Annotated in this window: 38 protein-coding genes and 2 pseudogenes (1 of these 40 running past the window's edge); 17 read left to right on the forward strand and 23 right to left on the reverse strand. The window is 65.4% G+C overall.

The genetic code is table 11. The annotated features are described in order from the left end of the window. Window positions 1–140 precede the first annotated feature (140 nt). The 12 genes from ACTJKT_RS27935 (at window position 141) to ACTJKT_RS27990 (ending at window position 18,731) form a co-directional block, all read left to right on the forward strand. Complete coding sequence (locus tag ACTJKT_RS27935; protein ID WP_025809118.1) at window positions 141–1,814, forward strand: nitrite/sulfite reductase; 1,674 nt, start codon at window positions 141–143, stop codon at window positions 1,812–1,814. A 16-nt stretch (window positions 1,815–1,830) separates the two neighbouring features. Beyond that, window positions 1,831–2,325 carry a DUF934 domain-containing protein gene (locus ACTJKT_RS27940; RefSeq protein ID WP_440789511.1) on the forward strand — a complete coding sequence of 165 codons (495 nt, stop codon included), beginning with the start codon at window positions 1,831–1,833 and terminating at the stop codon, window positions 2,323–2,325. Between the two features lie 219 nt (window positions 2,326–2,544). Continuing rightward, window positions 2,545–3,510, forward strand: a complete 966-nt coding sequence (locus ACTJKT_RS27945; RefSeq protein ID WP_440789513.1) for a hypothetical protein — start codon at window positions 2,545–2,547, stop codon at window positions 3,508–3,510. Window positions 3,511–3,701: 191 nt separating this feature from the next. Further along, window positions 3,702–4,373 carry a DUF3313 domain-containing protein gene (locus ACTJKT_RS27950; protein WP_440789515.1) on the forward strand — a complete coding sequence of 224 codons (672 nt, stop codon included), beginning with the start codon at window positions 3,702–3,704 and terminating at the stop codon, window positions 4,371–4,373. 382 nt (window positions 4,374–4,755) lie between these two features. After that, on the forward strand, window positions 4,756–5,199 hold the full coding sequence (locus ACTJKT_RS27955; RefSeq protein ID WP_440789516.1) for an SRPBCC family protein: 444 nt from the start codon (window positions 4,756–4,758) through the stop codon (window positions 5,197–5,199). A 160-nt stretch (window positions 5,200–5,359) separates the two neighbouring features. Next, window positions 5,360–5,860 (forward strand): thiol peroxidase, encoded by a 501-nt coding sequence (gene tpx, locus ACTJKT_RS27960; protein WP_440789518.1) that lies wholly within the window; start codon window positions 5,360–5,362, stop codon window positions 5,858–5,860. A gap of 175 nt (window positions 5,861–6,035) precedes the next feature. Then, a complete protein-coding gene (locus ACTJKT_RS27965; protein WP_440789520.1) occupies window positions 6,036–7,364 on the forward strand; it encodes an MdtA/MuxA family multidrug efflux RND transporter periplasmic adaptor subunit in 1,329 nt (442 codons plus the stop codon). Continuing rightward, complete coding sequence (locus ACTJKT_RS27970; RefSeq protein ID WP_440789522.1) at window positions 7,361–10,465, forward strand: MdtB/MuxB family multidrug efflux RND transporter permease subunit; 3,105 nt, start codon at window positions 7,361–7,363, stop codon at window positions 10,463–10,465. Before ACTJKT_RS27965 ends, ACTJKT_RS27970 begins: the two co-directional genes overlap by 4 nt. Beyond that, window positions 10,462–13,569, forward strand: coding sequence for an efflux RND transporter permease subunit (locus ACTJKT_RS27975; protein ID WP_440789524.1), 3,108 nt, complete (start codon window positions 10,462–10,464; stop codon window positions 13,567–13,569). Before ACTJKT_RS27970 ends, ACTJKT_RS27975 begins: the two co-directional genes overlap by 4 nt. Beyond that, the gene (locus ACTJKT_RS27980) at window positions 13,566–15,044 is read left to right on the forward strand and encodes an efflux transporter outer membrane subunit (protein ID WP_440789526.1); all 1,479 of its coding nucleotides are present in this window, start codon (window positions 13,566–13,568) and stop codon (window positions 15,042–15,044) included. Before ACTJKT_RS27975 ends, ACTJKT_RS27980 begins: the two co-directional genes overlap by 4 nt. 446 nt (window positions 15,045–15,490) lie before the next feature. Next, complete coding sequence (locus ACTJKT_RS27985) at window positions 15,491–17,569, forward strand: putative bifunctional diguanylate cyclase/phosphodiesterase (protein WP_440789528.1); 2,079 nt, start codon at window positions 15,491–15,493, stop codon at window positions 17,567–17,569. A 415-nt stretch (window positions 17,570–17,984) separates the two neighbouring features. After that, window positions 17,985–18,731: an SDR family oxidoreductase gene (locus ACTJKT_RS27990; RefSeq protein ID WP_025809107.1), complete on the forward strand. Its 747-nt coding sequence runs from the start codon at window positions 17,985–17,987 to the stop codon at window positions 18,729–18,731. 175 nt (window positions 18,732–18,906) lie between these two features. Here the strand turns inward: ACTJKT_RS27990 and mapR are convergent, their stop codons facing one another. The 3 genes and pseudogenes from mapR to ACTJKT_RS28005 form a co-directional block, all read right to left on the reverse strand. Next, on the reverse strand, window positions 18,907–20,316 hold the full coding sequence (gene mapR, locus ACTJKT_RS27995; protein ID WP_009048808.1) for a GntR family transcriptional regulator MpaR: 1,410 nt from the start codon (window positions 20,314–20,316) through the stop codon (window positions 18,907–18,909). 189 nt (window positions 20,317–20,505) lie between these two features. Beyond that, entirely contained in the window at window positions 20,506–21,918 is a 1,413-nt protein-coding gene (ccoG, locus tag ACTJKT_RS28000; RefSeq protein WP_440789531.1) for a cytochrome c oxidase accessory protein CcoG, read from the reverse strand. A 207-nt stretch (window positions 21,919–22,125) separates the two neighbouring features. Beyond that, window positions 22,126–22,224, reverse strand: a pseudogene (locus ACTJKT_RS28005) (DUF3203 family protein); the annotation flags it as partial. A 379-nt stretch (window positions 22,225–22,603) separates the two neighbouring features. Here ACTJKT_RS28005 and ACTJKT_RS28010 point away from each other — a divergent pair. From ACTJKT_RS28010 to glgB, 3 genes are all read left to right on the forward strand, one after another. Then, on the forward strand, window positions 22,604–24,604 hold the full coding sequence (locus ACTJKT_RS28010; protein WP_440789532.1) for an alpha-1,4-glucan--maltose-1-phosphate maltosyltransferase: 2,001 nt from the start codon (window positions 22,604–22,606) through the stop codon (window positions 24,602–24,604). Between the two features lie 376 nt (window positions 24,605–24,980). Further along, entirely contained in the window at window positions 24,981–28,310 is a 3,330-nt protein-coding gene (gene treS / locus ACTJKT_RS28015; protein WP_440789534.1) for a maltose alpha-D-glucosyltransferase, read from the forward strand. Between the two features lie 42 nt (window positions 28,311–28,352). Continuing rightward, window positions 28,353–30,581 (forward strand): 1,4-alpha-glucan branching protein GlgB, encoded by a 2,229-nt coding sequence (gene glgB, locus ACTJKT_RS28020; RefSeq protein ID WP_440789536.1) that lies wholly within the window; start codon window positions 28,353–28,355, stop codon window positions 30,579–30,581. 216 nt (window positions 30,582–30,797) lie between these two features. Here the strand turns inward: glgB and ACTJKT_RS28025 are convergent, their stop codons facing one another. The 19 genes and pseudogenes from ACTJKT_RS28025 to ACTJKT_RS28115 form a co-directional block, all read right to left on the reverse strand. Then, complete coding sequence (locus ACTJKT_RS28025) at window positions 30,798–31,853, reverse strand: autotransporter domain-containing protein (protein ID WP_440789538.1); 1,056 nt, start codon at window positions 31,851–31,853, stop codon at window positions 30,798–30,800. A gap of 370 nt (window positions 31,854–32,223) precedes the next feature. Then, window positions 32,224–32,922, reverse strand: a complete 699-nt coding sequence (locus ACTJKT_RS28030; RefSeq protein WP_440789540.1) for an alpha/beta hydrolase — start codon at window positions 32,920–32,922, stop codon at window positions 32,224–32,226. A gap of 131 nt (window positions 32,923–33,053) precedes the next feature. Then, complete coding sequence (locus ACTJKT_RS28035; RefSeq protein ID WP_025809100.1) at window positions 33,054–33,854, reverse strand: endonuclease/exonuclease/phosphatase family protein; 801 nt, start codon at window positions 33,852–33,854, stop codon at window positions 33,054–33,056. Window positions 33,855–33,946: 92 nt separating this feature from the next. Next, window positions 33,947–34,702: a PIG-L deacetylase family protein gene (locus ACTJKT_RS28040; RefSeq protein WP_440789542.1), complete on the reverse strand. Its 756-nt coding sequence runs from the start codon at window positions 34,700–34,702 to the stop codon at window positions 33,947–33,949. 293 nt (window positions 34,703–34,995) lie between these two features. Then, window positions 34,996–37,164, reverse strand: a complete 2,169-nt coding sequence (gene glgX, locus ACTJKT_RS28045; RefSeq protein ID WP_440789544.1) for a glycogen debranching protein GlgX — start codon at window positions 37,162–37,164, stop codon at window positions 34,996–34,998. A gap of 112 nt (window positions 37,165–37,276) precedes the next feature. Then, window positions 37,277–37,615 carry a DUF2934 domain-containing protein gene (locus ACTJKT_RS28050; protein ID WP_440789546.1) on the reverse strand — a complete coding sequence of 113 codons (339 nt, stop codon included), beginning with the start codon at window positions 37,613–37,615 and terminating at the stop codon, window positions 37,277–37,279. 21 nt (window positions 37,616–37,636) lie between these two features. Continuing rightward, window positions 37,637–40,423 carry a malto-oligosyltrehalose synthase gene (locus ACTJKT_RS28055; RefSeq protein ID WP_440789548.1) on the reverse strand — a complete coding sequence of 929 codons (2,787 nt, stop codon included), beginning with the start codon at window positions 40,421–40,423 and terminating at the stop codon, window positions 37,637–37,639. Next, window positions 40,420–42,513: a 4-alpha-glucanotransferase gene (gene malQ / locus ACTJKT_RS28060; protein WP_440789550.1), complete on the reverse strand. Its 2,094-nt coding sequence runs from the start codon at window positions 42,511–42,513 to the stop codon at window positions 40,420–40,422. The genes ACTJKT_RS28055 and malQ overlap by 4 nt, the downstream gene beginning before the upstream one ends. Beyond that, the gene (treZ, locus tag ACTJKT_RS28065) at window positions 42,510–44,306 is read right to left on the reverse strand and encodes a malto-oligosyltrehalose trehalohydrolase (RefSeq protein ID WP_440789551.1); all 1,797 of its coding nucleotides are present in this window, start codon (window positions 44,304–44,306) and stop codon (window positions 42,510–42,512) included. The genes malQ and treZ overlap by 4 nt, the downstream gene beginning before the upstream one ends. 14 nt (window positions 44,307–44,320) lie before the next feature. Then, complete coding sequence (glgA, locus tag ACTJKT_RS28070) at window positions 44,321–45,889, reverse strand: glycogen synthase GlgA (protein ID WP_440789553.1); 1,569 nt, start codon at window positions 45,887–45,889, stop codon at window positions 44,321–44,323. Window positions 45,890–46,377: 488 nt separating this feature from the next. Next, window positions 46,378–47,331 (reverse strand): D-2-hydroxyacid dehydrogenase family protein, encoded by a 954-nt coding sequence (locus tag ACTJKT_RS28075; RefSeq protein WP_440789555.1) that lies wholly within the window; start codon window positions 47,329–47,331, stop codon window positions 46,378–46,380. Window positions 47,332–47,352: 21 nt separating this feature from the next. Beyond that, window positions 47,353–48,378 (reverse strand): alpha/beta fold hydrolase, encoded by a 1,026-nt coding sequence (locus tag ACTJKT_RS28080; RefSeq protein WP_440789556.1) that lies wholly within the window; start codon window positions 48,376–48,378, stop codon window positions 47,353–47,355. 137 nt (window positions 48,379–48,515) lie between these two features. Beyond that, the gene (locus tag ACTJKT_RS28085; protein ID WP_440789558.1) at window positions 48,516–48,953 is read right to left on the reverse strand and encodes a YqaA family protein; all 438 of its coding nucleotides are present in this window, start codon (window positions 48,951–48,953) and stop codon (window positions 48,516–48,518) included. Continuing rightward, the gene (locus tag ACTJKT_RS28090) at window positions 48,950–49,399 is read right to left on the reverse strand and encodes a DUF411 domain-containing protein (RefSeq protein ID WP_016704754.1); all 450 of its coding nucleotides are present in this window, start codon (window positions 49,397–49,399) and stop codon (window positions 48,950–48,952) included. The genes ACTJKT_RS28085 and ACTJKT_RS28090 overlap by 4 nt, the downstream gene beginning before the upstream one ends. A gap of 474 nt (window positions 49,400–49,873) precedes the next feature. After that, a pseudogene (copD, locus tag ACTJKT_RS28095) lies at window positions 49,874–50,788 on the reverse strand (copper homeostasis membrane protein CopD). A 3-nt stretch (window positions 50,789–50,791) separates the two neighbouring features. Continuing rightward, window positions 50,792–51,175, reverse strand: a complete 384-nt coding sequence (gene copC, locus ACTJKT_RS28100) for a copper homeostasis periplasmic binding protein CopC (RefSeq protein WP_440789561.1) — start codon at window positions 51,173–51,175, stop codon at window positions 50,792–50,794. A 57-nt stretch (window positions 51,176–51,232) separates the two neighbouring features. Continuing rightward, complete coding sequence (locus ACTJKT_RS28105; protein ID WP_440789563.1) at window positions 51,233–52,162, reverse strand: copper resistance protein B; 930 nt, start codon at window positions 52,160–52,162, stop codon at window positions 51,233–51,235. Next, the gene (locus tag ACTJKT_RS28110; protein WP_440789565.1) at window positions 52,159–53,967 is read right to left on the reverse strand and encodes a copper resistance system multicopper oxidase; all 1,809 of its coding nucleotides are present in this window, start codon (window positions 53,965–53,967) and stop codon (window positions 52,159–52,161) included. Before ACTJKT_RS28110 ends, ACTJKT_RS28105 begins: the two co-directional genes overlap by 4 nt. 123 nt (window positions 53,968–54,090) lie before the next feature. Then, the gene (locus tag ACTJKT_RS28115) at window positions 54,091–54,546 is read right to left on the reverse strand and encodes an SRPBCC family protein (protein WP_025809085.1); all 456 of its coding nucleotides are present in this window, start codon (window positions 54,544–54,546) and stop codon (window positions 54,091–54,093) included. A 503-nt stretch (window positions 54,547–55,049) separates the two neighbouring features. Between ACTJKT_RS28115 and ACTJKT_RS28120 the strand changes: the two genes are divergently transcribed. Next, on the forward strand, window positions 55,050–55,580 hold the full coding sequence (locus ACTJKT_RS28120) for a hypothetical protein (RefSeq protein WP_053278973.1): 531 nt from the start codon (window positions 55,050–55,052) through the stop codon (window positions 55,578–55,580). 63 nt (window positions 55,581–55,643) lie between these two features. On the opposite strand, the gene ACTJKT_RS28125 is transcribed toward ACTJKT_RS28120, so the two are convergent. Beyond that, a complete protein-coding gene (locus tag ACTJKT_RS28125; RefSeq protein WP_440789566.1) occupies window positions 55,644–56,639 on the reverse strand; it encodes an aldo/keto reductase in 996 nt (331 codons plus the stop codon). 119 nt (window positions 56,640–56,758) lie between these two features. On the opposite strand from ACTJKT_RS28125, the gene ACTJKT_RS28130 reads away from it, so the two are divergent. Continuing rightward, on the forward strand, window positions 56,759–57,671 hold the 5' portion of the coding sequence (locus ACTJKT_RS28130) for a LysR family transcriptional regulator (RefSeq protein ID WP_440789568.1). 5 nt of this gene lie beyond the right edge of the window; 913 of the gene's 918 nt are visible here — the first part of the coding sequence; it begins with the start codon at window positions 56,759–56,761; its stop codon lies off the right edge, out of view.

Raw genomic sequence — 57,671 nt, forward strand, 5'->3', positions numbered from 1 at the left:
TGCCAGACCGCATAGCCTGGATTGCGCGCGCTGCGCACTCGTTCGCAGCCTCGCTGCGCTCGGCAGCGGCTACAGGGCTGCGGGGTTACAGGGCGTATCTCCAGAGGCGAGATCGGGGCCAGCACTGATGAGGCCGTGACATGTATCACTATGACGAGTACGACCGGGCCCTGGTCTTTGAACGGGTGGCGCAGTTTCGCGATCAGGTCGAACGCTTCATGGCTGGCGAGCTGAGCGAAGAGGAGTTCCTGCCGCTGCGCCTGCAGAACGGCCTGTACATGCAGAAACACGCCTACATGCTGCGGGTGGCCATTCCCTACGGCACCCTCAGTGCGCGGCAGATGCGCACCCTGGCCAGCATCGCCCGCGACTACGATCGCGGCTACGGCCACTTCACCACCCGGCAGAACATGCAGTTCAACTGGATCGAGCTGGCCCAGGTGCCGGACATCCTCGAACGCCTGGCCGGGGTGGAGATGCATGCGATCCAGACCTCCGGCAACTGCGTGCGCAACATTACCACCGAAGCCTTCGCCGGGGTGGCCGCCGACGAGCTGATGGACCCGCGGCCCCTGGCGGAGATCCTGCGCCAGTGGTCGACCATCAACCCGGAATTCCTGTTCCTGCCGCGCAAGTTCAAGATCGCCATCTGCTCGGCCCGCCAGGACCGGGCGGCGATCATGATGCATGACATCGGCCTGTACCTGTACCGCGACTGGCGCGGGCAGATGCTGCTGCGGGTGATGGTCGGCGGCGGCCTGGGGCGCACGCCGATCCTCAGCCAGCAGATCCGCGACGGCCTGCCGTGGCAGCACCTGCTGTCCTATGTGGAGGCGGTGCTGCGGGTCTATAACCGCCACGGCCGGCGCGACAACAAGTACAAGGCGCGGATCAAGATCCTGGTCAAGGCCCTGGGTATCGAGGCCTTCGCCAAGGAAGTGGAGGAGGAGTGGCAGCACCTCAAGGACGGCCCGGCGCAGTTGACCGAGGCCGAATACCAGCGGGTCGCCAGTGCCTTTATCCCGCCGCTCTACGAACGCCAGCCGGCCACCGATCTCGACTACGGCAGCCGCCTGGCCGAGGATCCGGCCTTCGAACGCTGGGTGGCGCACAACGTCAAGCCGCACAAGGTGCCGGGCTACGCCAGCGTGGTGCTGTCGACCAAACCCGGCAGCGCCTCGCCGCCCGGCGACGTGACGGCGGCGCAGATGGAGGCGGTGGCCGACTGGTCCGAGGCCTTCGGCTTCGGCGAGATCCGTATCGCCCACGAGCAGAACATCGTCCTGCCGGACGTGCCCAAGTCCGCGCTCCATGAGCTGTGGCGGCTGGCGGGCGAGCAGGGCCTGGGCAGCGCCAACGTCGGCCTGCTGACCGACATCATCGCCTGTCCCGGCGGCGACTTCTGCGCCCTGGCCAACGCCAAGTCGATCCCCATCGCCCAGGCGATCCAGGCGCGCTTCGACAATCTGGATTACCTGCACGACCTGGGGGATATCAGCCTGAACATCTCCGGCTGCATGAACGCCTGCGGCCATCACCACATCGGCAATATCGGCATCCTCGGCGTCGATAAGAACGGCAGCGAGTGGTACCAGATCACCCTCGGCGGCGCCCAGGGCAAGCACAGCGCGCTGGGCAAGGTCATAGGCCCGTCGTTCAGCGCCGAGGAAGTGCCCGGGGTGATCGAACGCATCATCGCCACCTTCGTGCGTTACCGGGAAAGCGAGGAACTGTTCGTCGATACCGTGCAACGCATCGGCCTGGAGCCGTTCAAGGAACGGGTCTATCCGAAAGTGCTGGAGGCGCAGCCATGAGCCAGGAGTTACAACCATGAACAATCTGTTGCGCTTGCAGGATGGCCAGGCCGGGCGGGTCGAGGACGATCCCTGGAGCCTGGTGCGCGAGGTGGACGGCCCGTTGTCCCAGGGACCGCTGATTCTGCCGCTGGCCCGCTGGCTGATCCGCCGCATCGAGCACGAGCCGGCGCGGGACGGGGTCTGGCTCGGCCCGGACGACGAGGTGGAAAGCCTGCGGCCCTGGCTCAAGCTGATCCCGCTGATCGCCCTGGACTTCCCCAGCTTCCGTGATGGCCGGGCCTACAGCCAGGCCTACCTGCTGCGCACCCGGCTGGGCTGGATGGGCGAACTGCGGGCGGTGGGCGATGTGCTGCGCGACCAGCTCAGCCATATGCGCCAATGCGGTTTCGACAGCTTTGCCATCCGCGAAGACAAATGCGCCGACGACGCCCTCAAGGGGCTGGCGGGCATGAGCGTGCTCTACGGCCGTTCGGCGATCGAGCCGCGGCCGCTGTTCCGCCGGCGTTGAAGAGGGGCGCTGGCACAGGCCGGCGCTTCGAACGATGCTCATAGCCGCCCGGGAACAGGGCAGCGACCGCCATTGTTTGGCTGGCAGGGGCATTTGTCCTTGGGTCGATGATGGCGCTTTGGTAGAGTCCCACCTCTTATGAAGGAGCCAGGGATCGGCGTCCGGCGATCAGTCGCCGGCGTGCCTGGCATGGGCCATCCATGGAAGAGAGTCGCGGCTGTGAGCGTTGCTAAAAAGATACTCGGGTTGTTTTCGTTGTTGCTGATCCTGACCCTGTGGGTCGGCTATTTCTACGTGTACCAGGATGCCCGCAGCGGGCGCCTCGGCGATCCCCTCGACAGCTACGGCTGGTGCGGCCCCGCCACGGATTCGGCGCATTCCTTCAAGCGCGACTACCTGCTGCTCAGGGTCACCAACAGCACCCAGGGCGAGTTCAGGGTCTCGGGGGAGGTCAACGTTTCCGAGCGCACCTACAACCGCTACGAGCTGAGCCGCTATCCGCTGAAATTGCGCCTGGAGCCCTTGCAGTCCACCTACAGCATGCCGCCGCTGTTCTTTGAAGAGGTCAAGGTCAAGCCCTTGAACCGCAACTTCAGCTCGCCGCACAAGAATGCCTACGCGGACCTGGAAAGCCGGCCGATCCGGGTGATCGGCGAGTCCAGCCGGTTTCCCTTCGAGGTTTACCGTTACGGCTACAAGCCGGTGCTGTACATCCTCAAGGGCAACGAGCAGGTCGACCTGCCGTTCAAGCGCATCACCACGCAGATGAACCTGTCCAATACCTTCACCCCGACCCGGATGTACAACCCGGCGGACTACATCGCCGAGCAGAACAGCCAGGTCCAGCCCGGCGACTATCCGACCTATGGCGCCAGCGAGTGTGCCTTCAGCATCGAGCGCAAGGGCTCGTTCAAGATCATCGTGCTGCTGTTGTTGCTGGTGCTGTGCCTGCCGCTGTTGATGGTGCTGTACCGCGACGAGCCGACCATCGACTTTCTCGCCACGCTGCTGGGCGTGGCGGCGGTCCGGGTATTCCTGGTCGGGCCGCTGCAGGACTATCAGTTGTACGGCATCGACTTTGTGTTTGGCGCCGTGATCATCCTGGCCGGGACCTTTTCCCTGCTCAAGGCCATGCGCATCAACGCCCTGCGCGAGGCGGCGGCGCGGCGCGGAACGACCTGGTAACGGACGGGCTGGTAACGGGTCTGGGCGAGGTGCGGCTTTGACGCCGCACCTGCATCTGTCCGATTCGCTAAGAGTTCTCTGGCTTGCTTTGGCGATTAATCCGCTTTTACTGTGCTGATATGCCCGCTATTGGCTATACCTAAATTTCCTCAAACCAGTAGCGCTTCCGGATTTCTGACAGGAGTTACCCCATGAAGCTCGCATCAATGATGAGCACGCTGTGCCTGGCCTCCCTAGGGTTGGTGGGCTGCTCCAGCAACATCACCCAGCCCGACGAGTATTCCGGTTTTCTCGGCGACTACAGCCAGCTCAAGGAAGCCAAGTCGCCGTCGGGCGTCGAGGTGATGCGCTGGGTCGATCCCAAACTGGACCTGAAGCAGTACCGCAGCGTCTATATCGAACCCACCCAGTTCTATCCCAAGCCGCAGCCAACGGTGAAGATCCCGCAGAACACCCTGTACGGTATCAACCGCTATTACGACGAGGCGCTCAAGCGCGAGATCGGCAAGGACTTGCCGCTGGCCACCGGACCGGGGCCGGGCGTGATTGTGGTGCGCGCGGCGATCACGGCGGTGAGCAGCAAGACCGAAGGCCTGAAACCCTACGAAATCATTCCCATCGCCCTGGTGGCGGCGGCGGTGAGCACGGCCAGCGGGATCCGCGACCAGGAGACCACCCTGGGGACCGAGGCGCAGTTCATCGACGGCGGCAACAACAAGGTGATCGCCCAGGTGGTGCGCAAGGGCAGCGGCAAGCCGCTGCAGAACGAAACCCAGGTCATGCAGCCTTCGGACGTGAAAAACGTCATCGACGGCTGGGCCTCCGACCTGCATCAGTCCTTCAATAAGCTGAAAAAACAGTAGGGGTCGGGGTTTCTCCCGAGCTTTTTTTGCCAACTGCGTCGGGGTCAGGGCGGGTGCCTGACCCCTTCATCGAGCAGGTCCGGCAGCCAATGAAAAACACGGGTTTCGCTGGCGAGGCGAGGGCGCAAGGCCCACGGCAGGCATCGCCTGTGACAGGATTACGCCCTCCGCACACTGACTGCGTGCTCCAGGATCGAGCGGTGACGGAGCTTCAATGCTTGCTCAAGTCTTCATGTGGATTGTGATTATTTCCATGTATTTATAGTGGTTAATTTAATGTGATTTATTAAGAGTAAAAAATTCAATAAAAACATATAGATAAAATACAAATATGATGTTTTGCATCATGTTTGGTAGGTGTTCTCAAGGGATTTTTCCTGGCATGCCCGTGGTTGAACGCACGACTTTCATTGCCGGTCGCAGCCCGGCCCAGGTGCTGGATTTCTGTCTGGAAGGCGCCAACTTCCCGAAGATCTTTCCCGAGCGCATCACCCCCTTGCGGGGCGTGGACATCAATAACCTGCGGATCAGCGCCGGGCGCCAGTTCAGCTTTCGGCACTGGATGTGGGGTGTAATACCGGCGACATGGACGGTGGTTATACCTGAAGTCAGCGATTGCCATTTCGTCGACGAGATGCTCAAGGGACCGCTGCGCGCCTTCCGTCATGAACACCGGGTCGAGGCCTGCGACGGGGGTACCCTGTATACCGACCGGGTGACTTATCGGGCGCTGGGCGGCGCACCTTTGGAATGGCTGGTGGTCAATGCCTACATGGTGCGCATTTTCGAGGCCCGGCATCGCAACATGCGGCGCCTGCTGAGCTGATGGTCGTCCTGCGGCCTCGCTCCCTGTATCCAGTCAAGGGCGCAAAAGGGCGACAATTTGTATCCCGGGCATAGGTGGCCGGAGCGTTTCATGTTTAACTTCCGGCCTCTCGATTTTCTTTACAGCTGTTCAATGACAATCGTTTAAAAGGACTCCGTTCATGGCTCAAGTCACCCTTAAAGGCAACCCGGTTCAAGTCAACGGCCAACTGCCACAAGCCGGCTCCAAGGCGCCAGCGTTCTCCCTGGTGGGCGCCGGCCTGGCCGACATCACCCTGAGCAGCTTTGCCGGCAAGCGCAAAGTGCTGAACATCTTCCCAAGCGTCGACACCCCGACCTGCGCCACCTCCGTGCGCAAGTTCAACGCCCAGGCCAGCGGCCTGAACAACACCGTGGTGCTGTGCATCTCGGCTGACCTGCCGTTCGCCCAGGCCCGTTTCTGCGGCGCCGAAGGCCTGGAAAACGTGCAGAACCTGTCGACCCTGCGTGGTCGCGAGTTCATCGAGAACTACGGCGTGGCCATTGCCGACGGCCCGCTGGCCGGCCTGACTGCCCGCGCGGTGGTGGTGCTGGACGAGAACGACACCGTGCTGCACAGCGAGCTGGTCAAGGAAATCGCTGACGAACCGAACTACGACGCGGCCTTGGCCGTTCTGAAGTAACAGGTTTTACAATTATTCACGGCCTGGCCCTGTCCAGGCCGTTTTTATTTGTGCTTCAGTGGCTTAGCAGGCACTTGCAAACGTAAGCCCAAGGTAAATTGCCGGTAAAGGCGCTTTGCTAAACACCGGCCAGTGCTTATCTTTCAGCCTTCTGAAAAAGATCCCCTCGCGCCCAATGGTTGATCACTCCATGCAATCCTCCGTTTCCCGCAACTCCCGTCGCTGGCTGTTCGGCCTGCTTGTCCTGTTGGCTATCGTCGGCCTGTGCTGGAAGTTCTGGCCGGCCTCGACCACCCACAAGGATGCCGCCGGGCAAAAGGCCGCGGCCGGGCACACCGGGCGCAGCGGGGCGATGCGCCCGGGGTTCGGGGGCGCGACCGGGCCGATCCCGGTGCGGGTGGCGCCGGCCACGCGCGGGGACTTCCCGCTGTATTACAAGGCGCTGGGCACCGTTACCGCGCTGAACACCATCAATGTGCGCAGCCGGGTCGCCGGTGAACTGGTCAAGGTGAGCTTCGAGGAAGGGCAGATGGTCAAGGCCGGCGACCTGCTGGCGGAAATCGACCCGCGGCCTTACCAGAACGCCTTGCTCCAGGCCGAAGGCACGCTGTTGCAGAACCAGGCCCAGCTGAAGAACGCCCAGGTCGACTACGAGCGTTATCGCGGCCTGTACGCCCAGGACAGTATCGCCAAGCAGACCCTGGACACCGCCGCGGCGCTGGTCGGCCAGTACCAGGGCACGGTCAAGACCAACCAGGCGGCGGTCAACGACGCCAAGCTCAATCTCGAATTCACCAGGATCCGCGCGCCGATCACCGGTCGCGTGGGCCTGCGCCAGCTGGACGTCGGCAACCTGGTGGCGGCCAACGACACCACCGCGCTGGCGATCATCACCCAGACCCAGCCGATCAGCGTCGCCTTCACCCTGCCGGAGAACAACCTGAACAGGGTGCTGGAGCGTTATCGCAGCGGCGCCAAGCTGCCGGTGGAAGCCTGGGACCGTGGCGACCAGGAGCTGCAGGCCAGCGGCGTGCTGCAAAGCCTCGACAACCAGATCGACACCACCACCGGCACCCTGAAGTTCAAGGCGCGCTACGAGAACCGCGACCAGGCGCTGTTCCCCAACCAGTTCGTCAACGTGCGGGTGCTCGCCGATACCCTGAAAAACGTGGTGCTGGCGCCGTCGGCGGCGATCCAGTTCGGCACCAACGGCACCTTCGTCTACGCCCTGGACGGCGACAACAAGGTCAAGATCCGCGAGTTGCAGGTCGGTGACAGCAATGGCGACTCCACCGTGATCAAGACCGGCCTGGAAGCCGGCGACCGCGTGGTGCTGGAAGGCACCGACCGCCTGAAGGACGGCAGCGAAGTGGAGGTGGTCAACACCACCGAAGAGGTGCCGGCCACCCCGACCCAGCACCTGCAGGGCAAGCCGGCCAGTTCGGCGACCACCCCTGCCACGGCCCCGGCCGCTGACGCCCCGGCGAGCAAGGTCGGCGCATGAACCTGTCGCGGCTGTTCATCCTCCGTCCGGTAGCCACCACCCTGAGCATGCTGGCCATTGTCCTGGCCGGCCTGATTGCCTATCGCCTGTTGCCGGTCTCGGCCTTGCCCCAGGTCGATTACCCGACCATCCGGGTGATGACCCTGTACCCCGGCGCGAGCCCCGACGTGATGACCAGCGCGGTCACCGCGCCCCTGGAACGCCAGTTCGGGCAGATGCCCGGCCTGACCCAGATGGCCTCCACCAGCTCCGGCGGCGCCTCGGTGCTGACCCTGCGCTTCAACCTCGACATCAATATGGATGTCGCCGAGCAGCAGGTGCAGGCGGCGATCAACGCCGCGACCAACCTGCTGCCCACCGATCTGCCGGCGCCGCCGGTGTACAACAAGGTCAATCCGGCGGACACCCCGGTGCTGACCCTGGCCATCACCTCCAAGACCATGCTGCTGCCCAAGCTCAATGATCTGGTCGATACCCGCATGGCGCAGAAGATCGCGCAGATCAGCGGCGTCGGCATGGTCAGCATCGCCGGCGGCCAGCGCCAGGCGGTGCGGATCAAGGTCAACCCGGAGGCCCTGGCGGCCAACGGCCTCAACCTGTCGGACGTGCGCACCCTGATCGGCGCCTCCAACGTCAACCAGCCCAAGGGCAACTTCGACGGCCCGACCCGGGTGTCGATGCTCGACGCCAACGACCAGCTGACCTCGCCCAAGGATTACGCCGAGCTGATCCTGGCCTACAAGAATGGCGCGCCACTGCGTCTGAAAGATGTCGCGCAGATCGCCGGCGGCGCCGAGAACGAACGCCTGGCGGCCTGGGCCAATGAAAACCAGGCGGTGCTGCTGAATATCCAGCGCCAGCCCGGGGCCAACGTGATCGAGGTGGTGGACCGGATCAAGGCGCTGCTGCCGAGCATCACCGACAACCTGCCGGCCGGCCTCGACGTCACCGTGCTCACCGACCGCACCCAGACCATCCGCGCCTCGGTCACCGATGTGCAGCACGAACTGCTGATCGCCATTGCCCTGGTGGTGATGGTGACTTTCCTGTTCCTGCGCCGGGCCAGCGCCACGGTGATCCCGTCGATCGCCGTGCCGCTGTCGCTGATCGGTACCTTTGGCGTGATGTACCTGGCGGGCTTCTCGGTCAACAACCTGACCCTGATGGCCCTGACCATCGCCACCGGCTTTGTGGTCGACGACGCCATCGTCATGCTGGAGAACATCTCGCGCTTCATCGAGGAGGGCGACAGCCCGATGCAGGCCGCGCTCAAGGGCGCCAAGCAGATCGGCTTCACCCTGGTGTCGCTGACCCTGTCGCTGATCGCCGTGCTGATCCCGCTGCTGTTCATGGCCGACGTGGTCGGGCGGCTGTTCCGCGAGTTCGCCATCACCCTGGCGGTGGCTATCCTGATTTCCCTGGTGGTGTCCCTGACCCTGACGCCGATGATGTGCGCGCGCCTGCTCAAGCGTGAGCCCAAGGAAGAACAACAGGGCCGCTTCTACCGCGCCAGCGGTGCCTGGATCGACTGGCTGATCGCCAGCTACGGCCGCTGGTTGCAGTGGGTACTCAAGCACCAGCCGCTGACCCTGCTGGTGGCCGTCGGCACCCTGGCGCTGACCGTGTTCCTTTATATGGTGGTGCCCAAGGGCTTCTTCCCGGTACAGGACACCGGGGTGATCCAGGGCATTTCCGAGGCGCCGCAGTCGGTGTCCTTCGCCGCCATGAGCCAGCGCCAGCAGGACCTGGCGAAAATCATCCTGGCCGACCCGGCGGTGGAAAGCCTGTCGTCCTATATCGGCGTCGACGGCGACAACGCCACCCTCAACAGCGGCCGGCTGCTGATCAACCTCAAGCCGCACCGCGAACGCGACCTCAGCGCCGCCGAAGTGATTGCGCGGATCCAGCCCCAGGTCGACCAGTTGGTGGGCATCCGCCTGTTCATGCAGCCGGTGCAGGACCTGACCATCGAGGACCGGGTCAGCCGCACCCAGTACCAGTTCAGCCTGTCGTCGCCGGATGCCGACCTGCTGGCCCTGTGGAGCGGGCGCCTGGTGGATGCCCTGGCCCATCGGCCGGAGCTGACCGACGTTGCCAGCGACCTGCAGGACAAGGGGTTGCAGGTGTACCTGGTGATCGACCGCGACGCTGCGTCGCGCATCGGCGTCTCGGTGTCGAACATCACCGACGCGCTGTACGACGCCTTCGGCCAGCGGCAGATTTCCACCATCTACACCCAGGCCAGCCAGTACCGCGTGGTGTTGCAGGCCCAGGCCGGGGAAACCATCGGCCCGCAGGCGTTGGAGCAGATCCATGTGAAGACCACCGACGGCGGCCAGGTGCGGCTGTCGAGCCTGGCCCGGGTCGAGGAGCGCCAGGCGCAACTGGCCATCGCCCATATCGGCCAGTTCCCGGCGGTGATGATGTCGTTCAACCTGGCGCCCGGCGTGGCCCTGGGCGAGGCGGTGAACGTCATCGAGCAGGTGCAGCGGGACATCGGCATGCCGGTGGGCGTGCAGACCCAGTTCCAGGGCGCGGCCCAGGCGTTCCAGGCCTCGCTGTCGAGCACCTTGCTGCTGATCCTGGCGGCGGTGGTGACCATGTACATCGTGCTGGGGGTGCTCTACGAGAGCTACATCCACCCGATCACCATCCTCTCCACGCTGCCGTCGGCGGCGGTGGGCGCCTTGCTGGCGCTGATCCTCAGCGGCAACGACCTGGGCATGATCGCGATCATCGGCATCATCCTGCTGATCGGCATCGTCAAGAAGAACGCGATCATGATGATCGACTTCGCCCTCGACGCCGAACGCAACCAGGGCATGGCCCCGGAGCAGGCGATCTACCAGGCGGCGCTCCTGCGTTTCCGGCCGATCCTGATGACCACCCTGGCCGCGCTGTTCGGCGCCGTGCCGCTGATGCTGGCCACCGGCTCCGGCGCCGAACTGCGCCAGCCCCTGGGCCTGGTGATGGTCGGCGGCCTGTTGCTGAGCCAGGTCCTGACCCTGTTCACCACCCCGGTGATCTACCTGTACTTCGACCGTCTGGGCCGGCGCTGGCGTTCGGCGCCTGAGCCCGCGGAGCCGGTAGAGCAGCCATGAACCTGTCCGGACCCTTTATCCGCCGGCCGGTGGCCACCATGCTGCTGAGCCTGGCGATCATGCTGCTGGGCGGCGTCAGTTTCGGCCTGCTGCCGGTGTCGCCGCTGCCGCAGATGGACTTCCCGGTGATCGTGGTCCAGGCCAGCCTGCCGGGGGCCAGCCCCGAGGTGATGGCGTCCACCGTGGCCACGCCCCTGGAGCGCTCCTTCGGTGCGATCGCCGGGGTCAACACCATGAGCAGCCGCTCCAGTCAGGGCTCGACCCGGGTCATCCTGCAGTTCGACCTGGACCGCGATATCAACGGCGCGGCGCGGGAAGTGCAGGCGGCGATCAACGCCTCGCGCAACCTGCTGCCCAGTGGCATGCGCAGCATGCCCACCTACAAGAAGGTCAACCCGTCCCAGGCGCCGATCATGGTGCTGTCGCTGACCTCTGATGTACTGGAGAAGGGCCAGCTCTACGACCTGGCCTCGACCATCCTGTCCCAGAGCCTGTCCCAGGTGTCCGGTGTCGGCGAGGTGCAGATCGGCGGCAGTTCGCTGCCGGCGGTGCGCATCGAACTCGAACCGCAGTTGCTCAACCAGTACGGCGTGGCCCTCGACGATGTGCGCAAGACCATCGCCGAAGCCAACGTGCGCCGGCCCAAGGGCTCGGTGGAGAACAGCGAGCAGATGTGGCAGGTGCAGGCCAACGACCAGCTGGAGAAGGCCAAGGACTACGAGCCGCTGATCATCCACTACAAGGACGGCGCGGCCCTGCGCCTGAAAGACGTGGCCAAGGTCAGCGACGGCGTCGAGGACCGCTACAACAGCGGCTTCTTCAACGACGACGCGGCGGTGCTGCTGGTGATCAACCGCCAGGCCGGGGCCAACATCATCGAGACGGTCAACGAGATCAAGGCGCAGCTGCCGGCGTTGCAGGCGGTGCTGCCGGCCAGCGTCAAGCTCAACCTGGCCATGGACCGCTCGCCGGTGATCAAGGCCACCCTGCACGAAGCCGAGATGACCCTGCTGATCGCCGTGGCCCTGGTGATACTGGTGGTCTACCTGTTCCTCGGCAATCTGCGCGCCTCGCTGATCCCGACCCTGGCGGTGCCGGTGTCGCTGGTGGGCACCTTCGCGGTGATGTACCTGTACGGTTTTTCCCTGAACAACCTGTCGCTGATGGCGCTGATTCTCGCCACCGGGCTGGTGGTGGACGACGCTATCGTGGTGCTGGAGAACATTTCCCGGCACATCGACGACGGCATAGCGCCAATGAAGGCGGCTTACCTGGGGGCCAAGGAAGTCGGTTTCACCCTGTTGTCGATGAACGTCTCGCTGGTGGCGGTGTTCCTGTCGATCCTGTTCATGGGCGGGATCATCGAAAGCCTGTTCCGCGAATTTTCCATCACCCTGGCGGCGGCCATCGTCGTGTCCCTGGTGGTGTCCCTGACCCTGACCCCGATGCTCTGCGCCCGCTGGCTCAAGCCCCATGTGCCGGGCCAGGAGAACGGCCTGCAGCGCTGGAGCCAGCGCACCAACGACTGGATGGTGGCGAAGTACGCCAGCAGCCTGGATTGGGTGCTGCGCCACAAACGCCTGACCCTGCTCAGCCTGTTCCTGACCATCGGCGTCAACATCGCGCTGTACGTGGTGGTGCCCAAGACCTTCATGCCGCAGCAGGACACCGGCCAGTTGATCGGTTTCGTACGCGGCGACGACGGCCTGTCGTTCACCGTGATGCAGCCGAAGATGGAGATCTTCCGCCGCGAGGTGCTCAAGGATCCGGCGGTGGAGAGCGTGGCCGGCTTCATCGGCGGCAGCAACGGCACCAACAACGCCTTCATGCTGGTGCGCCTCAAGCCGATCAAGGAACGCAACCTGTCCGCGCAGAAGGTCATCGAGCGCCTGCGCAAGGAAATGCCCAAGGTGCCCGGCGCCCAGCTGATGCTGATGGCCGACCAGGACCTGCAGTTCGGCGGCGGCCGCGAGCAGACCACCTCGCAGTATTCCTACATCATCCAGAGCGGCGACCTGGGGGCGTTGCGCGAGTGGTACCCGAAAGTGGTCACCGCGTTGCGCGCCTTGCCGGAACTGACCGCCATCGACGCCCGCGAAGGGCGGGGCGCGCAGCAGGTGACCCTGGTGGTCGACCGCGACCAGGCCAAGCGCCTGGGGATCGACATGAACATGGTCACCGCGGTGCTCAACAACGCCTACAGCCAGCGGCAGATTTCCACCATCTACGACAGCCTCAACCAGTATCAGGTGGTGATGGAGGTCAACCCGAAATACGCCCAGGACCCGGTCACCCTCAACCAGGTGCAGGTGATCACCGCCGATGGCGCGCGGGTGCCGCTGTCGACCATCGCCCATTACGAAAACAGCCTGGAAGACGACCGGGTCAGCCACGAAGGCCAGTTCGCCTCGGAAAGCATTTCCTTCGACATGGCCGAAGGGGTGACGGTGGAGCAGGGCACCGCGGCCATCGAACGGGCGATCGCCAAGGTCGGCATGCCGGAAGACGTGATCGTCAAGATGGCCGGCACCGCCGACGCCTTCGCCGCGACCCAGAAGAGCCAGCCGTTCATGATCCTTGGCGCCTTGCTGGCGGTGTACCTGGTGCTGGGCGTGCTCTATGAAAGCTACATTCACCCGCTGACCATTCTCTCCACGCTGCCGTCGGCCGGGGTCGGCGCCCTGCTGTCGATCTATGTGCTGGGCAGCCAGTTCAGCCTGATCTCGCTGCTGGGGCTGTTCCTGCTGATCGGCGTGGTGAAGAAAAACGCCATCCTGATGATCGACCTGGCGTTGCAGCTGGAACGCCACCAGGGCATGAGCCCGCTGGACTCGATCCGCAGCGCCTGCCTGCTGCGCCTGCGGCCGATCCTGATGACCACCCTGGCGGCGATCCTCGGCGCCTTGCCGTTGCTGCTGAGCAGCGCCGAAGGCGCGGAAATGCGCCAGCCCCTGGGCCTGACCATCATTGGCGGCCTGGTCTTCAGCCAGATCCTGACCCTCTACACCACCCCGGTGGTCTACCTCTATCTCGATCGCCTGCGCCATAAGTTCAACCACTGGCGTGGGGTTCGTACCGATGCCGCTCTGGAAACGCCGCTATGACTGACTGTTCGCCACGCAACCTTCCTCAGCGCCTGGCCCTGGCCCGCGGTTCGCGGCTGTTGAGCCTGAGCTTGAGCCTGGCGCTGCTCAGCGCCTGCGCCATCGGCCCGGACTATCAGCGCCCGACCGTCGCCGAGCCTGCGCAATACAAGGAGGCGGCGGGCTGGCGCCAGGCCAGCCCCAGCGATGCCCTGGCCCGCGGTGCCTGGTGGGAGCTGTACGGCGACCAGCAGCTCAACGGCCTGATCGACAAGCTCAACAGCGCCAACCAGACCGTGGCGCAGTCCGAGGCCCAGTACCGCCAGGCCCAGGCCCTGGTGCGCAGCGCCCGTGGTTCGCTGTTCCCCACGGTGGACCTGAGCGCCGGGAAAACCCGCGCCAGCCAGGGCACCGGCAGCAGCAGTTCGGCCCTGAGCAGCTCTTCCAGCGGCATTCGCGACACCTACAACACCCAGCTCGGGGTGAGCTGGGAGGCCGATGTCTGGGGCAAGCTGCGCCGCGGCCTGGAAGCCAACGAAGCCAGCGCCGAAGCCAGCTTCGCCGACCTTGCGGCAATGCGCCTGAGCCAGCAGTCGGAGCTGGTGCAGAACTACCTGCAACTGCGGGTCATGGACCAGCAGAAGCGCCTGCTCGAAGCCACGGTGGCGGCCTACCAGCGTTCGCTGACCATGACCGAGAACCAGTACCGCGCCGGGGTTTCCGGCAAGGACGCGGTGGCCCAGGCGCAAACCCAGCTGAAAACCACCCAGGCCGACCTGATCGACCTGATCTGGCAGCGCGCCCAGCTGGAAAACGCCATCGCGGTGCTGATCGGCCTGCCGCCTGCCGAGTTCAGCCTGGCCGAGACCCAGGACATCCCGGCCTTGCCCCAGGTGCCCTTGAGCCTGCCGTCGCAGCTGCTGGAACGGCGCCCGGACATCGCCTCGGCCGAACGTTCGGTGATCGCCGCCAACGCCAATATCGGCGTGGCCAAGGCCGCCTATTACCCGGACCTGACCCTGAGCATGGCCGGCGGCTATAGCAGCAGTACCTACGCCGACTGGATCAGCCTGCCGAACCGCTTCTGGTCGGTGGGGCCGAAACTGGCCATGACCCTGTTCGACGGCGGCCAGCGTTCGGCGGAAGTCGACCGCACCGAGGCGGCCTACGACCAGACCGTGGCCAAGTACCGCCAGACCGTGCTCGACGGCTTCCGCGAGGTGGAGAACTACCTGGTGCAGCTCAAGGTCCTGGAAGACGAGGCGGCGGTGCGCCAGCAGGCCCTGGACGCGGCGCGCGAGTCCCTGCGCCTGACCGAGAACCAGTACAAGGCCGGGGTGATCGCCTACCTGGACGTGGTGGTGGTGCAGGCCACGGCGTTGAGCAACGAACGCAGCGTGCTGAGCCTGCTGCAAAGCCGGCTGGTCACCAGCGTGCAACTGATCGCCGCCCTAGGCGGCGGCTGGGACGGCCAGCTGCAGGCCAGTGACAAGTAACGGGCGTGACCTGCCTGGGTAAGCGCGTTGGCAGGTTTTACGACCGCTACGCGGCCGCACGCAGGCTGCGCCAGCGGCTACATGGATAGCGGCGCATCCGACCTTGTAGCCGCTGCCGAGCCTGCGAGGCTGCGAACGGTATGGGCGGCACTCCGACGTAGCGACCCTAAGCCCTGAGCCCGCCGCCTGCCTGGATAAATGCGTTGCCTGGTTTTACGACCGCTACGCGGTCGCGCGCAGGCTGCGCCAGCGGCTACATCGATAGCGGTGTGCCTGGCGTTGTCAGGAGCCGAGTCGTTGTAACCGATTTGTTTTATCAGCCGGGTACTTTCGTCCGACTGATGGCTTTTTGCTTACATTGTGAGTGTGTTTCTGCACGCAATCGGTACAATTGCGACTTTTTACCGCCGGGCATGGAAGCTTCCGGCTAACGCCACGAGACGTCCATGCTCATCGGTACCTACTCTCCCGCACTGGTTCTGATTTCCCTGTTTGTGGCGATTCTCGCCTCTTACACCGCGCTCGACCTGACCGGTCGCATCGCCACCACTAGTGGTCGAGCGGCACTGTTGTGGATGGCCGGCGGAGCCCTGGCTATGGGCATCGGGGTGTGGTCGATGCACTTTATCGGCATGCTCGCCTTCAGCCTGCCCATCGACCTGGGCTACGACACGGGCATCACCGCGCTGTCACTGCTGATTTCCGTGCTGTCCTGCGGTTTCGCCCTGTGGCTGGTGAGCCAGCAGAGCCTGCCGCTCTGGCAGTTGGCTTTCGGCGCGCTGGTCATGGGCGCCGGGATCAGCGCCATGCATTACACCGGCATGGCGGCGATGCGCATGCAGCCGGGCATCGACTACGACCCGAGCCTGTTCGGCGCCTCGCTGCTGATTGCCGTCGGCGCCTCGGCCGCGGCGCTGTGGATCGCCTTCCGCCTGCGCCGCAACACCCCTTATGTACGCCTGGCCCGTTGCGGCGCCGCGGTGGTGATGGGCATCGCCATTGTCGGCATGCACTACACCGGCATGGCCGCGGCGCGTTTCCCCGACGGCAGTTTCTGTGGCGCGGCGGTGGACGGCCTGAGCGGCAAGGGCCTGGATAACCTGGTGCTGATCACCACCCTGGCGGTGCTGGTCATTGCCTTGCTGACCTCGGTACTCGACGCCCGCCTGGAAGCCCGCACCGCGGTGCTGGCCGAGTCCCTGACCCTGGCCAACCGCGAGCTGACCCAGCTGGCGCTGCACGACACCCTGACCGGCCTGCCGAACCGCACGCTGCTGGCCGACCGTATCGATCAGGCGATGCAGCGGGTGACGGAGCAGGGCGGCTGTTTTGCGCTGATGTTCATCGACCTGGACGGCTTCAAGCCGGTCAACGACGCCTTCGGCCATCACATGGGCGACCAGTTGCTGCGCGAGGTGGCCGTGCGCCTGCGCGAAGACCTGCGCAGCCAGGACACCCTGGCGCGGATCGGCGGCGACGAGTTCGTGCTGCTGGTGCAACTGAATGAGGCGGACGATGCCTTGCGCCTGGCCGCACGCCAGGTGGGCCTGATCGGCCAGGCGTTCCGGGTGGCCGAACACGAGTTGCAGATCTCCGCCAGCGTCGGCATCGCGGTGTATCCGGGCAACGGCCTGACGCCTCAGGAGCTGCTGATGAATGCCGATGCGGCGATGTACCACGCCAAGGGCACCGGCAAGAACGGCTACAGCTTCTTCGACGCCTCGATGAACAGCGACGCGCGCCGCCAGCTGCAACTGCTGCAGGACCTGCGCCATGCCGTCGAGCACGGCGAGTTCAGGCTGTATTACCAGCCCAAGTTCGACGCCGCCAACGGCTCGCCGGTGGGCGCCGAAGCCTTGCTGCGCTGGGAACACCCGCAACTGGGCTTGCTGCTGCCGGACAAGTTCATCGACCTGGCGGAAAAGACCGGGCTGATCATCCCCATCGGCGAATGGGTGCTCAACGAGGCCTGCCGGCAGATGCGCGAGTGGTACAGCCAAGGCTATGAAAGCTGGCGGATCGCGGTGAACATCTCGGCGCTGCAGTTCTGCCATGCCGGGCTGGTCGACAGCGTGGCCAGGGCGCTGAGCCTGCACCGCTTGCCGGCCAACAGCCTGACCCTGGAGATCACCGAGACCACGGCCATGAGCGATGCCGATGCCAGCATGACGGTGCTCAAGCAACTGGCGGACATGGGCGTGGACCTGTCCATCGACGACTTCGGCACCGGTTATTCGAGCCTGATGTACCTCAAGCGCCTGCCGGCCAACGAATTGAAGATCGACCGCGGTTTCGTCCGCGACCTGGAGCACGACAGCGACGACGCGGCAATCGTCTCGGCCATCGTCGCCCTGGGCCAGGCCCTGGGCCTGCGCATCGTCGCCGAGGGCGTGGAAACCGACGTGCAGCAGAACTTCCTGACCCAGCTGGGCTGCGATTCGCTGCAAGGCTATTTCCTCGGCCACCCGCTGCCGGCCGCACGCTTCATGCAGAACATCCATCAGGCCGAACGCCTGACCCTCTGAGCGTCTCGAAAGCCTGCCTGCTTCGCAGGTTCGCAGCCTTCGGCAGCGGCTACAGGTGTGCGTCTGCAGGAGCGGCCGGTCGACGCTCGATTGCCCGCGATGGCGATGGACCGGACAGCGCCGACCTACAAGGACTTGCTGGCATAAGAACGTCACGGCCGTGCCGGCCGATCGCAGCCTTCGGCAGCGGCTACATCGATAGCGTTGTAGCCGACTCCTGTAGCCGCTGCCGAGCCTGCGAGGCTGCGCCCGGTCTGGGCGGCATTCCGACGCAGCGACCGCAAGCGATCTGCCTGGATAGACACGCCGACCGGTGATCAGCCACGGAACGGATGAAGGCCCCGAGAAGGTTTGCAACGCTGGCCCCAGGGTGTTTAATTGGCGGCGTTCAAAGATCAGCGAGGGAGTTGGCAGCATGGACAAAGTCATCCTCATCACCGGTGGCGGTCGCGGTATTGGCGCGGCCACCGCGCTGCTGGCCGCGCAACAGGGCTATCGCATCTGCATCAACTACCAGGCCGACGAACAGGCGGCCTTCCAGGTACTGGAACAGGTGCGCGGCCTGGGCGCCCAGGCGATTGCCGTGCGGGCCGATGTCAGCATCGAGGACGAAGTGATCGGCCTGTACCACCGGGTCGACAGCGAACTGGGGCGGGTTACCGCGCTGGTGAACAACGCCGGGACCGTCGGGCAGAAGTCGCGGCTCGACGAAATGTCCGAATTCCGCATTCTGAAGATCATGAAGACCAATGTGCTCGGGCCGATCCTCTGCGCCAAGCACGCGGTGCTGCGCATGTCGCCAAGGCATGGCGGGCAGGGCGGCAGCATCGTCAACGTGTCCTCGGTCGCCGCCCGCCTGGGCTCGCCCGGCGAGTACATCGACTACGCGGCCTCCAAAGGGGCGCTGGACACCTTCACCATCGGCCTGTCCAAGGAAGTCGCCGGCGAAGGCATCCGCGTCAACGGGGTGCGCCCGGGCTATATCTACACCGACTTCCACGCCCTGAGCGGCGACGCCGACCGCGTCAGCAAGCTGGAGTCCGCCATCCCCATGGGCCGCGGCGGGCGCCCGGACGAAGTGGCGGAGGCGATCATCTGGCTGCTGTCGGACAAGGCCTCGTATTCCACCGGGACCTTTATCGACCTGGGCGGCGGCCGCTGAGAATTCCGCGCATGTAGCCGCTGCCGAGCGCAGCGAGGCTGCGAACGGTCGCGAAGCGGCCGTAAACCCTGAGTCCGCGATCTGTCTGGATAAACGCGCCAGCCGCCTTTGCGACTGCTACGCAGTCGATCGCAGCCTCGCAGGCTCGGCAGCGGCTACAGGTTCCACTCCGGCTTCAAAATGACCGCACGATCCGGCCCAGGGTCTCCATGGCCTTTTCCGCCGCTTCGTTCCACGGGCTGCCGTAGTTGAGGCGGATGCAGTTTCGAAAGCGCTGGGTCGGCGAGAAGATCGGTCCCGGGGCGATGCTGATGCCCTGGGCCAGGGCCATCTGGAACAGCTTCAACGAATCCATCTGCGCCGGCAGTTCCAGCCACAGGAAGTAGCCACCGGCCGGCTGGCTGACCCGGGTCTGCGCCGGGAAATAGCGGGCGATGGCGGCGAGCATGGCGCTCTGCTGTTCTTCCAGGGCGTAGCGCAGCTTGCGCAGGTGGCGGTCGTAGCCGCCGTGTTGCAGGTAATCGGCGATGGCCGCCTGGGCCGGCATCGAGGCACACAGCGAGGTCATCAGTTTCAGCCGTTCGATCTTCTGCGCGTAACGCCCGGCGGCGACCCAGCCGATGCGATAACCCGGCGCCAGGCTCTTGGCGAACGAACCGCAATGCATCACCAGGCCCTCGGTGTCGAAGGCCTTGGCCGGTTTCGGCGCCTGTTGGCCGTAATACAGCTCGGCGTAGACGTCGTCCTCGATCAGCGGCACCTGATGGCTGCGCAGCAACTCCACCAGTTCCTGCTTCTTCGCCTCGGGCATGGTCGCGCCCATGGGGTTCTGGAAGCTGGTCATGCACCAGCAGGCCTTGATCGGATGGCGTTCCAGGGTCTGCGCCAGCACCCCCAGATCAATGCCGTCCCGCGGGTGCACGGGGATTTCCACCGCCTTGAGTTTCAGGCGCTCCAGCACTTGCAGGCTGGCGTAGAAGGCCGGGGCCTCGATGGCCACCAGGTCACCGGGTTCGGTCACCGCCTGCAGGCACAGGTTCAGGGCTTCCAGGGCGCCGTTGGTGATCAGCAGTTCTTCCATGGGCAGCATCAGCCCGCCGACCATGTAGCGCAGGGCGATCTGCCGGCGCAATTGCGGGTTGCCCGGCGACATGTCGGTGACCACCACGCGCGGGTCCATCTCGCGGCTGGCGCTGGCCAGGGAGCGCGACAGGCGCTGCAGCGGGAACAGGGTCGGGCTGGGAAAGGCCGAGCCGAACGGCACGGTGGTCGGGTCCTTGATCGAGTCCAGCACCGAGAACACCAGCTCGCTGACATCGACTTCGGTGGACTCGTTGACCTGGCTGCTGATCACCGGCTCCGAGAACGGGCTGGGCGCATGGGTGTTGACGAAGTAGCCGGAGCGCGGCCGGGCGCGGATCAGGCCGCGCCGCTCCAGCAGGTAATAGGCCTGGAACACCGTGGACGGGCTGACCCCATAGGTCTGGCTGGCATAACGTACCGAAGGTACGCGCTGGCCGGGGCCGAGCACCCCGGAGCGGATCAGTTCTGCGATGTCGTCGGCGAATTTTTCGTAGCGTTTCATGGGGCGGCTCGGGATAGGCGGTAATGGGGCCTGTGCTGGCGCCCCTGTGTAGGAGCGAGGCTTGCCCGCGATTTGGGCGACGCGCTCCATCAGACAGAACGCGGATACAGGTTTCGCGGCCGCTTTGCGGCCCATCGCGGGCAAGCCTCGCTCCCACGGGGGAGGCGAGGCGGCGCCCAGTCTAAGGGATCAACGGTTCAAGGGCGCAACAAACCGGCTCTTGGCCACGCTGTAGATCTGCGGCTGGTCGGCGTCGATCACCTTGAAACTCAGCTCTTGGGAACTGCTCTGCGGCTTGTCGGCGATCATCGCCACCGACACCGGCAGGTCGACGATCTCGCCCGCGGCCAGGCTGATTTCACTCTTGCCCTGCAGCTGGAAGCCGTCGCCGTCCACCAGTTGCAGGCGGTAATCCTGGCGTTGCTGGGTCTTGTTGATGATCTTCAGGCTGTAGATGTTCTCGATCTGGCCCAGGCTGTTCTCGCGGAACAGGCCACGGTCCTTGCTGACGTCCAGCGACACCATCGGCCGCTCCACCAGCGCCAGGGCCAGGGCGCCGATCATCACCAGCAGCACCGCGCTGTAGCCGATCAGGCGCGGGCGCAGCAGGTGGGTCTTGCCACCTTGCAACTGGTGCTCCGAGGTGTAGCTGATCAGGCCCCGGGCATAGCCCATCTTGTCCATGATCGAGTCGCAGGCGTCGATGCAGGCGGCGCAGCCGATGCATTCCATCTGCAGGCCGTCGCGGATGTCGATGCCGGTCGGGCAGACCTGCACGCACAGCTGGCAGTCGATGCAGTCGCCGAGGCCGATGTCGGTCGGTTTCACCCCGCGTTTGCGCGGGCCGCGGATTTCGCCGCGGGCCGGGTCGTAGGAAATGGTCAGGGTGTCCTTGTCGAACATCACGCTCTGGAACCGCGCATAAGGGCACATGTGCATGCACACCGCCTCGCGCAGCCAACCGGCGTTGAGGTAGGTGGCGCCGGTGAAGAACAGCACCCAGAACAGGCTGATGCCGCCGATCTGCAGGGTCAGCAGTTCCTCGGCCAGCGGCCGGATCGGGGTGAAGTAACCGACGAAGGTCAGCCCGGTGAGCAGGCTGATGGCCAGCCACAGGGTGTGCTTGGCCGAACGGCGGATCAGCTTGTTCAGGTTCCAGGGCGCGGCTTGCAGCTTGATGCGCTGGTTGCGTTCACCCTCGGTGATCTTCTCGCACCACATGAACAGCCAGGTCCAGGAGCTCTGCGGGCAGGTGTAGCCGCACCAGACGCGGCCGGCGAACACGGTGATGGCGAACAGGCCGAAGGCGCAGATGATCAGCAGGGCCGAGAGCAGGATGAAATCCTGCGGCCAGAAGGTGGCGCCGAAGATGTGGAACTTGCTTTCCGCAAGGTCCCAGAGCACCGCCTGGCGGCCGCCCCAGTTCAACCACACGGTGCCGAAGAACAGCAGGAACAGGAACCCCGCGCCGCTCATGCGCAAGGTGCGGAACAAGCCGGTGAAGCTGCGGGTGTGGATCAGGTTGTCGCTGGATTTGGCCTTCGTCTTTGGGCGCGCAGGCTCGAATGTTTCTACTAATCGGACGGGGATTCTTTCGCTCATGGTCGTTCGCTCATCAGCCTCCATCAGGCAGATGAACTATGCCCAGCGATCTGTTTGCATAACAGACTCAGGTATCGCAATAAAAAGCAGATCAGATGGCCGCCAGGCGCCGCCCTGCGACAACTTGCCATACCCCGTCAGGCGCCCGTTGTCGGGCGTCGGCAGCCTCTGGCACAGGCCTGCGCCGGGCGCTGTGATGCAGATCAGTCAAATCACCGAATCACTGTCGCTGGTGCGCAGATGGCGCTGGCCGGCGGTGGCGCCTGCTACGGTCAATGGGGCGGCTTCTGCTTCGGTGATGAACAAACCGATTGTCTACGCTTGTCATGGTTTTGGCGTAACGGTCGGCGCAAGCTATGACTGGCGGCGAATCGTTTGGCGACAAGGTCGGGCGATCGATGTTCGGATCGGGCGTTTCGGGAGGGATCGGGATACTCGTCGGCATGGCCTCCTTTGTGCTTGGTTTTGCCCAGTCTCCCAGGGTGGCCCTAGACACGGTGGTTTGAGTCCTGGCGCGAAGGGCGGCAAATCCGGGTGAACTTTCCCGGCCCTGGTGTCTCGGAACCTAAGTGCTTCGCTGATCCGCGCGGGCCGTTGCCGATCATGAGGACCGATCCCCAGGGATGGCACTGCGCAGGAATAGACCAGCAACAGAGCGTCCATGGGGCGTAAGGGGTGATGCTCGATGACTGCCGAAAAAAGACCGACTGAGCTGCAATACAACCCGAACCTGCCACTCTCGCAGGCCTTGTTGCTGCCGCGCATCGTCATCGAGAACACCCGGCCGCTGATCGACGGCGGCCAGTTCGCGGTCAAGGCGGTGGCGGGGCAGATGGTGCAGGTCAGCAGCAAGGTGTTCGCCGATGGCCACGACAAGCTGGCCGTGCGCATCCGCTGGCGCGCCGAGGCCGACAGCATCTGGCGCAGCGAGATCATGCAAGACCTTGGCAACAACGGCTGGGAAGGCCAGTTCAGCGTACCCAGCCAGGGCCGCTACCTGTATTGCATCGAGGCCTGGATCGATCAGTTCGCCAGCTTCTGCTACGACCTGCAGAAAAAACACCAGGCCGGCATCGCGGTCAGCCTCGAATTGCAGGAGGGCCGCAACCATGTGCTGCATGCCGCCGAGCGCAGCGAGGGGCCGCTGCGCGAGCAGTTGCTGGCGCTGCACCATGAACTGGCAACGCTGCTCGAAGCCGAGCAGGTGGCGCTGTTCCTGCACGAGCGCAGTGCACGGCTGATGGCCGAGGCCGACTACCGCCCGTACCTGAGCCTGAGCCCGGAATACCCGCTGGACGTGGAACGCGAACGAGCGCAGTTCGCCAGCTGGTACGAGTTGTTTCCCCGCTCGATCACCGAGGATCCGGCCCGCCACGGTACCTTCGACGATGTGCATTCGCGCCTGGCGATGATCCATGACATGGGTTTCGACGTGCTGTACTTCCCGCCGATCCACCCCATCGGCCGCAGCTTTCGCAAGGGCCGCAACAACGCCCTGAGCGCCGGCCCCGACGAGCCGGGCAGCCCCTATGCGATCGGCAGCGAAGAGGGCGGCCACGAGGCGATCCACCCGCAGCTCGGCAGCCGCGAAGACTTCCGGCGTCTGGTGGCCGCTGCCGCCGAGCACGGTTTGGAGATCGCCCTGGATTTCGCTATCCAGTGTTCCCAGGACCACCCCTGGCTCAAGCAGCATCCGGGCTGGTTCAACTGGCGTCCGGACGGCAGCATCAAATACGCCGAGAACCCGCCGAAGAAATACCAGGACATCGTCAACGTCGACTTCTATGCCATCGAGGCCATCCCCAGCCTGTGGCTGGAACTGCGCGACGTGGTGGTCGGCTGGGTCGAGGAAGGGGTGAAGATCTTTCGCGTGGACAACCCCCATACCAAGCCGCTGCCGTTCTGGCAGTGGCTGATCGCCGATGTGCGGGCGCGGTACCCGGAGGTGATTTTTCTCGCCGAGGCCTTCACCACGCCGGCGATGATGGCGCGCCTGGGCAAAGTCGGTTATTCCCAGAGCTACACCTATTTCACCTGGCGCAACACCAAGAGCGAACTGGCGACTTACTTCACCGAACTGAACCAGTCGCCGTGGCGCGAGTGCTATCGGCCGAACTTTTTCGTCAACACGCCGGACATCAACCCGTTCTTTCTCCATGACTCGGGGCGCCCGGGGTTTCTCATCCGCGCCGCGCTGGCCACCATGGGCTCGGGGCTGTGGGGCATGTATTCGGGGTTCGAGCTGTGCGAGGCGGCGCCGATTCCGGGGCGGGAGGAATACCTGGACTCGGAGAAGTATGAGATCCGCCCCCGGGACTTCAGCGCTCCCGGCAACATCATTGCCGAGATCGCCCAGCTCAACCGCATCCGCCGGCAGAACCCGGCGCTGCATACCCACCTGGGCCTGCAGGTCTACAACGCCTGGAACGACAACATCCTGTACTTCGGCAAGCGCACCGCCGATCTCAGCAACTTCATCCTGGTGGCGGTCAGCCTCGACCCGGTCAACGCCCAGGAGGCGCATTTCGAATTGCCGTTGTGGGAGCTGGGCCTGCCCGACGATGCGCAGACCCAGGGCGAGGACCTGATGACCGGCCACCGCTGGACCTGGAACGGCAAGACCCAGTTCATGCGGATCGAACCCTGGCAGCAACCGTTCGGCATCTGGCGTATCAGCGTTGCCTGATTCGCGGACGGCCCGGAATGGGACGTGTTCCTCGGGGCCTCGAAGGTCCTTCGGACCTTATCGCAGCCTCGCGGGGCTCGGCAGCGGCTACAGGCGCGATCGGTGTAGCCGCTGCCGCAGGCTGCGATCGGCCCGGAACGGGACGCGCTCTTAAGGCCGTCGAAGGCCCTGCGGGCCTTATCGCAGCCTCGCGGGGCTCGGCAGCGGCTACAGGTGCGATCGGTGTAGCCGCTGCCGCAGGCTGCGATCGGCCCGGAACGGGACGCGCTCTTGAGGCCGTCGAAGGTCCTTCGGACCTTATCGCAGTCTCGCGGGCTCGGCAGCGGCTACAGCAGTCGCAGGTAGCCACGGACCAACGAATTTTCAGGAGTTACCCATGGCGAAGAAAACCAGGTCAGCCACCTTCATCAAGGACCCGCTCTGGTACAAGGACGCGGTGATCTATCAGGTTCACGTCAAATCCTATTTCGACTCCAACAACGACGGGATCGGCGATTTTCCCGGGTTGATCGCCAAGCTCGACTACATCGCCGACCTGGGCGTGAACACCATCTGGCTGCTGCCGTTCTATCCCTCACCGCGTCGCGACGACGGCTACGACATCGCCGAATACCGCGGCGTCAGTCCCGACTACGGAACCCTGGCCGATGCCCGGCGCTTTATCGCCGAGGCCCACAAGCGCGGGCTGCGGGTGATCACCGAGCTGGTCATCAACCACACCTCGGACCAGCACCCCTGGTTTCAGCGGGCGCGCAAGGCCAAGGCTGGTTCCAAGGCGCGGGACTTTTATGTGTGGTCCGATGACGATCAGAAGTACGACGGCACGCGGATCATCTTTCTCGACACCGAGAAGTCCAACTGGACCTGGGATCCGGTGGCCGGCCAGTACTTCTGGCACCGCTTCTATTCCCACCAGCCGGACCTCAACTTCGACAACCCGCAGGTGATGAAGGCGGTGCTGTCGGTGATGCGCTACTGGCTGGACATGGGCATCGACGGCCTGCGCCTGGACGCCATTCCCTACCTGATCGAGCGCGACGGCACCAACAACGAGAACCTGCCCGAGACCCACGACGTGCTCAAGCAGATCCGCGCCGAGATCGACGCCAACTACCCGGACCGCATGCTGCTGGCCGAGGCCAACCAGTGGCCGGAAGACACCCAGTTGTACTTCGGTCAAACAAAGAGGGGCGATGTGAAGGGCAACGACGGCGACGAATGCCACATGGCCTTCCACTTCCCGCTGATGCCGCGCATGTACATGGCGCTGGCCCAGGAAGACCGTTTCCCGATCACCGACATCCTGCGCCAGACCCCGGAGATTCCCGCCAACTGCCAGTGGGCGATCTTCCTGCGCAACCACGATGAGCTGACCCTGGAGATGGTCACCGACCGCGAGCGCGACTACCTGTGGAACTACTACGCCGCCGACCGCCGCGCGCGGATCAACCTGGGGATTCGCCGGCGCCTGGCGCCGCTGATGGAGCGCGACCGGCGCCGGGTCGAGCTGCTCAACAGCCTGCTGCTGTCGATGCCCGGCACGCCGACCCTGTATTACGGCGACGAGATCGGCATGGGCGACAACATCTACCTGGGCGACCGCGATGGCGTGCGCACGCCGATGCAATGGTCCATCGACCGCAACGGCGGCTTCTCCCGGGCCGACCCGGCGAGCCTGGTGTTGCCGCCGATCATGGACCCGCTGTACGGCTACCAGTCGGTGAATGTCGAGACCCAGGCCGGCGATCCCCATTCGCTGCTCAACTGGACCCGGCGCATGCTGGCGATCCGCAAGCAGTCCAAGGCCTTCGGCCGCGGCAGCCTGAAGATGCTGTCGCCGAGCAACCGTCGGATCCTGGCCTACACCCGCGAATACACCGGCCCCGACAGCAAGCACGAAATCATCCTCTGCGTGGCCAACGTGTCGCGCAGCGCCCAGGCGGCGGAGCTGGACCTGTCGGCGTTCGCCGGCATGGTGCCGGTGGAGATGCTCGGCGGGAACGCCTTCCCACCGATCGGCCAGCTGAATTTCCTCCTGACCCTGGCGCCCTACGGGTTCTACTGGTTCGTCCTGGCGGCGGAAAACCAGATGCCGAGCTGGCATGTGGAGCCGGCCCAGAGCATGCCGGACTTCACCACCCTGGTGCTGAAAAAACGCCTCGAGGAATTGCTCGAAGCGCCGTCGCGCACCACCCTGGAGCAGAGTTCGCTGCCGACCTGGCTGCCCAAGCGCCGCTGGTTCGCCGGCAAGGACAGCGCCATCGAGCAGGTGCATATCGTTTACGGCGTGCGCTTTGGCGATCCGCAGCATCCGGTGCTGCTCAGCGAGCTGGAGGTCAGCGGCGGCGGCCAGAGCGGGCGCTACCAGCTGCCGTTCGGTCTGCTCGGCGAAGAGCAGATCGGCGCCGCGCTGCCGCAGCAACTGGCCCTGGCCCGGGTTCGCCGTGGCCGCCAGGTGGGGCTGATCACCGACGCCTTTGCCCTGGAAAGTTTTGTGCGCAATGTCGTGCAGGCGATCCAGGCGCAGACCGTGTTGCCCTGTGGCGAGGGCGAGATCCGCTTCGAGGCTACGCAGCAGTTGGCCGGGCTCGGCCTGGGCGCGGAATCCGAAGTGCGCTACCTGTCCGCCGAGCAATCCAACAGCTCGGTGGTGATAGGTGGCAGCCTGGTGCTCAAGCTGATCCGCAAGCTGGCCAGCGGGGTGCACCCGGAACTGGAGATGGGCGCTTACCTGACCGCCGCCGGCTTCCAGCACATTTCACCCTTGCTCGGTTCGGTGATTCGCCGGGACGGGCAGGGCGACAGCCTGCTGATGATCGCCCAGGGTTACCTGAGCAATCAGGGCGACGCCTGGGAGTGGACCCAGAACAACCTGGAGCGGGCGATCCGCGACGAGCTGGCCGACGCCATGTCCGAACAGGAGCAGCATTACAACGCCCTGGGCGAGCTGCGCGACTTTGCCGGCATGCTCGGCCAGCGCCTGGGGGAAATGCACCTGGTCCTCGCGGCGCCGACCGCCAACCCGGACTTCCGCGCGCGGCCGAGCACGGCCAAGGATGCCCAGGCCTGGGCCAGACAGATCGGCGCGCAGCTGGAACGGGCCTTGCACTTGCTCCAGCAGCATCAATCCGAACTGGCGACCGAGGATCAACAGCGCGTGGCGTCATTGACCCAACACAAGAAGGCGATCCTGGCGCATATCCAAGGCCTGGCGAAGCAGGCGGTCGGTGGCCTGCGCATGCGTGTCCACGGCGACCTGCACCTCGGCCAGGTGCTGGTGATCAAGGGCGATGCCTACCTGATCGATTTCGAGGGCGAACCGGCGCGGCCGCTGGACGAGCGCCGGGGCAAGCACAGCCCGTACAAGGACGTCAGCGGCGTGCTGCGCTCCTTCGACTACGCGGCAGCGCTAGCCCTCGGCGGCCAGAGCCTCGACGCCTCGGCCCACACCCTGGCGGCCCGGCAGCGGGTCGCCGAGCGTTATCTGCACGAAGCCCGCGAGTCGTTTGTCCGGGCGTACCGGCTGGCGGCAGCTAGTCTTGCTCATGCCTGGCAGGACAGAAACGGCGAGGATGCCGCGCTGGCCTTGTTCAGTCTGGAGAAAGCAGCCTACGAAGTGGCCTATGAAGCGGAAAACCGTCCGGCCTGGCTCGCGGTGCCGCTGCGCGGGCTGCAGGCGCTGCTGAGTGATATGAAGGTTGAGTGATGTGAAACCCTTTTCCGATACAAAAAGTGGTGGAGAGCAGTCATGAGTTTCTCGAACAAGGAACAGGGTGAGGTCAAACAGGCAATGCCCAGCGCCCGGGATGTCGAGGCGCTGGTGCGTGCCGAGCACCAGGATCCCTTTGCCGTACTCGGCCCCCATGGCGACGGTGCTGGCGGTCAATTCATTCGTGCCTTCCTGCCGGGCGCCCTGAGTGTGCAGGTGCTGGCCCGCGATGGCGCCAGGGTGCTGGGCAGCCTGGAGGGCAGCGAGGTGCCGGGGCTGTTCATTGGGCACTTTGCCCAGGCCCAGCCCTATCTGTTGCGCACGCAATGGGCCGGTGGCGAGCATATCGGCGAAGACCCTTACAGCTTCGGCCCGTTGCTGGGGGAGATGGACCTGTACCTGTTCGCCGAGGGCAACCACCGCGACCTCAGTAGCTGCCTCGGCGCCCAGCTGAAAACTGTGGATGGCGTCGACGGCGTGCGGTTCGCGGTCTGGGCGCCGAATGCCCGGCGGGTCTCGGTGGTCGGCGACTTCAACGTCTGGGACGGGCGGCGGCACCCGATGCGCCTGCGTCATCCGTCCGGGGTCTGGGAGCTGTTCGTGCCGCGCCTGGGCCCGGGCGAAGCCTACAAATATGAAATCCTCGGCGCCCACGGCATCCTGCCGCTGAAGTCCGACCCGGTGGCGCTGGCCACCCAGCTGCCGCCGGACACCGCCTCGAAAGTCGCCACGCCCTTGGCCATCGACTGGCAGGACCTCGACTGGATGCAGGCCCGTGGCGAACGCCAGCGCGCGGACGCGCCCTTGTCGATCTACGAGCTGCATGCCGGCTCCTGGCAATGCGAGGTGGACGATCTGGGCGAGGTGGCGCGCCAGTACGACTGGCACGAACTGGCCGAACGCCTGATCCCCTATGTGCAGAACCTGGGGTTCACCCATATCGAGCTGATGCCGATCATGGAGCACCCCTTCGGCGGCTCCTGGGGTTATCAGCCGCTGTCGCAGTTCGCCCCCAGCGCCCGCTACGGCAGCGCCGACGATTTCGCGGCGTTCGTCAACGCCTGCCACCTGGCGGGCATCGGCGTGATCCTCGACTGGGTGCCGGCGCACTTTCCCACCGACGCCCACGGCCTGGCACAGTTCGACGGCACCGCGCTGTACGAATACGGCAACCCGCTGGAAGGTTTCCACCAGGACTGGGACACCCTGATCTACAACCTGGGGCGCACCGAGGTCCACGGTTTCATGTTGGCGTCGGCGCTGCACTGGCTCAAGCATTTCCATGTCGACGGCCTGCGGGTGGATGCCGTGGCCTCGATGCTCTATCGCGACTATTCGCGCAACGCCGGGGAGTGGGTGCCCAATCGCCACGGCGGGCGCGAGAACCTAGAAGCCATCGATTTCCTCCGTCACCTGAATGACGTGGTGTCCCTCGAGGCGCCAGGTGCCCTGGTGATCGCCGAGGAATCCACAGCCTGGCCGGGCGTCAGCCAGAGCACCCAGCAGGGCGGCCTGGGCTTCGCCTATAAATGGAACATGGGCTGGATGCACGACTCGCTGCACTACATCCAGCAGGACCCGGTGTACCGCGCCCATCACCACAACGAGCTGAGCTTCGGCCTGGTGTATGCCTGGTCCGAGCGCTTTATCCTGCCGATCTCCCACGACGAGGTGGTGCACGGCAAACATTCGCTGATCGACAAGATGCCCGGCGATCGCTGGCAGAAGTTCGCCAACCTGCGGGCCTACCTGAGCTTCATGTGGACCCACCCGGGCAAGAAGCTGCTGTTCATGGGCTGCGAGTTCGGCCAGTGGCGCGAGTGGAATCACGACCAGCAACTGGACTGGTACCTGCTGCAATACCCCGAACACCGCGGCGTGCAGAAACTGGTAGGCGACCTCAACCGGCTGTACCGCGAGCACCCGGCGCTGCACGACCAGGACGACGCGCCCCAGGGCTTCCAGTGGCTGATCGGCGACGACGCGATCAACAGCGTCTACGCCTGGTTGCGCTGGAGCAAGGAGGGCAAGCCGCTGCTGGTGGTGGCCAACTTCACCCCGGTGCCGCGCCAGGCCTACCGGGTTGGGGTGCCGTTCGCCGGGCGCTGGGGCGAGTTGTTCAACAGCGACTCCGATACCTATGCCGGTTCCAACTATGGCAACGGCGGCGGGGTCGTCACCGAGGATGAGCCGAGCCACGGCCAGGCATTGTCGCTGGCGTTGAACCTGCCGCCGCTGGCGGTGCTGATCCTGCAGCCCGAGGGCTGATCCGGCTGGCCGCTGCGCGCAGCGGATCGNGAAGCTTGCTCGCGATAAGGCCCGCCCAGACCCCACCGGATTTCGTCCATCTCCCAATCCCCGTAGCCGCTGCCGTAGGCTGCGATCGGCCCGGAACGGGACGTGCTCTTGAGGGCCTCGAAGGCCCTGCGGGCCTTGTCGCAGCCTCGCTGGCGCTTGGCAGCGGCTACAGGGACGGTGCGGGCCTTACCAGCGCATCCGCACACCCAGGCTGCCGATCAGCCCGTTGAGGTCATTGTCGTCCACGTCGCTGCTGTAGTCGGCGCTCACGTACAGGCTGACGGCGGGGGTGAGCCTGGCCACCAGGCCCAGGCCGACTTCGACCGTGGAAGACTTGTGGCTGCTGCTGATCTTGTCGACCTTGTCCAGGCTCAGCATGTCGCCGCTGTACACCGTGTGCCACAAGCTGGTGCGCACATAGGGTTCCACCGAGTGCCCGGCGACGTCATAACGACCTTGCAAGTGGGCACCGACGCGGCCGCTCCAGGAGTTCAGGTTGCCGGCCGAGCTGGTGCCGCTGTCGGCATTCGGGTTGTCCAGGCTGACGCGCTGGTTGATCAATTGCGCCTGGGGTTCGACCACCCAGTTGTCGCTGATGCCGATGGGAATCCCGCCTTGTACCGACAAGGTCACCGCGCTGCCCTCGGCGGCTTGCCGCTGGCCCTGTTCGGTGCGGCTGAAACCGCTGACCCGGGCGCCGCTGGCCGACAGATCGACGTGCCAGCCTTGCGGGCCGGTCAGGCTCCAGAACGCGCCAAGACTTTGACCCTGGACACTGAAACTGTCGTTACGCGGGTCGCTGAAACCACCGGGCACGCCCTGGCCGTTGGCCTGGAACTGGCTCTGGCCGCCCAACAGGCCGATGCGCTGGGTATGCCCGCTGCTGCTTTCCAGGGTGTAGAGCACCGGGCCGCCCGGCGTGCCGTTGATGCTGCTGGCAAAGCGCGAACCCAGGTAGCTGGCTTCGGTCTGCCGCGCCGCGGGCCCGTACAGCGGGTCCCAGGCCTGCGGGCTGCCTTGTACGATGCCCAGGCTGTTGCCCGCGGGCGGGTTGAGTGGCATGGGTGTCGCGGATGGCGCGGGTGTCAACAGACGGTTCAGGAGCAGGTCCTGGCGATACCAGAGCTGCGCCTCATCCTCGGCAGGGGATGCTTGTACCTCCATGGAAGAACACAGCAACACTGAAGCGGAAACTGTGCACAGAATGATCTTGATCTCTTGTGGGGTGAGTGAAGTTTTCATGGAGGGCTACCTTGCAATCGCATGCCGTGTCTCGCTGTGGCGTCTCTCCTACCCCGAATGAGGGGCGACCGAGTTCGTTGAGGCAAGGCTCGGCGACCCGCTCTGAAGCAGGTATCCGAGGCTTGCCCCTGGTTGTATTTCCGGGGGTAGTAAGCAGTAGCTAAGGAGACGACAGGGCTGCCGTCAAGAAAATGACCGACCAGTGGCGTAGGTAATTCAGGCTTTGTAACTGCCTGAAAAAAAGCAATTCTCTAAGTTCTTGTTTGTGCGAAAAAACGTCAGGAAAGGCGGGAAAAAGCGATTTTCGGTAGTTAACTACCGACTCGCCCTTTGCGGGCGAGTCGGTCATTTCCTGGCGTGAAGGACTGCGTCAACCCTTGGCCAGTTCGCTGGCCGCTTCATCGATCAGCCCGGCGACTTCGCTGGCCTGGGAGGCGAGGGAGGCATGGCTGGCCGCCAGGCTGATGATTTTTTTCGCCCCCAGGCGCGCGGCCATGCGCTGCTGGTTTTGCGGGGCGATCATCCGGTCCTCGGTGGAAATCTGATACCAGGACGGCTTGTGCTTCCAGGCGGGAGTGCCAATGGTGTCGCCGAAGGTGCTGGCCAGCGGCGCCTTCTGGGTCAGGCCCATGACCAGCCCGTCCTGCTCCGGCAGGTCCTGGCAGAAGCTTTCATGGAACAGCTCCGGCTTGACCCAGAGGTAACCGTCGCTGTCGGGCTGCAGGTTCGCCGCCGCCACTGGCGGATGCTGCTGGGTGATGCCGCCCGGGCTTTCGCCGGAATCGGGAGCGAAGGCGGCGATGTACACCAGGCCCGCGACATTCGGCGCCAGGCCGGCTTCGGTGATCACCGCGCCGCCATAGGAGTGACCGACCAGCAGCACCGGACCCTCCTGCTGGGCCACCAGTTTGCGGGTACGCTCGACGTCCTCGGCCAGCGAGGTCAGCGGCAACTCCACCGCGCGGATCCGCGTGTAGCCCCGTTGCAACAGCTCGACTATGACCTTGTTCCAGTGGGCGGCTCCGCCCCAGAAACCATGGACCAGCACAATCACGGGTTTGTCACTCATGGGATGACTCCTAGCTAAGAACACCAGACATAGCCCGACGCTGCAGGCAGCGCGCGGAGTGGAGTGATCGAGTATCAGTGACAATCGCCGGCCGTGCACGGCCATTGGGCGGCGAATGTTGCTGCGGATCTTCAGAGGTGCACTTCTACCGCCAATGGCAGGTGATCCGACAGGTGCGTCCAGGGCTTGTGCCCGAGGATCTTCGGCGCGTGGCTGCTGGCATTGCGCAGGTAGATGCGGTCCAGGCGCAGCAGCGGCCAGCGTGCCGGGTAGGTCTTGGCCGGGCTGCCATGGTGGCGTTCGAAGGCTTCGTGCAGGTCGTCGCGACGGGCCAGGGTGGCGTTGCCATGCAGCTGCCAGTCGTTGAAGTCGCCGGCGATGATCACCGGCGCGTCGGCCGGCAGCGACTCCAGCAGCTGGCACAACAGCGCCAGTTGCAGTTGGCGATGGCTTTCCAGCAGGCTCAGGTGCACGCAGATCGCGTGCACTTCGGCATGCCCCGGTACATCCAGCACGCAATGCAACAGCCCGCGACGTTCCGGGCCGGTGATCGAGACATCGAGGTTGCGGTACTGGCGGATCGGGTATTTCGACAGCAGGGCGTTGCCGTGATGGCCGTCGGGATAGACTGCGTTGCGCCCGTAGGCGAAGTCGCCCCACATGCTGTCGGCGAGAAACTCGTATTGCGACTGCTGTGGCCAGTTGCTGTAGCGGTTGGCGTGGCGGTCGTGCTCGCCCAGCACTTCCTGGAGAAACACCAGGTCGGCCTGGGTGCTGCGTACCGCGTCACGCAGTTCCGGGAGAATGAAACGGCGGTTCAGGGCGGTGAAGCCCTTGTGGGTGTTGACGGTCAGGATGCGCAGGCGATGGACCGCCGGGGTTTTGTCTGGCGCTGCCGACGTGACCGGGTGCCTGGTTGAATCGGTGTTCACGCTCACTCCTCGTAATCAGGGCGGTTACTCATGCGACTGAGACTTTGCCGGTCAGTTCAGGTTTTCCCCCGGGTGCGGGTATCGGGGTGGCGTTACATGAAAATGATTTCGTAGGACTGGCGCAGTCGCTCCAGCACCACCGGTGTCAGGGTCGGGGCCAGGCCGATGCCCGGATCGCCCTGCAACTGGCTGGCATAGGCATGCGCCGCGTGGCGCTTGCGGGCCACGGTCCAGGTGTCGAGGCGCAGCTTGCGGGCGCGGTGCCAGGGCAGCAGGTGCTCGTCGCGCGCCGGCCAGTGCCAGGCCCACACCGGCACTTCGTGGAAGGCCACGCCGGCCTGGGCCGCGGCCTTGGCGCTGGCGCGGCCGACGGCATCGTGGTCGTCGTTGCCGTCTTCGCGCCAGGTGCTGAACACCACGTCATCGGGGCGCAGGTAGCGGCCGATGAACTGGCTCAGCTGATGCTCGCGCTCCTGCAGCCCACTGTCGGCAAAACCGCCGCGAATCCATTTCAGGCTGTGCAGGGGCAACCCCAGGCGGCGCAGGGCCTCGACACTTTCCTGGGGGCGGAACACGCTCAGGCGCCGCTCCGACCACAGGTCGGAGCCGGGGTGGCTGGCGCTGCCATCGGTGACGGAAATCAGTTGCAGTGGATGGCCGTGGTGGGCCAGTACCTGCAGCAGGCCGCCGCAGGTCAGCACTTCGTCGCCGGGGTGCGGGGCGATGACCACCGCGCGAAATCCGGGCGGCACCAGGCTGGCCAGGTTGATGGGGGGGACGTCGAGCAGTTGGCGGGCGCCGTTCCAGACCTGCTCCGGCCAGTTGTCGCTCAGAGGTATGGGTTTCATGGGTGTCACATCCTTGTTCCGGGGCAGCCGGCGCGCGGTGATGAACCGGGCCGCTTGGGTTCGCACCCGGTGTCGGTCCGGGTGCCGGCGCTCCATACCTTGGATTGCCGTCCTGCAAGAGCGTTCAATCATACACAGCCGTTGGTCGCCGTCGCAGGGGGCCAGCGGTTTTTTCTGACGGCGACGCTCAGGGGTTCAAGATAGCGGGGAATGGGTGTTCGGCACCATCGTACATCTGTCCGGGGTGCTGGCCACTGGCTGCTATCCAGTGCGGCAAATGGCCAACAACCTGTTCAATCCTCATCCTCGTGCTGCAGTTCGAACAGCAGCAGCGAGCGACCGGTCACCGAGTACGGGTGGCCGAACTCGAAGCGTTCCTGGCCTTTCACCGAGGGCTGGTTGGTGTCGATCATGCAGGTCCAGAAGCCGCCATCAGGCACTTCCGGCAGGCTGAAGTTGACGATGTCGTGATGGGCGTTGACCACCAGCAGCAGGGTCGCGTCGGCGCCGGGACGGCGTATCCCGGTTTCCTGGGCGCGACCGTCGAGCAGTATGCCCAGGCAGCGGCCGTGGCTGTCCTGCCATTGTTCGATGGTCATCTCGCTGGCGTCCGGGGCGAGCCAGGTGACGTCCTTGACCCCGATGTCCTCGTTGTAATTGCCCACCAGGAAACGGCCGCGGCGCAGGATCGGATAGTTCATGCGCAGCTTGATCAGGCGCTTGACGAACTTGAGCAGCGACTTGCCGTCGTCGTCCAGCTCCCAGTTGACCCAGCCGATTTCGCTGTCCTGGCAATAGGCGTTGTTGTTGCCGTGCTGGGTGCGGGCGAACTCGTCGCCGGCGACCAGCATCGGCGTGCCCTGGGCCAGCAGCAGGGTGGCGAAGAAGTTGCGCATCTGGCGCAGGCGCAGGGCATTGATCTGCGGGTCGTCGGTGGGGCCTTCGACGCCGTGGTTCCACGACAGGTTGTGGTTGCTGCCGTCCTGGTTGCCCTCGTCGTTGGCTTCGTTGTGCTTGTCGTTGTAGGACACCAGGTCATGCAGGGTGAAACCGTCGTGGGCAGTCACGAAATTGACAGAGGTATAGGGCCGCCGCCCGCGCTGGTTGAACAGCTCGCCGGAGGCGGTCATGCGCGCGGCGAAGTCGGCGAGCTGGCCGTCGTCGCCTTTCCAGAAGGCGCGCACGGTGTCGCGGAACTTGTCGTTCCACTCCATCCAGCCCGGTGGGAACCCGCCCACCTGATAACCGCCGGGGCCGATGTCCCAGGGCTCGGCGATCATCTTCACCTGGAGCAGCACCGGGTCCTGGCGACAGGTCACGAGGAAGCTGTGGCGCTCGTCGAAGCCGTCGTGGTAGCGCCCGAGAATGGTCGCCAGGTCGAAGCGGAAACCGTCCACGTGCATTTCCGTGGCCCAGTAGCGCAGCGAATCGGTGACCATCTGCAGCACGCAAGGATGGCTGAGGTCGAGGGTGTTGCCGGTGCCGGAGTCGTTGATATAGAAGCGTTTGTCGTCCGGTCGCAGGCGGTAGTAGGAGGCGTTGTCGATACCGCGCATGGACAGGGTCGGGCCTTGTTCGTTGCCCTCGGCGGTGTGGTTGTAGACCACGTCGAGCAGCACTTCGAGCCCGGCGTCGTGCAGGTGCGCGACCATCTCCTTGAACTCGGCGATCTTGCCGCTGGCCAGGTAACGCGGGTCGGGGGCGAAGAACGCGATGCTGTTGTAGCCCCAGTAGTTGGTCATGCCCTTGTGCAGCAGGTGCTGGTCGTTGACGAAGGCATGGATCGGCAGCAGCTCCACCGCGGACACCCCGAGCTTGCGAATATGCTCCAGCACCTCGTCGACCATCAGCCCGGCGAAGGTGCCGCGCAACGCTTGCGGCACTGCCGGATGGCGCATGGTGAAGCCGCGTACGTGGGTCTCATAAATGATCGTTTTTTCCCAGGGGGCGCTGATTCGCTGATCATGGCCCCAGGTGTGGGCCGGGTCGATCACTTTGCATTTGGGCACGAAGGGCGCGCTGTCGCGTTCGTCGAAACTGAGGTCGGCGTCGGGGTGCCCGATGGTGTAGCCGAACAGCGCCTCGGACCATTTCAGCTCGCCCACCAGTTGCTTGGCGTAAGGGTCGATCAGCAGCTTGTTGGGGTTGAAGCGATGGCCCTTGGCCGGTTCGTAGGGGCCATGCACCCGGAAGCCGTAGATCAGCCCCGGATGCGCGTCGGGCAGGTAGCCGTGGAAGATCTCGTCGGTGTATTCCGGCAGTTCGAGACGCTCCAGCTCGACTTCGCCCGAGTCATCGAACAGGCACAGCTCGACCTTGGTGGCGTTGGCCGAGAACAGGGCGAAGTTGACCCCCAGGCCGTCCCAGGTCGCGCCGAGCGGGAAGGGCAGGCCTTCGCGGATGCGCGAGGGTTCGGTCGCTGGCGGGTTTTTCGGCGTGGCGGCTGCTTTGGGCGTGGTCATGGAGGCTCCTGGGAATCAGATGGCGAACAGGCTCCCGTGGCGCTCGGCGCGCCACACACAGGGGGGAAGGGCGGTGGTGGAGGGTGGCGCGAGCGCCTCGGCGACAGGGGCGTCAGCTGGCCGATGGCTTGCGCGGTGCTCGCGGCTTTTTCGCCGGGCTGCTTTTGCCCCCGGGTGGCAGCCCTTTTTCTCCAGGAGACACCTTTCCACCAGGAGGCAGCAGGGGCGCCGCGGCCGCGGGTTTGGCGGCGGTCTTGGGCTTTGCCGCGGGTTTGCCGGGCTTGGCGCTGGCGGCACGGGTCGCCTTGGGCGGCTTGCTCGGGGCCAGGGCCTCGGCTTCGGCCAGCTTGCGGGCCATTTCCCAATGCCGGTGTTCCTGGCCGTCGGGCCGGCCTTCCGATTCCCAGATTTGATAGGCGAACTCACGAATGCGTTTGTCGTCGGTACTCATCGCAATGCTCCTGAACTGAACTCAAGTTTGGATGAAGAGGTTGACCGGGAAATCCCGCAATGCGCTGCTGATCATCAGATCCTTGTGGGGTGTGACTGCCCCCGTGGAAAAAAGTCCCTTCAGGTTTTGCCCTGGCGCGGCGAATGGCAGATGCACTCGCGTATCGCCCCAATCCGGCGCGTCGACCCGGGGCCGCGCGCCGCTTTCCAGCAGCCCGGCGACCAGTCTGGGCACTATCACTACGGCGCGCTGGCCCTGGTGTTCGCGTATGAAGGCCAGCACCTTGCCGGCGTGTCGGCCCTCTACCTGCAGCGCCTGGTAAGTGCCCCGGCGAAACAGCTCCGGGTACTGGCCACGGCGCGTCAGCGTGGCGGCGATCAGGGCCTGCTTGATGCGCCCGTCGCGCCAGTGGGCCAACAGTTCCATGGTTTCGCCGCAAGGGTCCAGGGCCTGCTGTCGGGCGGCGAAGTCCACCGGACGGCGGTTGTCCGGGTCCACCAGGCTGAAGTCCCAGAACTCGTTGCCCTGATACAGGTCCGGCACACCCGGCACAGTCATGCGCAGCAAGGATTGAGCCAGGCCGTTGAGGGCGCCAACGGGGGCGATGACCTGGACGGCCGCGCCTATGGCGCTGCGCAACGGCTGGCCCTCGGGGCTGAGCAACAGCCGCTCGATGAAATCGTGCACGGCAGTTTCATAGGTCTCGTTGGCCGCCGCCCAGCTGCTGTGCAGCTTGGCTTCGCGCAGGGCTTTTTCCTGCCATTGCCACAGGCGCCGGGCATAGTCCCGCAGGCCCTGGCTGTCGTCGCTGTGCAGCTCCAGCGGCCAGCTGCCGAGCAGGGCCTGATAGAGGATCAGCTCGTCGCCGGCGTCGGGCGCCTGGGGATCGCTGCGCAGGACCTGGGCCAGGCTGCGCCAGTGTTCCACCTGTTCGACGTACCAGGGGCTAAGCTCGCTGAGCACCGCCAGGCGCGCACGGGCATCTTCGCCGCGCTTGTGGTCGTGGGTGGCGCTGGCCAGCAGGTTGTCGGGGAAGGTCGCCAGGCGCTCGCGGCAGGCCGCGTGGAAATCTTCCAGCGGGGCGCAGAACTGCTCGGTGGAAAAGCCCACGTCGTTGCGCGACAGCAGCACCGCCGAGCGATAGAGCGCGGTGTCTTCCACCGCCTTGGCCGCGGTCGGCGAGGTCAGCTGCTGGAAGCGCACGCAGGCATGCTTGAGCACCTTGCGCTGGCGTCCCGATGGCAGCTGGCGCCAGCCGCGGCCGCCGAGCCACTGTTGCAGGTATTCCAGCACCGGCCAGTCGGCTTCGCCCAGGGTGTCGCGGGCGCCTTGCAGGGCCTGCTGGAAAAACACCTCGTCCGCCGCCGAGCGCCCGCAGGCGCCGATGTAGGTGCGGTACACCGGGAAGTGCACGATCAGTTCCTGCAAGGCGCGGCGAATCGCGCCCAGGGTCAGGTCGCGGCTCATCACGTCGTTGCGCGCCACTTGCAGCAGGGCCTGGGCCACGCTTTCGAAGTCGCTGGCCAGCGAGCCGTTGAGCAACTGCTGGCGCGCCAGCCGGGCTTCTTCGAGAAAGGCCGCCGGGCGTTCGCTGTGCCGGCTCCAGAGTTCGGCCAGCGGTGCAGCGCCTTGCGGGTCGTGTTGCAGCAGTGACAGCTGGTTCATGAATTCATAGCCGGTGCTGCCGTCCACGCCCCAGTCGCGGCGCAGGCTTTCGCCTACGCCCAGGATCTTTTCCACGTAGATCGGCAGGTGCTGGCCGGGGCGCAGGGCATCGACCCGGCGCCGCAGTTTACGGCAGTAGCCGCGGGGATCGGCCAGGCCGTCGATATGGTCGATGCGCAGCCCGTCCACCAGGCCGGCGGCGATCAGCTGGAAGATTTTCCCATGGGTGGCCTCGAACACCGCCGGGCGCTCGACCCGCAGCCCGCCCAGCTCGTTGATGTCGAAGAAACGCCGCCAGTTGATATCGTCGGCCGCGGTGCGCCAGCTGGCCAGGCGATAGCTCTGCTGCTCCAGCAGGGCGTGCAGACGGGCGAAGCCCTGCGGCTGGCGCGCGTCGTAGAGCGCCAGTTGCTGCTCGATGGGCGCACGGATCCGCGGGTCACGGGCAGCGTCCTGCAGCTGCTGTTGCAGGGGCTCGGCCTGGGAATGGGCGTCGGGCTGGTAGCGCAGGGTGCTGAAGGCGTCGGCCAGTGGCTTGAGGCGCTCGGCCGGCTCGGCGTCGAGCTCGTCCTGGACCCGGAGCAGCTCGCCATAGTCGCTGGGGCAGATCGGGAAGTGATGCTGGTAATGCTCGACATGAAACTCGCCCCGTTCGGCGGCGAAGCACAGCCTCAGCGCGCCTTCCTGCAGGGCCACGCCGTAGTCGCTGCCGAGGAAGGGCAGCAGCAACTGGCCCTCCAGCAACGGGTCGGGGGAGTGCCACTGGATATCGAAGAACTCGCCGTAGGGGCTCAGGCGGCCCCAGCGCAGCAGGTCCTGCCACCAGGGATTGTCTGCGCCGCCGACCGCCATGTGGTTGGAGACGATATCCAGCAGCAGGCCCATGTCGTGCTGGCGCAGGCAGCGCACCAGGCGCTCCAGGGCGGCCTCGCCACCCAGCTCGGGATTGACCCGGGTCGGGTCGACCACGTCGTAGCCGTGCAGCGAGCCGGCGCGGGCGCAGAGCAGCGGCGAGGCGTACAGGTGGCTGATGCCCAGGCGGGCGAAGTAGGGCACCAGCGGCACCGCGTCATCGAGGCTGAAGCCACGATGAAACTGCAGGCGCAAGGTAGCCCGCACAGGCCGGGTCGGCGCCTGGTTCATCGGTCGCGCTCGTGGGCCTGTTGCCGGGCGCAGGCCAGCAGCTCCAGGCGGCGCGCGGCGTCCGGGTCATCGAGCAAGGCCGCGCTGCTGCCGGCCAGGCGCCGACGCCAGTTGGGGTGGCTGTCGAGGGTGCCGGGCAGGTTGGCCTGTTCGTCGATGCCCAGGGCATCCTCCAGAGGCAGCAGCACCAGCGGCGCGCGGGTATGGCCGAGGAAGCGCACGCTGGCGTCCACCACCTGGTCGGCTTCATGGGTGGCTATGTGGGGAGCTTCGCGAAAATTCTGCGGGTCGCGGCTCAGGGCGTGGCGCAGGCCCTCGCGTTCGCGCTGGCGATGTTCGCGCCAATGGGTTTCGCCGCTTTCGTCCACCAGGCCCAGGCGCGCGCTCCAGTCGATGTCGCGGCCTTGCCACCAGCCGTTGAGGGTCGGCAGGTCATGGGTGCTGGTGGTGGCCAGGGCGTTGTCCGGCCAGTCGAGGATCGGCCGGAAATGGGTGCCGTGCTCCTGCTCGAACAGCAGCACGCGCATGCCGAGCATGGCCCGCGCGCTGAGTTTTTCCCGCAGGCCGTCGGGCACCGTGCCGAGGTCTTCGCCGAGGACGATCGCCTGGTGCCGGTGCGACTCCAGGGTCAGCAGGCGCAGTAGGTCGTCCACCGGGTAATACAGGTAGGCGCCGTCGCAGGGCGGGGCGCCGAGGGGGATCACCCACAGCCGTTGCAGGCCCATCACATGGTCGATGCGCAGGCCGCCGGCATGGGCGAAGTTGGCCCGGAGCATTTCGATAAAGGCGTGGAAGCCGTTGCGCACCAGGCCCTCCGGGGAGAAGGCGGAAATGCCCCAGCCCTGGCCCTGGCGATTGAGAATGTCCGGCGGCGCGCCGACGGTCAGCGCCGCCAGCAGTTCGTCCTGGCGACTCCAGGCCTGGCTGCCGCCGCCATCGGCGCCCACCGCCAGGTCGGCGATCAGGCCGATGCCCATGCCGCTGCTGCGGGCGGTGCTCTGCACCCGCTCCAGGCAACGGGCGATCAGCCATTGGCAGAAAGCATAGAAGCCGATGTCGCTGGCGTGCTCCTCGGCGAACTGCGCCAGCGCCGGGCTGCGTGGGGTGCGCCAGGCATCGGGCCATTGGCGCCAGTCGAGGCTTTCACCGCGGGCCGCGCGTTGGGCCTGGATGGCTTCGAAGCGGCAGTGGTTTTCCAGGGCCTCGCCGCTGGCGTGGCGGAAGCTGGCGAAGTCCTGGTGCAGCGGGTGCTCGCCCTGGCAGAACCCGTCATAAAGAGCGCGCAAGACTTTCTGCCGGGCCTGGGCCGCCACCGGCCAGTCGACCATCGGCTGTTGTTCCAGTTGTTGCAGTTGCGGTCCCAGGCCACTGGCGTCGATGGCGCTGCGCCAGGCGCGCTCGCCGAGAATGGTTCCTGGGGCGGCGTACAGGCTGTTGAGAAACAACCGGCTGGACGGCGAGTAGGGGCTGTAGCGTCCGGTGTCGCTGCTGAACATGGCATGCAGCGGGCTGATGGCCAGGGCCTCGGCACCCCGTTCGCCGGCCACCCGGGCCAGGTCTTCCAGCGCCTGGGTATCGCCATAACCGCCGTCGCCGCTGCGCCGCAGCGAATACAGCTGCACGCCCAGGCCCCAGGCGCGGGGCGTGGCCTGGTCCACGGCGTCGGCGACGCTGTAGCAACGCTCGGGCGCCACGGCCAGGGTGAAGTGCTGGCCGGCGATGCTCACCTCCTGGTAACCCACCGGGACCAGGCCCGGCAGCATGGCGTCGGCGTCCAGCTTGAGGTTGATCAGGCTGCCGTCTTCCAGGTGGATTTCGCAGGGCGTGTCCGGGGCGAAGTAATGCCCCAGGTCCAGGCCCTGGCCGGCATCGGCGGTCAGCAGCGGTGGCAGTTGCCGGCTCTGTTGCACCTGTAGCAGCTGGCGCAGGCTGGCTTCGATCTGCGGGTCGTTGTCGGCCGGATGGCCGAGGCTGGCCAGCACCGCTCGCAGCACCCGTGGCTCGACCCGTTGCGGGCGGCCGTTGGCGTCGATCCAGTCGACGGCCAGGCCGGCCCGGCTGGCGAGGATTTCCAGTTGCGCGTCGCTCATGGGCGTTCTCCGTCAAGGTCAGGCATGGGGGCAAGCGTGCCGAGGCTGACCAATGCGCTATAGGGGGCGAGGCTGCCTCGCTGCAGAAGCTCGAAAGCCCGGGCCGGGTAGTCGAACAGGCACTGCGCTGCGTCCGGCGGTCGCTGCTCGACCTGGTGCGGGCTCAGGTTGAGATCGATGCGCAGCTCCTGGCCATTGCCCAGGCGCCAGCGGGTACACAGCGCACCCTCGGCCAGCACCTCGGCGCCCAGGGCTTCGGCGCCGGGCAGGTAGGGCACTATGTGCTCGCGGCGCAGTTGCAAGAGTTGGCGATACAGGGCCTGGGTCTGCTCGCCCTGGACCGGGTCCGCCTGCGGCCTCGACGCGAGGAAGGTATCGGGCGCGTTCGGGTCGGGAATCTGCTCGCGTTTATCGGGATCGGCAAAGGCGCTGAAGGCGGCGAATTCGCCGCGTCGGCCTTCGCGCACCGCGTCCGCCAGTTCGCCGTGATGGCTGGTGAAAAACAGGAAGGGTTGCGGCGCCGCCAGTTCGTCGCCCATGAACAGCAGCGGGATCATCGGCGACAGCAGCAACAGCACCGTGGCCGCCCGCAGCGCCTGTGGCTCGGCCAGGCGCACCAGGCGTTCGCCGAAGGCGCGGTTGCCGATCTGGTCGTGATTCTGCAAAAACAGCACGAAGGCGCTGGGCGGCAGGTGGCCGCTGGGCTCGCCGCGGGTGGTGCCGTGGCGGGTGACATGGCCCTGGTAGGCGAAGCCCTGGCTCAGGCAGCGCGCCAGTTTCTCGCTGGGGCGTTCGGCGAAGTCGGCGTAATAGGCATCGGTTTCCCCGGTGAGCAGCACATGCAGGGCGTTGTGCCCGTCGTCGTTCCACTGCGCGTCGAAGTGCTGCTCCAGCAGGCTGGCCTGGTTGTGCTCGTTTTCCAGGGTCAGCCAGACCTGCCGCGCCGGGTCGATCCGTGGGCGCACCCGCTGCGCCAGTTCCTGCAGGAAGTCCGGGTCGTCGATGGCATGCACCGCGTCCAGGCGCAGGCCGTCGAAGCGGTACTCCAGCAGCCACATCAGGGCATTGTCGATAAAGAAGTCGCGCACCTCGCGGCGGCGAAAGTCGATGGCCGCGCCCCAGGGGGTGTGCCGGTCCTCCCTGAAGAAGGCCTTGGCGTAGTGGTGCAGGTAATTGCCGTCGGGGCCGAAGTGGTTGTAGACCACGTCGAGCATCACCGCCAGACCCAGGCCGTGGGCGCAGTCGATCAGGTGCTTGAGGTCGTCGGGCGAGCCGTAGGAGGCTTCCGGCGCATAAGGCAGGACGCCGTCGTAGCCCCAGTTGCGGTCGCCAGGAAACTCCGCCAGGGGCATCAGTTCGATGGCGGTGATGCCCAGCTCGGCCAGGCGCGGCAGGTGTTTTTCCACTTCGCGGTAGCCGCCGAGCACACCCACATGCAGCTCGTAGATCACCGCTTGGTGCCACGGCCGGCCTGGCCAGTGCGGGTGCTGCCAGCGATAGGCCTGGGGATCGACCACCAGGCTGGGGCCGTGGACATCGCCGTCCTGGGCCCGGGAGGCCGGGTCGGGTACGCGGATCCGCTCATCGATCTTGAAGCGGTAGCGGGTGCCGGGCGGACAGCGGCCGATGATCATGAACCAGCCGTTGGCCTGGGGCTGCATGGGCAGCGACATGCCGTCTTCGAGTTCGACGCTGACGTGCTGCGCATCCGGCGCCCAGAGGGCAAAGCGGGTGCGCTCGGCATCGAGTGGGACTGTGCCGTGGGGCCAGGTTTCCAGTGTCCTTGACGGCATCTTGGAGTGCCCTCTCAGGCTTTGGCCGATTTTCCCAAGGCCTTGGCCACCAGCTGTTCATAGAGTTCGGCGTAGGGTTCCACCGCCTTGCACCAGTTGAAGGGTGCGGCCATGGCCCGGCAGCGCATGGCGTTGAGCAGCTGCGGATAGGCGAACACCTTGAGGGCGCGGCTCAGGGCCTCTTCGTAGCTGGCCACCGTGGACTCGTCGAACAGAAAGCCGGTGACGCCGTTCTCGATGGTGTCGGCCAGGCCGCCGGTATTGCGCGCCACCGGCAGCGAACCGAAGCGCTGGGCGTACATCTGGCTCAGGCCGCAGGGCTCGTAGCGCGAAGGCATCAGCAGGAAGTCGCTGCCGGCGAACATGCGCCGGGCGTCGGTTTCGTTGAAGCCGATATTCACCCCGATGCGCCCGGGGAAGCGCGCGGCCAGGGCGCGCATGGCCTGTTCTTCTTCCGGTTCGCCGCGACCGATGATGGCGATCTGGCCACCGGACTTGACGATGTACTCGGCCACGCCTTCGGTGAGGTCCAGGCCTTTCTGGTAGACCAGGCGCGAGACCACGGCGAACAGCGGGCCGCTGCTGGGATCGAGGCCGAACATCCGCCGCACATGGGCGGCATTGGCGGCCTTGCCCTCCCAGTCGCCGATGGCGAAGGGAGTGGACAGGTGCGGGTCGCTGGCGGCATCCCAGCTTTCGTCGATGCCGTTGGGGATGCCGCTGAGCAGGCCTTGCTGGGTCTTGCTGGCGAGGAAACCGTCGAGCCCGCAGCCGAAGGCCGGGGTGGTGATTTCCTGGGCATAGGTGGCGCTGACGGTGGTGATGTGGCTGGCGTAGGCCATGCCCGCCTTGAGGAACGACAGCTTGCCGTAGAACTCCATGCCTTCCTGTTGCAGGGCGTGTTCGGGGATGCCCAGCTCCGGGCAGCAGGCCAGGCTGACCACGCCCTGGTACGCCAGGTTGTGGATGGTGAACAAGGTCGGCGTGCGTTGCCCGCGCCAGTGCATATAGGCCGGCGCCAGCCCGGCGGGCCAGTCATGGGCGTGCACCAGATCCGGGCACCAGTGGATCTGCGCCAGGTTGGCGGCGATGTCGGCGGCGGCCAGGCCCAGGCGGGCGAAGCGGATATGGTTGTCCGGCCAGTCGCGGCCATTGTTGGCGCCGTAGGGAGTACCTTCGCGCTCGTAGAGTTCGGGGCAGATCAGCACATAGATCACCAGGCCGTCGGGCATGTCCATGCGCCCGATCTTGCAGGCCGGCAGGGCCGCGTGGCCGCCCAGCTCGCCAATGATATGAATCGGGTTTTCGCTGTGCAGCACTTGCGGGTAGCCGGGGATCAGCACCCGCACGTCATGCAGGTGCGCCATGGCGCGGGGCAGGGCAGCCGACACGTCGCCCAGGCCGCCGGTCTTGACCAGGTCGGCGATCTCCGAGGTGACGAACAGGACTTTCTTGCGATTGGGGTTGTGATGGATCAGGGGCAGTGACGTCTTGCCGCCAGGGGCGAGAATCGATTTGGAAGCCGGTTCACCGGCCAGATGCAGAGGATGCGTTCCCTGGGTTTGCAATACGGCACTGGTCATCTGTCTCTCCCGTTTTATTGATCTGTTCCTGGCATCAGCCGGCGGTGTCAAAAGGCCAATCCACTGGCCGGGGCACAAAAACGTTGCGCATGCGAAAGCCGAACGCAGCCTCATGCGTCGACGCAAAGAGGGTGAAGGGGCCGTTGCAAGGATTGCACCAGTCGCGAAGGCCCTACCTTTAACCTGACCCAAGGCGTGAGCCAAAAGTTTCGACTTTATTTCCCCGGGAGTGACTGCATGGTCACTTTTCGAATTCCAGTCTAGGACAGAAGTTAGAGCGCGGGCGTGACGATTAGATTTTCTCAGGGCGAAGGTTGCGCTACCGCGGAATAAAGCCGACGAAAGGCAGTCTCGCGCACCGGCCGGGGGCGAGGCTTTTTTGCCTTGGCGCGAAAAGGGTGAGGGGGTGCAAGCGGGCGGTGCGGGGAAAAACCGCCCGTGCCCGATGATGGTGCAGGGCAGTGCTGGCGCAATGCCCTGCGGCGGTTTCAGCCCAATTGCCGGATCGGCTGGCCGGCGGCCCAGGCCTGGATGTCCTCGATCATCTGGGCGAAGAACTGCCGGTAGTTCTGCTGGCTGACATAACCGACATGGGGCGTGGCCAGCACGTTGGACAGGCGGCGAAATGGATGGTCGAGGGGCAGCGGCTCCTGCTCGAACACATCCAGCGCCGCGCCGGCCAGGCGCCCGCGTTCGAGGGCGCTGATCAGCGCGGCTTCATCGACGATCGGCCCGCGGGCGGTGTTGACCAGCAGCGCCGAGGGTTTCATCCAGGCCAGCGCCTGGGCGTCCACCAGGCCGCGGCTGCGTTCGCTGAGCACCAGGTGCACCGAGAGTACGTCGGCCTGCTGGAACAGCTGCTGCTTGTTCACGTAGGTCACGCCGGCCGCCGCGGCCCGCTCGGCGGTGAGGTTCTCGCTCCAGGCGATCACCCGCATGCCGAACACCTGGCCGAACTGCGCCACCCGCTGGCCGATGCTGCCCAGGCCGAGAATGGCCAGGGTCTTGTCATGCAGGTCGCCGCCCAGCCCCTGTTGCCAGAGGCCGGCGCGCAGGGCGCTGGCTTCGCTGAGCAGATTGCGGGTCTGGGCCATGATCAGCGCCCAGGTCAGCTCCGGCGCCGCGTGCTTGTAACTGTCGGTGCCGCACACCTGGATGCCCAGGCTGGTCGCGGCCGCAAGGTCGATGGCGGCGTTGCGCATGCCGCCGGTGAGCAACAGCTTGAGCCGCGGCAGGCTGCGCAGCAGGGCCGCGTCGAAACGGCTGCGCTCGCGCATCACGCAGATCACCTCGAACGGCGCCAGGCGCTCGCTCATGGCGGCGGTGTCGCTGGGGTAGTCATGGATAAAGCTGACCTGGCCGATGCCCGACAGCGCCGACCAGTCCACCACGTCACGGGCAACGTCCTGCCAGTCATCGATTACCGCGATCTGCACACTCATGAAGGCTCCGGGGAAAAAACATCAATGTGTTTCCAGCCAGCCCAGCAGGGCCTGGTGGAATTGCGCCGGTTGTTCCATCTGCGGGGCATGGCCCAGGCCCGGGAACTCGATCAGGGTCGAGTGCGGGATGAGCCCGGCGACCTGCTTGCCCAGCACCTGGTAGTTGCCGATCCGCGCCTTGACCGCCGGCGGCGCGATGTCGCTGCCGATCGCCGTGGTGTCGGCGGTGCCGATCAGCAGCAGGGTCGGCATCTTCAGGTCCTTGAACTCGTAGTACACCGGCTGGGTGAAGATCATGTCGTAAATCAGCGCCGAGTTCCACGCCACCCGCGTATGCCCCGGCCCCTTGTTGAGGCCGGCGAGCATGTCCACCCAGCGCTCGAATTCCGGCTGCCAGCGGCCGCCGTAATAGGTGCTGCGTTCATAGTTGCGGATGCCCTCGGCCGACAGCTTGAGTTCGCGGGCGTACCACTGGTCGACGCTGCGGTAGGGCACGCCCAGGGCCTTCCAGTCTTCCAGGCCGATGGGGTTGACCAGCGCCAGTTGCTGCACCTGCTCGGGGTATTGCAGGGCATAGCGGGTAGCCAGCATGCCGCCGGTGGAATGGCCCAGCAGGCTGACCTGCTGGACGCCCAGCCGGTCCAGCAACTGCCGGGTGTTCTGCGCCAGCTGCTGGAAGCTGTATTGATAGTGCTCGGGCTTGCTGGAGGTGCAGAAGCCGATCTGGTCCGGGGCTATGACCCGGTAGCCGGCGTCGCTCAAGGCCTTGATCGAACTGTCCCAGGTCGCGCCGCAGAAATTCTTGCCGTGCATCAGCACCACGCTGCGTCCGTTGGGCGTGCCCTTGGCCGGCACGTCCATATAGCCCATCTGCAAGGCCTGGCCCTGGGACTCGAAGGCAAAGTGCAGCAGCGGGTAGGGATAGTCGAAGCCTTGCAACTCGGGACCGTAGGCCGGGCCCTCGGCGGCAAGGCTGGGCAGGGCGGCGGTCAGCAGCAGGCCGGGCAACCAGCGGGTGAGGTTCCAGCGGGTGAGGCTGAGGGACATACATGACCTCCGAGAGCAATGGGGCGATCCTGGAGCGGCGCGATTAGGGCGACATTAATAAGCAGAGGCCATCGCCAGGGCGAAACGTTCCATTCGAGGCCACGCTCGTCTGAGGCCAGAGGCGTGCCCAGGCCGGCTCAACCGACCCAGCCGAGGGTCATCCAGGCCAGCACGCCATAACGCGCGCCCTTGGCCAGGGTGACGATCAGCAGGAAGCGTTTCAGCGGCTCGCCCATGATTCCGGCCACCAGGGTCAGCGGGTCGCCGATGATCGGCAGCCAGCTCAGCAGCAGGGACCAATGGCCGTAGCGCTGGTAATGGCTGCGGGCGGTTTGCAGATGACGCGGGCCGACGGGGAACCAGCGGCGGTCCTTGTAATGTTCCAGGCGCTGGCCCAGCCACCAGTTCACCAGGGAGCCGAGGACATTGCCGAGGGTGGCCACGGCCAGCAGCAACCACAGGTTGAACTGACCGTTGAGCAGCAGGCCCACCAGCACGGCTTCGGATTGCAGCGGCAGCAGGGTGGCGGCGCCGAAGGCCGCCAGGAACAGACCGAGGCAGGCGGTGAGGATCAATGGGCCGGGTAGTCCGCGACCACCACGTCCTTGCCGTCTTTGGTCAGGCCGATGACCTGGTAGGCATCGGCGGGCATGCCGTCCATTTCCATGCCGGGCGAGCCCATGGGCATGCCGGGGGCAGCGACGCCGAGCAGGTCATCGCGCTTGCTCAGGGCCAGCACCTGGTCCGCCGGCACATGGCCTTCGACGAATTTGCCGTTGATCACCGCGGTATGGCAGGACGCCAGGCGCGGGGCCACGCCCAGGCGCTGCTTGACTTCGCTCATGTTGCTTTCGACGTGGTCGTTGACCTTGAAACCGTTGGCTTGCAGATGCTCGATCCATTTCTTGCAGCAGCCGCAGTTGGCATCGCGGTGCACATCGATGGGGATCAGGTCGGCGGCCTGGGCCAGGGAGCCGACGAGCAGGGCAGACAGGGCTGCCAGGCGCAGAGTGTTGTGCATAGGGCGTCTCTTGATCATCAGGGGCGCCACGGAGGGCGCGGTCTTGGGTCGACAGGGTGGCGTATTTTGCTACTTTTCTCGAGCTCGGCGCGGCGCTTGTGTTTCAACGTTATACCGAGTGCTTGTCGTCCGGGCGCTGCGGTTTGTCTGTTGCTGCGCGTTATCCTTCATCGCGAGCAAGCTTCGCTCCTACACAAGCACGCGCATTCTCCGTAGGAGCGAGGCTTGCCCGCGATAGGGGCGCCGCGGTTTGCCTGGCACTGCGCGTTATCCTTCATCGCGAGCAAGCTTCGCTCCTACAGAAGCGTGCGCATTCTTCGTAGGAGCGAGGCTTGCCCGCGATGGGGACGCCGCGGTTTGCCTGGCACTACGCGTTATCGTTTATCGCGAGCAAGCTTCGTTCCTACACAAGCGTGCGTATTCTTCGTAGGAGCGAGGCTTGCCCGCGATGGGGACGCCGCGGTTTGTCTGGCACTACGCGTCATTGGGGCTCAGGATCCCGAGCGTGGCCACCAGGCCGATAATCAGCAGGGCCGCCGCCAGCTCCAGGAACATGCTGCGGCGCAAGGCGGGCAGGGCTGCCTAGGGCGAGGCCTGGTGTAGCGCCTGTTCCAGCTGCGGGACCAGATGGAAGCGATTCAACGCGGCGAACACCAGCATGCTGGCGAACACCGCCACCTTCAGGCTGAGGAGCAGGCCGTAGGTGCTGGCGCTCAACGTTGCCAGGTCCGGGCCGACGATCAGCAGGTAGTTGAGCACCCCGCTGAGACTCAGGCTGACCACGATCAGCGTGCCCAGGTTGGCAAACCCCTTCAGGGCATCGAGCAGGTGGCCTGCCTGCTGTTCGTCTTCGCAGGCGCCACGGCGCAGCAGCAGGGCGAAAGCCGTCAGCGCCCCCAGCCAGGCGCCGGCGCCCAGCAAATGCAGGATGTCGCTGCCCAGATGCAGGTAACGCCGGCCACCTTCGCTCATCGCCCCGTGGCCGCTCCAGGCCAGGGTGGCCAGGGCTGCCGCCGTGCACAGGATCAGGCCGTAGAGCGCGAACTTCGGCCAGCCACTGCTGAACTGAAGCAGCGCGCCCGCCAGCAGCAACGCCGCCAGGCGCAGCAGCCAGCTTTGGCCGACATCGGTTTCCAGCATCAGCACGGGCATCAGCGCCGGGTCCAGTTCGGCCAGGCTGGTCGCGCCACTCATCGACAGCGCCAGTTGCAGCAGCGCGGCGCCCGACAGCAGCACACCCAGCACCAGGGCTATCGCCAGCGGCCGGCGAAAACGCCAGCGGCTCTGCGCGCCACGCAGCCCGTAAAGGCTGAACAGCGCCAGGCCGAACAGCAGCGTCAGGTCGAGGTACAGGGCAAAACGCAGGGCGACGTTGATGAGTTCGCCCATGGCTCAGTTGACTTCGAAGGTCAGGTTGCCGGTGATTGGATGGGTGTCGGCGGACACCGCCCGCCACTCGACCTTGTAGCTGCCCTTCGAGAGCGGGGCGGCGGGGTTGATGACCATGCTCTTCGGATCGCTGCCGCCGGCCACGCTGGCCTTGACCGGCATAGGTGCGTGGCTCATCCCGGGCATACCGGTCATCAGCAAGCGGGCCCCGGAAAACTTGGTGGTGAGGGGTTCCGAGAATTGCAGTTCGATCTTCGCCGGTGCCGCGCCCTTGGCGCCTTCGGCCGGGGTCGAGGCCAGCAGCTTGGGGTGTGCCTGGGCGACGCCGGCGAGTAACAGGCCGGCACCGAAAGTGACGGCGATGGCGAGATGCTTGAGGTAGGACATGCAAGGCTCCAGGCGGCATTGGCCGCGTGATGTTTTTGGTTATCTATTGAACGGAACTCAGAACCACAGGCGCACACCGAGCACCAGGCGGGCTTCGCTGCTGTCTTCGCCTTCTTCCCGGGCGTAGTCCGCGGTCTTGCCGTAGCTGCGGCTCCAGGTCACGCCGACATAGGGCGCGAACTGGCGGTGCAGCTCGTAGCGCAGGCGCAGGCCGGCCTCCAGCGAGGAGAGCCCCGAGCCGATGCCCCGTTGCGGGTCGTTCTTGCCGTACAGGCTGACCTCCGCGTTGGGCTGCAGGATCAGGCGGTTGGTCAGCAGGATGTCGTATTCGGCCTGGAGCCCCAGGGCGCTCTGGCCGCCTTCGCCGAGGTAGGCGGTGGCCTGGCTTTCGAAGTTGTACAGGGCCATGCCTTGCAGCCCGAGGGCGGCCCAGGTCTGCGGCGCGCCGGGCTTGAAGTCCTGGCGCACGCCGCTGACCACGTCCCACCAGGGGCCGATGGCATGGCCCCAGAGCGCTTCGACCTGGGCGTTTTCGGTCCGGCCGTTGGTGCGCTCGCCCTCGCTGCGCAGCCACAGCCGGTCGATGTCGCCGCCGATCCAGCCGTTCATTTCCCAGGCCAGGGCACTGCCGTCATCGGCGTCCTGGTATTCCAGGCGATCGACCAGCCACAGCGAGTTGATCGCCTTGTCGTTCACGCCGTGGCCGGCCACCGGCGGGAAGGCGGCGCGGCGGTCGGCGTCGGTGAGCACCGGGATCGGCGTGCGGCTTTGGCTGGGCGCCGCGGGTTCCATGCTCTGCAGCGGTTCGCCGTCCATGCCGGTCATCTGGCTGTGGTCCATGCCCGGCATCGTGCTGCCCTGCATGGCGGCAGCCGGCATGGACGAATGATCCATGCTGGAGTGATCCATGCTTTCGGCGGCCTGCAGGGTGCCGGCGCTGAGGCCGAGCAGGGCGGTGAACAGGGTCAAGGCGTTTTTCGGCATCATGCGGCGCTCCCGGCTTCGTCCACTCGTACTTCGCGAAACATGCCCATCTCCATGTGAAACAGCAGGTGGCAGTGATAGGCCCAGCGCCCCAGGGCATCGGCGGTCACCCGGTAACTGCGCTTGCTGCCCGGCGGCATGTCGATGGTGTGCTTGCGCACCAGGAAGCGCCCCTGTTCGTCTTCCAGGTCGCTCCACATGCCGTGCAGGTGGATGGGGTGGGTCATCATGGTGTCGTTGACCAGGGTGATGCGCACCCGCTCGCCGTAGATCAGGCGCAGGGGCTCGGCGTCGCTGAACTTGATGCCGTCGAACGACCAGGAGAATTTCTCCATGTGCCCGGTCAGGTGCAGCTCGATGGTGCGGCTCGGTTCACGCCCGTCCGGGTCTTCGAAGGTGCTGCGCAGGTCGGCGTAGGTCAGCACCCGGCGGCCGTTATTGCGCAGGCCGATGCCCGGGTCGGCGAGTTTCGGTGTCGGGCTCATGGTCTGCATGTCCACCAGCGGGTTGCCGTCTTCCGAGGCCGGGTGGCTTTGCATGGCGCCACCCATGGCGCCGTGGTCCATGCCCGACATGCCGGCCATGGCGCTGTGATCCATACCGGCCATGTTGCCGGAATCCATCCCCTGCATCTGGCCATGATCCATGCCGGGCATCGCGCCCATGTCCATGCCAGCCATGCTGCCGTGATCCATGCCCATGTCGGCCATGCTGATCAGCGGCCGCGGGTCCAGGGGCGGCACGGGCGCGCTCAGCCCTGGACGCTGGCTCAGGGTGCCGCGGGCGTAGCCGCTGCGGTCCATGGCCTGGGCGAACAGGGTGTAGGCCTCCTGCGAGCCGGGCTCGACCAGCACGTCGTAGGTTTCCGCCACGGCGATGCGCAGTTCATCGACGCTGACCGGCTGCACGTACTGGCCGTCGGCGGCGACCACGGTCATCTTCAGGCCGGGAATGCGCAGGTCGAAGTAGCTCATGGCCGAGCCGTTGATCAGGCGCAGGCGCAGCTTCTCGCCGGGCTTGAACAGCCCGGTCCAGTTGCCGCCCGGGCTCTGGCCGTTGATCAGGTAGGTGTAGGTATAACCGCTGACGTCCGCGAGGTCGGTGGGGGTCATTTTCATCTGCGCCCACATCTTGCGATCGGCCAGGGTGGCGGCCCAACCGTCGCGGCTGACGTCCTCGATAAAGTCACCGACCGTGCGCTTGTGGAAGTTGTAGTAGCCGGGCTGCTTTTTCAGGATGTGCATCAGGCGCTCGGGCGCCTCGTCACTCCAGTCGCTGAGCATCACCACGTAGTCGCGGTCGTACTGGAAAGGCTCCGGCTCGCGCGCCTCGATCACCAGCGGCCCGTAGACCCCGGCCTGCTCCTGCAACCCAGAGTGGCTGTGGTACCAGTAGGTGCCGTTCTGCTGGACCTTGAAGCGGTATTCGTAGAGGCCGCCCGGAGTGATGCCGTGAAAGCTCAGGCCCGGCACGCCGTCCATGTTGGCCGGCAGGATCAGGCCGTGCCAGTGGATCGAGGTGTCCTCCTGGAGGCGGTTGCGCACCCGGATGGTCACGGTGTCGCCCTCGCGCCAGCGCAGCAGCGGGCCGGGCAGGCCGCCGTTGATGGTCATCGCGGTGCGCGACGTGCCGCTGTAGTTGACCTGGGATTCACCGATGAACAGGTCGAACTGCTGGCCGCTGAGGGCAGGCAGCTGGCCATCCTCGCTGCGCGCCCAGAGCGGCTGTTGCCACAGCCCGGTGCCGGCCAGTACGCCACCGGCGGCCAGGCCCTTGATAAAACTGCGTCGTGTGGGTTTTACATGCATGCCCCAAGGCTCCCTCGATCCTGCTGTGTCAGGTACGAGGCGACCTTAAGCGGCGCGGCCTGTCAGAAAACTGAGGCGAAGATTACAGATTTGTCAGCCAGCGCGACGCCACCCGTTGCCGGGTCAATGGGCGATGTCCTCCAGGTTGCGCTTGAGGTTGGCCAGGGCCAATTGGGACAGGTGCTCGATACGCGGGCGCAGACCGCTCAGGTTGAGGTCGGAGCAGTAGTGCAGGCTGCGCTTGAACAGGGTTCCGTCCCCGTACTTGCGCAACTGATAGTGGATAGAGCCGTCTGCTGGCGGAGAACTGAAGACGATCTTGAACTCCTTGGGAAACACCGCGACCAGCACCCGGCAGCTCATGTGGATCTGCAGGCCGAGCAGGTCGATGGTTTTGCTGAAGCGATGCCCAGCCGGCAACGAGCCGGCCAGGCCGGTATCGGCGCGCAGGGAAGCGGGATGCCACTCGTACCAGCGATCCGGCTGGGTCACGTAGTAGTAGACGGTATCGATCGGCGCGTCGATGTAGAGCTCATGACAGATGAGCTCGTCCAAAAGGTGCTGCTGACGTTGTTCCATGATGCACCTCCTTGTGTAGGAACCCTCAAATATAGTTGCCCCGCGCCCGTCATGGGGCTGGGTCACCGACCGTCCGGCACGGACCACAACCGCCCATGAGAAACCGGGGATGGCCGCCGTACTTTTCCGAGCGGGGACGGTAGTGGGGAAAGTTGCGCAACCCCCCGGCAAATGGCGCGAAAGTCACTGGAAAAGCATCCGAAGTAAATTAACCGCCTGGTGCGTTTTGTTGTGCAGGTTGTCGCTTAGTTGCTGTGGGTTGGATTGTTAAACAATTGTTTCAGCCAGTAAAAACGCGGCTTCCAGGCATTTGTATCGAGAATGTACGAAAATTGTAAATTCCCGAAATATTTATTGGAGCAACCTTCTGCCGTGCCGATACTTCGAACATCTCTTCCCTTCAATCAGGCTTTCCAGACGGCCCTTAGTTGTACTTGCGCGACCTTCCCGTTGGCCGCGCAAGAGGGGCAAAAGTTGCGGGAAGCCCGTACACAGGAGTTTTTATGACAATCGGAAATGTCGGCGGCTGGACCAGCAAGGCCGGCCTGCTGGTGCAGGACACCGGCACCCGCGGCAAACCGGTCAGCCAGAGCACCAAGGTCAAGCAGATGCTCGCCCTTGTCGGCCAGAACCCGCTGGCGCTGAACGTGTTCAAGATGGACGAAATGAAGCTGCACAAGCAGATCAAGGGGTTCGATCCGGAGAACGTCAGCGCCAAGCAACTGGGCAACATGAGTACCTTCCTGAAGGAAAAGGGCCTGATCAGCGACGTGACGGCGATGACCCTGCTCAACGCCGGCGACAAGTTCGACCGCTTCGGCGTGCAGAAGGACCCTGAAGCCAAGTTCAACGCCCTGGAATACTTCGCGATCCAGCTGGACACCATCCAGAGCAACAACCTCAAGGGCAACAAGTACGCCAACTACCTGATCCCCGAGTACAAGAAAGCCATCTACGTGCTGCAGAACCTGCAAAGCTACGGCAAGGGCAACGGCACCACGGTGACCGACAAGAATCGCTCCACCAAGGCGTGAGCCCCCCCCAAAAAAGGCCCTCGACCGATCAACCGGTCGAGGGCCTTTTTTGTGGCCGGCTGTCTACCGGTCGAGCAAGGCCATCACCGCTTGCGGGTAACGCTCGCCGGCGGTGGCGTCGGGGCTGAAGATCCGCTCCAGGGCCTGCAGTTCATCGGCGCCGAGGCGGACCTGCAGCGCGGCGACGTTCTCCTCCAGGTACTTGCGTTGCTTGGTGCCCGGAATCGGAATCAGATAATCGCCCTGCGCCAGCACCCAGGCCAGGGCCAGTTGCCCGGTGGTGATGCCCTTGGCCGCCGCGAGTTGCTTGACCTGTTCCACCAGCAGCAGGTTCTTGGTGAAGTTCTCGCCCTGGAAGCGCGGGCTGAAACGCCGGTAGTCGTCGGCGGCGAAGTCCTCCGGGCTCTTCAGGGCGCCGGTGAGAAAACCTCGTCCCAGCGGGCTGTAGGGCACAAAGGCGATGCCCAGGCGCTGGCAGGTCGCGAGGCAGCCGTTGTCTTCCTGGTCGCGGCTCCACAACGAGTACTCGCTTTGCAGGGCGCTGATCGGATGCACCTTGTGGGCCCGCTCCAGGGTTGCCGCCGAGGCTTCGCTGAGCCCCAGGTAGCGCACCTTGCCGGCCCGCACCAGCTCGGCCATGGCGCCGACGGTCTCCTCGATGGCCACGTCCGGGTCGATACGGTGCTGGTAATACAGATCCAGGGTTTCCACCCCCAGGCGCCGCAGGCTGCCCTCGATCGCCTGGCGGACGTATTCGGGCCGGCCGTTCACCCCGCGCGCCGCCGGGTCGCCGGGGTCGCGGACGATGCCGAACTTGCTGGCCAGGAACACCTGTTCGCGTTTGCCGCGGATCGCCTGGCCGATCAGGGTTTCGTTGCTGTGGGGCCCGTACATGTCGGCGGTGTCCAGCAGGTTGATCCCCAGTTCCAGGGCGCGATGCAAGGTGGCGGTGGCCTCCTTGGTATCGGTGCCGGTGGTGTAGAAGTCGGTCATGCCCATGCAGCCAAGGCCGATGGCGGACACCTGCGGGCCGTTCTTGCCCAGTTGACGGGTTTGCATAGGAGAAGCTCCGATTGATGGCGTGGCGGCCATTGTTCTCCTCGACAAAAACAAGATAAACCGGCTAAAAGCGCTATCACTATTCGTGATTTCTAAATAATCCGTGACAGGCCAAGCCAATGGACCGTTTTAATGCCATGCGTGTGTTCACCCGCATCGTCGACCTCGGCGGTTTCGCCAAGGCCGCCGACAGCCTGCAGATGCCCCGGGCTTCGGTGACGGTGCTGATCAAGCAGCTGGAGGCGCATCTGGGCGTGCAGCTGCTGTTGCGCACCACCCGCCAGGTCACCCCGACCCTGGACGGCGCTGCCTATTACCAGCGTTGCGTGCGGCTGCTGGCCGACCTGGAGGAAACCGAGGCGGTGTTTTCCGCCGCGCGCCACAACCCGCGGGGCACCTTGCGCATCGACATGCCGGCGGGGATCGGGCGGCTGGTGGTGATCCCGGCGCTGCCGACATTCTCCGAGCGCTACCCGTTGATCGACCTGGAAATCGGCCTCAACGACCGGCCGGTGGACCTGATTCGCGAAGGGGTGGACTGCGTGTTGCGCGGCGGCCTGTGCCTCGACGATTCGCTGGTGGCCCGGCCGTTGCTGCTGATGGAGCAGGTGACCTGCGCCAGTCCCGCCTACCTGCACCAGCGCGGTGTGCCGCAGAACCTGGACGAGCTGGCCGGGCATCGGGTGATCGAGTATTTCTCCAGCGTCAGCGGCAAGCGTTATGGCCTGGAGTTCGAGGTGCAGGGCCAGGTGCTGCTGCCGGAGCTGCCCAAGCAGGTGTCGGTCAACAGTGCCGATGGTTACCTGGCCGCCTGCGAGGCCGGCTACGGGCTGGTGCAGACGCCTTATTACCATGTCGCCCAGCAGTTGGCCGAAGGTCGGCTGGTCGAGGTGCTCAGGCACATCCCGCCGCCCAGGATGTCGTTGAGCGCGCTGTACCCGCCGCACCGGCACCTGTCGACGCGGGTCAGGGTGTTCGTCGACTGGCTGGTGGAGCTGTTCGCCCAGCCGGGGATTCACAACACCCGGCTCG

It is taken from the genome of Pseudomonas sp. 22526, from assembly GCF_052044735.1.
Classification (GTDB): domain Bacteria; phylum Pseudomonadota; class Gammaproteobacteria; order Pseudomonadales; family Pseudomonadaceae; genus Aquipseudomonas; species Aquipseudomonas piscium.

Bases quoted from the DNA above. Each gene is read 5' to 3' on its own strand.
- ACTJKT_RS27935 (WP_025809118.1), top strand. From the start codon at position 141: ATGTATCACTATGACGAGTACGACCGGGCCCTGGTCTTTGAACGGGTG.
- ACTJKT_RS27940 (WP_440789511.1), top strand. From the start codon at position 1,831: ATGAACAATCTGTTGCGCTTGCAGGATGGCCAGGCCGGGCGGGTCGAG.
- ACTJKT_RS27950 (WP_440789515.1), top strand. From the start codon at position 3,702: ATGAAGCTCGCATCAATGATGAGCACGCTGTGCCTGGCCTCCCTAGGG.
- ACTJKT_RS27955 (WP_440789516.1), top strand. From the start codon at position 4,756: ATGCCCGTGGTTGAACGCACGACTTTCATTGCCGGTCGCAGCCCGGCC.
- tpx (WP_440789518.1), top strand. From the start codon at position 5,360: ATGGCTCAAGTCACCCTTAAAGGCAACCCGGTTCAAGTCAACGGCCAA.
- ACTJKT_RS27965 (WP_440789520.1), top strand. From the start codon at position 6,036: ATGGTTGATCACTCCATGCAATCCTCCGTTTCCCGCAACTCCCGTCGC.
- ACTJKT_RS27970 (WP_440789522.1), top strand. From the start codon at position 7,361: ATGAACCTGTCGCGGCTGTTCATCCTCCGTCCGGTAGCCACCACCCTG.
- ACTJKT_RS27975 (WP_440789524.1), top strand. From the start codon at position 10,462: ATGAACCTGTCCGGACCCTTTATCCGCCGGCCGGTGGCCACCATGCTG.
- ACTJKT_RS27980 (WP_440789526.1), top strand. From the start codon at position 13,566: ATGACTGACTGTTCGCCACGCAACCTTCCTCAGCGCCTGGCCCTGGCC.
- ACTJKT_RS27985 (WP_440789528.1), top strand. From the start codon at position 15,491: ATGCTCATCGGTACCTACTCTCCCGCACTGGTTCTGATTTCCCTGTTT.
- ACTJKT_RS27990 (WP_025809107.1), top strand. From the start codon at position 17,985: ATGGACAAAGTCATCCTCATCACCGGTGGCGGTCGCGGTATTGGCGCG.
- mapR (WP_009048808.1), bottom strand. From the start codon at position 20,316: ATGAAACGCTACGAAAAATTCGCCGACGACATCGCAGAACTGATCCGC.
- ccoG (WP_440789531.1), bottom strand. From the start codon at position 21,918: ATGAGCGAAAGAATCCCCGTCCGATTAGTAGAAACATTCGAGCCTGCG.
- ACTJKT_RS28010 (WP_440789532.1), top strand. From the start codon at position 22,604: ATGACTGCCGAAAAAAGACCGACTGAGCTGCAATACAACCCGAACCTG.
- treS (WP_440789534.1), top strand. From the start codon at position 24,981: ATGGCGAAGAAAACCAGGTCAGCCACCTTCATCAAGGACCCGCTCTGG.
- glgB (WP_440789536.1), top strand. From the start codon at position 28,353: ATGAGTTTCTCGAACAAGGAACAGGGTGAGGTCAAACAGGCAATGCCC.
- ACTJKT_RS28025 (WP_440789538.1), bottom strand. From the start codon at position 31,853: ATGAAAACTTCACTCACCCCACAAGAGATCAAGATCATTCTGTGCACA.
- ACTJKT_RS28030 (WP_440789540.1), bottom strand. From the start codon at position 32,922: ATGAGTGACAAACCCGTGATTGTGCTGGTCCATGGTTTCTGGGGCGGA.
- ACTJKT_RS28040 (WP_440789542.1), bottom strand. From the start codon at position 34,702: ATGAAACCCATACCTCTGAGCGACAACTGGCCGGAGCAGGTCTGGAAC.
- glgX (WP_440789544.1), bottom strand. From the start codon at position 37,164: ATGACCACGCCCAAAGCAGCCGCCACGCCGAAAAACCCGCCAGCGACC.
- ACTJKT_RS28050 (WP_440789546.1), bottom strand. From the start codon at position 37,615: ATGAGTACCGACGACAAACGCATTCGTGAGTTCGCCTATCAAATCTGG.
- ACTJKT_RS28055 (WP_440789548.1), bottom strand. From the start codon at position 40,423: ATGAACCAGGCGCCGACCCGGCCTGTGCGGGCTACCTTGCGCCTGCAG.
- malQ (WP_440789550.1), bottom strand. From the start codon at position 42,513: ATGAGCGACGCGCAACTGGAAATCCTCGCCAGCCGGGCCGGCCTGGCC.
- treZ (WP_440789551.1), bottom strand. From the start codon at position 44,306: ATGCCGTCAAGGACACTGGAAACCTGGCCCCACGGCACAGTCCCACTC.
- glgA (WP_440789553.1), bottom strand. From the start codon at position 45,889: ATGACCAGTGCCGTATTGCAAACCCAGGGAACGCATCCTCTGCATCTG.
- ACTJKT_RS28075 (WP_440789555.1), bottom strand. From the start codon at position 47,331: ATGAGTGTGCAGATCGCGGTAATCGATGACTGGCAGGACGTTGCCCGT.
- ACTJKT_RS28080 (WP_440789556.1), bottom strand. From the start codon at position 48,378: ATGTCCCTCAGCCTCACCCGCTGGAACCTCACCCGCTGGTTGCCCGGC.
- ACTJKT_RS28090 (WP_016704754.1), bottom strand. From the start codon at position 49,399: ATGCACAACACTCTGCGCCTGGCAGCCCTGTCTGCCCTGCTCGTCGGC.
- copC (WP_440789561.1), bottom strand. From the start codon at position 51,175: ATGTCCTACCTCAAGCATCTCGCCATCGCCGTCACTTTCGGTGCCGGC.
- ACTJKT_RS28105 (WP_440789563.1), bottom strand. From the start codon at position 52,162: ATGATGCCGAAAAACGCCTTGACCCTGTTCACCGCCCTGCTCGGCCTC.
- ACTJKT_RS28110 (WP_440789565.1), bottom strand. From the start codon at position 53,967: ATGCATGTAAAACCCACACGACGCAGTTTTATCAAGGGCCTGGCCGCC.
- ACTJKT_RS28115 (WP_025809085.1), bottom strand. From the start codon at position 54,546: ATGGAACAACGTCAGCAGCACCTTTTGGACGAGCTCATCTGTCATGAG.
- ACTJKT_RS28120 (WP_053278973.1), top strand. From the start codon at position 55,050: ATGACAATCGGAAATGTCGGCGGCTGGACCAGCAAGGCCGGCCTGCTG.
- ACTJKT_RS28125 (WP_440789566.1), bottom strand. From the start codon at position 56,639: ATGCAAACCCGTCAACTGGGCAAGAACGGCCCGCAGGTGTCCGCCATC.